At 45.9% G+C, this 54,574-nt stretch carries 70 protein-coding genes (1 of these 70 running past the window's edge); 37 read left to right on the top strand and 33 right to left on the bottom strand.

Annotated features, from left to right (window positions below):
* From P404_RS0116525 to P404_RS0116510, 4 genes are all read right to left on the bottom strand, one after another.
* A protein-coding gene (locus tag P404_RS0116525) for an LLM class flavin-dependent oxidoreductase (RefSeq protein ID WP_026831406.1) crosses the window boundary here: on the bottom strand, positions 1–172 show its 5' portion. 833 nt of this gene lie to the left of the window's left edge; 172 of the gene's 1,005 nt are visible here — the first part of the coding sequence; the start codon lies at positions 170–172; its stop codon lies off the left edge, out of view.
* A 64-nt stretch (positions 173–236) separates the two neighbouring features.
* Positions 237–929, bottom strand: a complete 693-nt coding sequence (locus P404_RS0116520; protein WP_026831405.1) for an ABC transporter ATP-binding protein — start codon at positions 927–929, stop codon at positions 237–239.
* Between the two features lie 92 nt (positions 930–1,021).
* A complete protein-coding gene (locus tag P404_RS0116515) occupies positions 1,022–1,420 on the bottom strand; it encodes a hypothetical protein (protein ID WP_026831404.1) in 399 nt (132 codons plus the stop codon).
* Between the two features lie 55 nt (positions 1,421–1,475).
* Entirely contained in the window at positions 1,476–1,892 is a 417-nt protein-coding gene (locus tag P404_RS0116510; protein ID WP_026831403.1) for an Rrf2 family transcriptional regulator, read from the bottom strand.
* A 128-nt stretch (positions 1,893–2,020) separates the two neighbouring features.
* Here P404_RS0116510 and P404_RS0116505 point away from each other — a divergent pair, with 128 nt between their 5' ends.
* The 5 genes from P404_RS0116505 to P404_RS0116480 all read left to right on the top strand — a co-directional run bounded on the left by P404_RS0116505 (position 2,021) and on the right by P404_RS0116480 (position 5,726).
* On the top strand, positions 2,021–2,647 hold the full coding sequence (locus tag P404_RS0116505) for an NAD(P)-dependent oxidoreductase (RefSeq protein WP_026831402.1): 627 nt from the start codon (positions 2,021–2,023) through the stop codon (positions 2,645–2,647).
* Between the two features lie 96 nt (positions 2,648–2,743).
* On the top strand, positions 2,744–3,115 hold the full coding sequence (locus tag P404_RS0116500; RefSeq protein WP_026831401.1) for a hypothetical protein: 372 nt from the start codon (positions 2,744–2,746) through the stop codon (positions 3,113–3,115).
* 183 nt (positions 3,116–3,298) lie between these two features.
* Positions 3,299–4,461, top strand: a protein-coding gene (locus P404_RS0116490) for an IS3 family transposase (protein ID WP_150111995.1) whose coding sequence is annotated in 2 segments (ribosomal slippage) — positions 3,299–3,575 and positions 3,575–4,461 — 1,164 coding nt in all. Because the reading frame shifts where the segments join, the coding sequence is not laid out codon by codon here.
* 263 nt (positions 4,462–4,724) lie between these two features.
* Positions 4,725–5,126, top strand: a complete 402-nt coding sequence (locus P404_RS17865; RefSeq protein WP_236624446.1) for a recombinase family protein — start codon at positions 4,725–4,727, stop codon at positions 5,124–5,126.
* Between the two features lie 69 nt (positions 5,127–5,195).
* Positions 5,196–5,726 carry a DUF4256 domain-containing protein gene (locus P404_RS0116480; protein WP_026831398.1) on the top strand — a complete coding sequence of 177 codons (531 nt, stop codon included), beginning with the start codon at positions 5,196–5,198 and terminating at the stop codon, positions 5,724–5,726.
* A 62-nt stretch (positions 5,727–5,788) separates the two neighbouring features.
* Here P404_RS0116480 and P404_RS0116475 read toward each other — a convergent pair whose 3' ends face one another.
* Positions 5,789–6,313: a helix-turn-helix domain-containing protein gene (locus tag P404_RS0116475; protein ID WP_026831397.1), complete on the bottom strand. Its 525-nt coding sequence runs from the start codon at positions 6,311–6,313 to the stop codon at positions 5,789–5,791.
* Positions 6,314–6,513: 200 nt separating this feature from the next.
* On the opposite strand from P404_RS0116475, the gene P404_RS0116470 reads away from it, so the two are divergent.
* The 4 genes from P404_RS0116470 (at position 6,514) to P404_RS17860 (ending at position 9,568) form a co-directional block, all read left to right on the top strand.
* On the top strand, positions 6,514–6,780 hold the full coding sequence (locus P404_RS0116470; protein WP_338083328.1) for a PLDc N-terminal domain-containing protein: 267 nt from the start codon (positions 6,514–6,516) through the stop codon (positions 6,778–6,780).
* Positions 6,764–7,654: an ABC transporter ATP-binding protein gene (locus tag P404_RS0116465; protein WP_026831395.1), complete on the top strand. Its 891-nt coding sequence runs from the start codon at positions 6,764–6,766 to the stop codon at positions 7,652–7,654. The genes P404_RS0116470 and P404_RS0116465 overlap by 17 nt, the downstream gene beginning before the upstream one ends.
* On the top strand, positions 7,651–8,418 hold the full coding sequence (locus tag P404_RS0116460) for an ABC transporter permease (RefSeq protein ID WP_026831394.1): 768 nt from the start codon (positions 7,651–7,653) through the stop codon (positions 8,416–8,418). Before P404_RS0116465 ends, P404_RS0116460 begins: the two co-directional genes overlap by 4 nt.
* Before the next feature lie 247 nt (positions 8,419–8,665).
* Positions 8,666–9,568: a sensor domain-containing diguanylate cyclase gene (locus P404_RS17860; protein ID WP_051590545.1), complete on the top strand. Its 903-nt coding sequence runs from the start codon at positions 8,666–8,668 to the stop codon at positions 9,566–9,568.
* On the opposite strand, the gene P404_RS0116450 is transcribed toward P404_RS17860, so the two are convergent.
* Together P404_RS0116450 and P404_RS0116445 are read right to left on the bottom strand one after the other, a co-directional pair.
* Positions 9,557–10,243 carry an alpha/beta fold hydrolase gene (locus P404_RS0116450; RefSeq protein WP_026831393.1) on the bottom strand — a complete coding sequence of 229 codons (687 nt, stop codon included), beginning with the start codon at positions 10,241–10,243 and terminating at the stop codon, positions 9,557–9,559. The genes P404_RS17860 and P404_RS0116450 overlap by 12 nt on opposite strands.
* Complete coding sequence (locus P404_RS0116445; RefSeq protein WP_051590544.1) at positions 10,240–11,139, bottom strand: alpha/beta fold hydrolase; 900 nt, start codon at positions 11,137–11,139, stop codon at positions 10,240–10,242. Before P404_RS0116445 ends, P404_RS0116450 begins: the two co-directional genes overlap by 4 nt.
* A 150-nt stretch (positions 11,140–11,289) precedes the next feature.
* Here P404_RS0116445 and P404_RS17855 point away from each other — a divergent pair, with 150 nt between their 5' ends.
* Both P404_RS17855 and P404_RS0116435 read left to right on the top strand, forming a co-directional pair.
* Complete coding sequence (locus P404_RS17855; protein ID WP_051590543.1) at positions 11,290–11,958, top strand: HAD family hydrolase; 669 nt, start codon at positions 11,290–11,292, stop codon at positions 11,956–11,958.
* Positions 11,955–12,350, top strand: coding sequence for a GNAT family N-acetyltransferase (locus P404_RS0116435; RefSeq protein WP_026831391.1), 396 nt, complete (start codon positions 11,955–11,957; stop codon positions 12,348–12,350). Before P404_RS17855 ends, P404_RS0116435 begins: the two co-directional genes overlap by 4 nt.
* 6 nt (positions 12,351–12,356) lie before the next feature.
* On the opposite strand, the gene P404_RS0116430 is transcribed toward P404_RS0116435, so the two are convergent.
* Both P404_RS0116430 and P404_RS0116425 read right to left on the bottom strand, forming a co-directional pair.
* On the bottom strand, positions 12,357–13,196 hold the full coding sequence (locus tag P404_RS0116430; protein WP_026831390.1) for a hypothetical protein: 840 nt from the start codon (positions 13,194–13,196) through the stop codon (positions 12,357–12,359).
* Positions 13,193–13,720: an RNA polymerase sigma factor gene (locus P404_RS0116425; RefSeq protein WP_051590542.1), complete on the bottom strand. Its 528-nt coding sequence runs from the start codon at positions 13,718–13,720 to the stop codon at positions 13,193–13,195. Before P404_RS0116425 ends, P404_RS0116430 begins: the two co-directional genes overlap by 4 nt.
* A gap of 95 nt (positions 13,721–13,815) precedes the next feature.
* Between P404_RS0116425 and P404_RS0116420 the strand changes: the two genes are divergently transcribed.
* The 3 genes from P404_RS0116420 to P404_RS0116410 all read left to right on the top strand — a co-directional run bounded on the left by P404_RS0116420 (position 13,816) and on the right by P404_RS0116410 (position 17,618).
* A complete protein-coding gene (locus P404_RS0116420) occupies positions 13,816–14,220 on the top strand; it encodes a hypothetical protein (RefSeq protein WP_026831388.1) in 405 nt (134 codons plus the stop codon).
* Positions 14,221–14,421: 201 nt separating this feature from the next.
* Entirely contained in the window at positions 14,422–15,117 is a 696-nt protein-coding gene (locus P404_RS0116415) for an ABC transporter ATP-binding protein (protein ID WP_034774726.1), read from the top strand.
* 26 nt (positions 15,118–15,143) lie between these two features.
* The gene (locus P404_RS0116410; RefSeq protein ID WP_026831386.1) at positions 15,144–17,618 is read left to right on the top strand and encodes an ABC transporter permease; all 2,475 of its coding nucleotides are present in this window, start codon (positions 15,144–15,146) and stop codon (positions 17,616–17,618) included.
* Positions 17,619–17,671: 53 nt separating this feature from the next.
* Here the strand turns inward: P404_RS0116410 and P404_RS17850 are convergent, their stop codons facing one another.
* Positions 17,672–18,895, bottom strand: a complete 1,224-nt coding sequence (locus tag P404_RS17850) for a chloride channel protein (protein WP_034774724.1) — start codon at positions 18,893–18,895, stop codon at positions 17,672–17,674.
* 34 nt (positions 18,896–18,929) lie between these two features.
* On the bottom strand, positions 18,930–19,286 hold the full coding sequence (locus P404_RS0116400; RefSeq protein ID WP_236624445.1) for a potassium channel family protein: 357 nt from the start codon (positions 19,284–19,286) through the stop codon (positions 18,930–18,932).
* Between the two features lie 223 nt (positions 19,287–19,509).
* On the opposite strand from P404_RS0116400, the gene P404_RS0116395 reads away from it, so the two are divergent.
* On the top strand, positions 19,510–20,031 hold the full coding sequence (locus P404_RS0116395; RefSeq protein WP_026831385.1) for a shikimate kinase: 522 nt from the start codon (positions 19,510–19,512) through the stop codon (positions 20,029–20,031).
* A 12-nt stretch (positions 20,032–20,043) separates the two neighbouring features.
* Here P404_RS0116395 and P404_RS0116390 read toward each other — a convergent pair whose 3' ends face one another.
* The 3 genes from P404_RS0116390 to P404_RS0116380 are packed head-to-tail and all read right to left on the bottom strand — an operon-like array spanning position 20,044 to position 21,520.
* Positions 20,044–20,427 (bottom strand): YkvA family protein, encoded by a 384-nt coding sequence (locus P404_RS0116390; protein WP_026831384.1) that lies wholly within the window; start codon positions 20,425–20,427, stop codon positions 20,044–20,046.
* Positions 20,428–20,486: 59 nt separating this feature from the next.
* Positions 20,487–21,284: a phosphotransferase gene (locus P404_RS0116385; RefSeq protein ID WP_026831383.1), complete on the bottom strand. Its 798-nt coding sequence runs from the start codon at positions 21,282–21,284 to the stop codon at positions 20,487–20,489.
* Positions 21,281–21,520 (bottom strand): hypothetical protein, encoded by a 240-nt coding sequence (locus P404_RS0116380; protein WP_236624444.1) that lies wholly within the window; start codon positions 21,518–21,520, stop codon positions 21,281–21,283. The genes P404_RS0116385 and P404_RS0116380 overlap by 4 nt, the downstream gene beginning before the upstream one ends.
* A gap of 138 nt (positions 21,521–21,658) precedes the next feature.
* Here P404_RS0116380 and P404_RS0116375 point away from each other — a divergent pair, with 138 nt between their 5' ends.
* From P404_RS0116375 to P404_RS0116350, 6 genes are all read left to right on the top strand, one after another.
* A complete protein-coding gene (locus P404_RS0116375; protein ID WP_026831381.1) occupies positions 21,659–22,657 on the top strand; it encodes an NADP-dependent oxidoreductase in 999 nt (332 codons plus the stop codon).
* A 156-nt stretch (positions 22,658–22,813) separates the two neighbouring features.
* A complete protein-coding gene (locus P404_RS0116370) occupies positions 22,814–23,053 on the top strand; it encodes a hypothetical protein (protein ID WP_026831380.1) in 240 nt (79 codons plus the stop codon).
* Positions 23,054–23,084: 31 nt separating this feature from the next.
* Entirely contained in the window at positions 23,085–23,207 is a 123-nt protein-coding gene (locus tag P404_RS19020) for a hypothetical protein (protein WP_269077504.1), read from the top strand.
* A gap of 33 nt (positions 23,208–23,240) precedes the next feature.
* The gene (locus P404_RS0116360) at positions 23,241–24,272 is read left to right on the top strand and encodes a hypothetical protein (protein ID WP_150111994.1); all 1,032 of its coding nucleotides are present in this window, start codon (positions 23,241–23,243) and stop codon (positions 24,270–24,272) included.
* 111 nt (positions 24,273–24,383) lie between these two features.
* The gene (locus P404_RS0116355; protein ID WP_026831378.1) at positions 24,384–24,731 is read left to right on the top strand and encodes a DUF2200 domain-containing protein; all 348 of its coding nucleotides are present in this window, start codon (positions 24,384–24,386) and stop codon (positions 24,729–24,731) included.
* 22 nt (positions 24,732–24,753) lie between these two features.
* Positions 24,754–24,933, top strand: coding sequence for a hypothetical protein (locus tag P404_RS0116350; RefSeq protein ID WP_026831377.1), 180 nt, complete (start codon positions 24,754–24,756; stop codon positions 24,931–24,933).
* A gap of 47 nt (positions 24,934–24,980) precedes the next feature.
* Here the strand turns inward: P404_RS0116350 and P404_RS0116345 are convergent, their stop codons facing one another.
* A complete protein-coding gene (locus tag P404_RS0116345; RefSeq protein ID WP_051590541.1) occupies positions 24,981–25,685 on the bottom strand; it encodes an alpha/beta hydrolase in 705 nt (234 codons plus the stop codon).
* 104 nt (positions 25,686–25,789) lie between these two features.
* Here P404_RS0116345 and P404_RS0116340 point away from each other — a divergent pair, with 104 nt between their 5' ends.
* Positions 25,790–26,260, top strand: coding sequence for a site-2 protease family protein (locus P404_RS0116340; RefSeq protein WP_026831375.1), 471 nt, complete (start codon positions 25,790–25,792; stop codon positions 26,258–26,260).
* A gap of 14 nt (positions 26,261–26,274) precedes the next feature.
* A complete protein-coding gene (locus tag P404_RS0116335) occupies positions 26,275–26,475 on the top strand; it encodes a putative periplasmic lipoprotein (RefSeq protein ID WP_026831374.1) in 201 nt (66 codons plus the stop codon).
* A gap of 70 nt (positions 26,476–26,545) precedes the next feature.
* Here the strand turns inward: P404_RS0116335 and P404_RS0116330 are convergent, their stop codons facing one another.
* Together P404_RS0116330 and P404_RS0116325 are read right to left on the bottom strand one after the other, a co-directional pair.
* The gene (locus P404_RS0116330; protein ID WP_026831373.1) at positions 26,546–27,310 is read right to left on the bottom strand and encodes an aminoglycoside phosphotransferase APH(3'); all 765 of its coding nucleotides are present in this window, start codon (positions 27,308–27,310) and stop codon (positions 26,546–26,548) included.
* Positions 27,307–27,750, bottom strand: coding sequence for an Lrp/AsnC family transcriptional regulator (locus P404_RS0116325; RefSeq protein ID WP_026831372.1), 444 nt, complete (start codon positions 27,748–27,750; stop codon positions 27,307–27,309). Before P404_RS0116325 ends, P404_RS0116330 begins: the two co-directional genes overlap by 4 nt.
* Here P404_RS0116325 and P404_RS19075 point away from each other — a divergent pair.
* The 3 genes from P404_RS19075 to istB all read left to right on the top strand — a co-directional run bounded on the left by P404_RS19075 (position 27,693) and on the right by istB (position 30,402).
* Positions 27,693–28,058 (top strand): DUF1272 domain-containing protein, encoded by a 366-nt coding sequence (locus P404_RS19075; RefSeq protein ID WP_150111993.1) that lies wholly within the window; start codon positions 27,693–27,695, stop codon positions 28,056–28,058. The two genes, P404_RS0116325 and P404_RS19075, sit on opposite strands and share 58 nt — an antisense overlap.
* Positions 28,059–28,252: 194 nt before the next feature.
* The gene (istA, locus tag P404_RS0116320) at positions 28,253–29,689 is read left to right on the top strand and encodes an IS21 family transposase (protein WP_026829677.1); all 1,437 of its coding nucleotides are present in this window, start codon (positions 28,253–28,255) and stop codon (positions 29,687–29,689) included.
* 11 nt (positions 29,690–29,700) lie between these two features.
* Entirely contained in the window at positions 29,701–30,402 is a 702-nt protein-coding gene (istB, locus tag P404_RS0116315) for an IS21-like element helper ATPase IstB (RefSeq protein WP_034773873.1), read from the top strand.
* A 199-nt stretch (positions 30,403–30,601) separates the two neighbouring features.
* Here istB and P404_RS0116310 read toward each other — a convergent pair whose 3' ends face one another.
* Both P404_RS0116310 and P404_RS0116305 read right to left on the bottom strand, forming a co-directional pair.
* Positions 30,602–33,361, bottom strand: coding sequence for a TrlF family AAA-like ATPase (locus tag P404_RS0116310; RefSeq protein WP_026831371.1), 2,760 nt, complete (start codon positions 33,359–33,361; stop codon positions 30,602–30,604).
* Positions 33,362–33,443: 82 nt separating this feature from the next.
* Positions 33,444–34,598, bottom strand: a complete 1,155-nt coding sequence (locus tag P404_RS0116305) for an ISL3 family transposase (protein WP_034774026.1) — start codon at positions 34,596–34,598, stop codon at positions 33,444–33,446.
* 257 nt (positions 34,599–34,855) lie between these two features.
* Here P404_RS0116305 and P404_RS0116300 point away from each other — a divergent pair, with 257 nt between their 5' ends.
* Positions 34,856–35,794 carry an IS30 family transposase gene (locus tag P404_RS0116300; RefSeq protein ID WP_026829704.1) on the top strand — a complete coding sequence of 313 codons (939 nt, stop codon included), beginning with the start codon at positions 34,856–34,858 and terminating at the stop codon, positions 35,792–35,794.
* A gap of 38 nt (positions 35,795–35,832) precedes the next feature.
* On the opposite strand, the gene P404_RS0116295 is transcribed toward P404_RS0116300, so the two are convergent.
* Positions 35,833–36,288 (bottom strand): DUF4188 domain-containing protein, encoded by a 456-nt coding sequence (locus tag P404_RS0116295; RefSeq protein WP_026831370.1) that lies wholly within the window; start codon positions 36,286–36,288, stop codon positions 35,833–35,835.
* Positions 36,260–36,829, bottom strand: coding sequence for a PadR family transcriptional regulator (locus P404_RS0116290; protein ID WP_026831369.1), 570 nt, complete (start codon positions 36,827–36,829; stop codon positions 36,260–36,262). The genes P404_RS0116295 and P404_RS0116290 overlap by 29 nt, the downstream gene beginning before the upstream one ends.
* 204 nt (positions 36,830–37,033) lie before the next feature.
* Here P404_RS0116290 and P404_RS0116285 point away from each other — a divergent pair, with 204 nt between their 5' ends.
* Positions 37,034–38,113, top strand: coding sequence for a hypothetical protein (locus tag P404_RS0116285; RefSeq protein ID WP_026831368.1), 1,080 nt, complete (start codon positions 37,034–37,036; stop codon positions 38,111–38,113).
* A gap of 53 nt (positions 38,114–38,166) precedes the next feature.
* Here P404_RS0116285 and P404_RS0116280 read toward each other — a convergent pair whose 3' ends face one another.
* Positions 38,167–38,586 carry an SRPBCC domain-containing protein gene (locus P404_RS0116280; RefSeq protein WP_026831367.1) on the bottom strand — a complete coding sequence of 140 codons (420 nt, stop codon included), beginning with the start codon at positions 38,584–38,586 and terminating at the stop codon, positions 38,167–38,169.
* A gap of 161 nt (positions 38,587–38,747) precedes the next feature.
* Between P404_RS0116280 and P404_RS0116275 the strand changes: the two genes are divergently transcribed.
* From P404_RS0116275 to P404_RS18530, 4 genes are all read left to right on the top strand, one after another.
* A complete protein-coding gene (locus P404_RS0116275; RefSeq protein WP_026831366.1) occupies positions 38,748–39,350 on the top strand; it encodes a winged helix-turn-helix domain-containing protein in 603 nt (200 codons plus the stop codon).
* Between the two features lies 1 nt (position 39,351).
* Positions 39,352–40,560 (top strand): MFS transporter, encoded by a 1,209-nt coding sequence (locus P404_RS0116270; protein ID WP_026831365.1) that lies wholly within the window; start codon positions 39,352–39,354, stop codon positions 40,558–40,560.
* A gap of 143 nt (positions 40,561–40,703) precedes the next feature.
* Positions 40,704–41,156 carry a GNAT family N-acetyltransferase gene (locus P404_RS0116265; RefSeq protein WP_026831364.1) on the top strand — a complete coding sequence of 151 codons (453 nt, stop codon included), beginning with the start codon at positions 40,704–40,706 and terminating at the stop codon, positions 41,154–41,156.
* A 40-nt stretch (positions 41,157–41,196) separates the two neighbouring features.
* Positions 41,197–41,358: a hypothetical protein gene (locus tag P404_RS18530; protein ID WP_160166526.1), complete on the top strand. Its 162-nt coding sequence runs from the start codon at positions 41,197–41,199 to the stop codon at positions 41,356–41,358.
* Here P404_RS18530 and P404_RS0116255 read toward each other — a convergent pair.
* From P404_RS0116255 to P404_RS17845, 5 genes are all read right to left on the bottom strand, one after another.
* A complete protein-coding gene (locus tag P404_RS0116255) occupies positions 41,355–42,266 on the bottom strand; it encodes a methyl-accepting chemotaxis protein (RefSeq protein ID WP_026831363.1) in 912 nt (303 codons plus the stop codon). The genes P404_RS18530 and P404_RS0116255 overlap by 4 nt on opposite strands.
* A gap of 303 nt (positions 42,267–42,569) precedes the next feature.
* A complete protein-coding gene (locus tag P404_RS0116250) occupies positions 42,570–43,046 on the bottom strand; it encodes a VOC family protein (RefSeq protein WP_026831362.1) in 477 nt (158 codons plus the stop codon).
* Entirely contained in the window at positions 43,043–43,864 is an 822-nt protein-coding gene (locus P404_RS0116245; protein WP_026831361.1) for a hypothetical protein, read from the bottom strand. Before P404_RS0116245 ends, P404_RS0116250 begins: the two co-directional genes overlap by 4 nt.
* 18 nt (positions 43,865–43,882) lie before the next feature.
* Complete coding sequence (locus P404_RS0116240) at positions 43,883–44,062, bottom strand: hypothetical protein (RefSeq protein ID WP_014970393.1); 180 nt, start codon at positions 44,060–44,062, stop codon at positions 43,883–43,885.
* Between the two features lie 86 nt (positions 44,063–44,148).
* On the bottom strand, positions 44,149–44,280 hold the full coding sequence (locus P404_RS17845; RefSeq protein ID WP_236624443.1) for a PspC domain-containing protein: 132 nt from the start codon (positions 44,278–44,280) through the stop codon (positions 44,149–44,151).
* A gap of 138 nt (positions 44,281–44,418) precedes the next feature.
* Here P404_RS17845 and P404_RS0116230 point away from each other — a divergent pair, with 138 nt between their 5' ends.
* The gene (locus P404_RS0116230) at positions 44,419–44,634 is read left to right on the top strand and encodes a hypothetical protein (protein ID WP_034774721.1); all 216 of its coding nucleotides are present in this window, start codon (positions 44,419–44,421) and stop codon (positions 44,632–44,634) included.
* A gap of 66 nt (positions 44,635–44,700) precedes the next feature.
* On the opposite strand, the gene P404_RS0116225 is transcribed toward P404_RS0116230, so the two are convergent.
* Positions 44,701–46,011, bottom strand: a complete 1,311-nt coding sequence (locus tag P404_RS0116225) for a right-handed parallel beta-helix repeat-containing protein (RefSeq protein ID WP_026831359.1) — start codon at positions 46,009–46,011, stop codon at positions 44,701–44,703.
* A gap of 84 nt (positions 46,012–46,095) precedes the next feature.
* On the opposite strand from P404_RS0116225, the gene P404_RS0116220 reads away from it, so the two are divergent.
* Complete coding sequence (locus P404_RS0116220; protein ID WP_236624442.1) at positions 46,096–46,719, top strand: hypothetical protein; 624 nt, start codon at positions 46,096–46,098, stop codon at positions 46,717–46,719.
* Positions 46,720–46,763: 44 nt separating this feature from the next.
* Here P404_RS0116220 and P404_RS0116215 read toward each other — a convergent pair whose 3' ends face one another.
* Together P404_RS0116215 and P404_RS0116210 are read right to left on the bottom strand one after the other, a co-directional pair.
* The gene (locus tag P404_RS0116215; protein ID WP_026831357.1) at positions 46,764–47,267 is read right to left on the bottom strand and encodes a DUF1572 family protein; all 504 of its coding nucleotides are present in this window, start codon (positions 47,265–47,267) and stop codon (positions 46,764–46,766) included.
* A 20-nt stretch (positions 47,268–47,287) separates the two neighbouring features.
* Entirely contained in the window at positions 47,288–48,466 is a 1,179-nt protein-coding gene (locus tag P404_RS0116210; protein ID WP_026831356.1) for a hypothetical protein, read from the bottom strand.
* Between the two features lie 211 nt (positions 48,467–48,677).
* Between P404_RS0116210 and P404_RS0116205 the strand changes: the two genes are divergently transcribed.
* Positions 48,678–49,832, top strand: coding sequence for an ISL3 family transposase (locus P404_RS0116205; protein WP_034774026.1), 1,155 nt, complete (start codon positions 48,678–48,680; stop codon positions 49,830–49,832).
* 105 nt (positions 49,833–49,937) lie between these two features.
* Here P404_RS0116205 and P404_RS0116200 read toward each other — a convergent pair whose 3' ends face one another.
* The 3 genes from P404_RS0116200 to P404_RS0116190 are packed head-to-tail and all read right to left on the bottom strand — an operon-like array spanning position 49,938 to position 51,944.
* Positions 49,938–50,681 carry an SDR family NAD(P)-dependent oxidoreductase gene (locus P404_RS0116200; protein WP_026831355.1) on the bottom strand — a complete coding sequence of 248 codons (744 nt, stop codon included), beginning with the start codon at positions 50,679–50,681 and terminating at the stop codon, positions 49,938–49,940.
* Between the two features lie 22 nt (positions 50,682–50,703).
* Positions 50,704–51,498: an SDR family NAD(P)-dependent oxidoreductase gene (locus tag P404_RS0116195; RefSeq protein ID WP_026831354.1), complete on the bottom strand. Its 795-nt coding sequence runs from the start codon at positions 51,496–51,498 to the stop codon at positions 50,704–50,706.
* A complete protein-coding gene (locus P404_RS0116190) occupies positions 51,495–51,944 on the bottom strand; it encodes a MarR family winged helix-turn-helix transcriptional regulator (protein WP_026831353.1) in 450 nt (149 codons plus the stop codon). Before P404_RS0116190 ends, P404_RS0116195 begins: the two co-directional genes overlap by 4 nt.
* 235 nt (positions 51,945–52,179) lie before the next feature.
* On the opposite strand from P404_RS0116190, the gene P404_RS0116185 reads away from it, so the two are divergent.
* Both P404_RS0116185 and P404_RS0116180 read left to right on the top strand, forming a co-directional pair.
* Positions 52,180–53,928, top strand: a complete 1,749-nt coding sequence (locus tag P404_RS0116185) for a methyl-accepting chemotaxis protein (RefSeq protein ID WP_026831352.1) — start codon at positions 52,180–52,182, stop codon at positions 53,926–53,928.
* 110 nt (positions 53,929–54,038) lie between these two features.
* Positions 54,039–54,440: a VOC family protein gene (locus tag P404_RS0116180; protein WP_026831351.1), complete on the top strand. Its 402-nt coding sequence runs from the start codon at positions 54,039–54,041 to the stop codon at positions 54,438–54,440.
* Positions 54,441–54,574: the final 134 nt, after the last annotated feature.

The raw sequence follows: 54,574 nt of genomic DNA, 5'->3' as shown, positions 1-54,574 counted from the left end.
ATAATTCCGGTGCGGCACTGAGCAGTCCGTTCGTATTGTGATGTTCAGCAAACCAATAGCGTTCGTACCCGAGACGTTCTGCCTCGAGGACAAGACGTTTCGTCGCTTCCATCGTCTGTTCGATCGTATCTCCTTCATGGAGCGGGACTTGATCCAATATTCCTAAGCGCATACGCTCGCCTCCTCACCTGTTCAGTGTAAGCGGTCGTTGCACTGAATTCAAAAAGAAGGTATCGTCAGACGCGGACCAGCCGACGGTCTTCGATGATCAGACCATCACGCATCTCGATTTTCCGGTTCGCCCGTTCGGCGAGAGCCGGATCATGGGTGACGAACAAGACGCCGCAGCCCTTCTCTTCATTGAGGGAGCGCAACAGGTTAAAGATGATTTCGCCCGTTTCCGTGTCCAAATTGCCGGTCGGCTCATCCGCAAGCAACCATTTCGGTTCGTGGACAAGCGCCCGTGCGACGGCAACCCGTTGTTGCTGACCGCCGGATAGTTGTGACGGCAATGAGCCGGCTTTGTCCGCGAGTCCGACTTTCTCAAGCAAGGATAAGGCCCGCTCTTTTTTGTCGTATGCTACTTTCCGTCCAAACAACGGCGCCATGACGTTTTCAAGCGCCGTCAGCGTTGGAATCAGATGGAACTGTTGAAAGATGAAGCCGACGTTCTCGAACCGGAAATCAGACAGCTCCCGGCTCTTTAGCTGATGAATCGATTGACCGCCGTATGATAACGTGCCACTCGTCGGACGATCGAGTGTCCCGATTAAGCTCAGTAGCGTCGATTTTCCCGACCCCGACGGTCCGATAATTGAGATGAAATCACCTGCTTCGAGCGTGAGATTGATATCCGACAACGCATGGGTCTCGATCCCGTCACCGGTAAAGGATTTTCCGATCTGTTGACAGATGAATGTATCTTGCATGTTTTCCCTCCTCAAGTAAGTAGATGTCTACCTATTTCTCCTTTTTATTGGGAATTCCTGCAAAAAAAGGCCTTCTTTTTCAGAAGGTCTGCTTACGATGACATCGAAGGTCGATTGGACGACATCTTTTTTTGATACATCAGTTCATACGGCACGATATAAAACAGACAGGCAAGCGTTGCAAACTGGATGATTCCGCTGAGATTACTTCTTGATTCGACGAATGTCATCTGTCCGAAATAATCATAAAAACCAATGAACAACAGAATCGTAAAGATGCCGGCCGTCAAATAGATCAATACCCGTAAAGGGAACGGGTAACGTTGCGCGATCCATAACATCGGCAGACCAACGGCGAACGTAAACAACGTCGTCGCAAACGTGCCGAATTGATATAAAAACTCATTTTCGACATTTGTTAAGAAGGCATACGCAGTGAACAATAAAAAGGATCCAATTGCACTGACGGCTGAATAACTGACCAGACGCATGACGACATTTCTCCTTTCAAAAGTGAAGGCGTTTTCAAAAAAAGACAGACGACCATCATCTTGCTGACGCAAGACGATGAATGACATCAGATAAGGTTTCGACTTCGAGTTCCGCCTCGAGTGCCTGTTGTGCACGCACGAAGGTATCGTCGAGCGTCGATTGGATATTCCGACCGACCGGACAAGCTGGGTTCGGTCGGTCATGCATCGAAAATAAAGTCTCCTTTGGTTCGACTGCGCGGTAAACCATCAATAACGTAATGGCAGCCGGATCTTTCGTCAACGTCGCACCCGTTTTTCCGGCGACGGTCTGAAGTAGACCCGCTTGTCGTAACAATCCGGTCAGACGGCGAATGACGACCGGATTCGTATTGACGCTCCCGGCGATATATTCGGAAGACAAGGCTTGACCCGGATGGGTGGCGATTAACGCCAAGATATGAACGGAAACCGCTAAACGACTATTAATCATTTCTTTCACCACCAATGCTTTCAGTTTAATGAGCTCGACGTTTAATGTCAATTGGCTTGACAATCGCAATTTCTGTAACTAAACTAATTACATGTAAGAGGTACATACCATCGAAGGAGGCGTTTCTGATGAAGATTGCGATTATTGGAGCCAGTGGAAAAGCAGGTCGTATCATATTAGAGGAACTGGCGGAACGGGGTCATGCCTTGACGGCGATCGTCCGTGATTCAACACGAACGGAGCACGATACCGTACTCGAAAAGAATGCGTTTGAACTGACGACGGAGGAGTTGACGGATTTTGACGTCGTTATCAATGCGTTTGGAGCAGCTCCAGGGAACGAACACCAACATGTCGATCTCGGTCGGCACTTGATTGATCAATTGCGCGGTACGTCGACACGACTGATTATCGTCGGAGGGGCCGGCAGCCTGTACGTCGATCCAGCAAAAACGGTACAATTGGCGGATACACCGGACTTCCCGGCGCCTTACCTGCCAACCGCGAAAAATCAGGCGAAAAATCTAACAGATTTACAACAGACGACGGATTTGCACTGGACGTTCATCAGTCCGGCTGCGTTTTTTGATCCGGCAGGCGAACGGACCGGTCAGTATCAATTGGCGCAAGACGTCCTGACGGTGAATGCTGCCGGTGACAGTTACGTCAGTTATTCGGACTATGCCATCGCTTTGGCGGACGAAGTCGAGCACCATCGTCATGATAAAGAACGGATTTCCGTTGTTTCAAAATAAAAGATGAAGCTGACTTTCTCATGTTTTGAGAGAGTCAGCTTTTTTGTACGTTATACTAAATTAATTAAGAAAAAATCCAAATAGGAGGTATATAAATTGTCTCATTTTCCAGATGAACTCGCGTTACTCGCTTTGTTTCGTGTCGAACCAATCGTTATAGATTTGACGGAAGGTTTGGATCTTTTTTATCAAGAATCGAGCTATCGTTTCTCGACCCCTACAGAAGACTTTATCGTCACCCTCTTTCCTTCGATGGATGAAGTGACCATTCAAGTGAACCAATCGGTGACGAAACATCTCATTTCCTATCTATCCTTGAAACAAGTAACATCATTTGAAATCATACAAGATGATCGAAAAAAATCGATGATTCGTCTCCTTTTAGACAAAGAGGAAGTCCGTCAAACAATTGAAATCGATTTTCGTCCGATATTCCGCCAAAGCTTAACGGAACATTTGATTCGCTGAATTCCAGACCCTGGCACCTCCACTTTCATCCCTCTTGGTTTTCCCTTATACTAGTAAAGGATGAATTAAAAAAAGTCTACTGGATGAATTTCGTTTATGGGCTAACCTAAATTTATGAGACAATATAAAACACCTTCGGAGTGGTACACTAAAAAAAAGTACTAGTATCGGAGGTGTTTTTGCATGGGCAAAAACGTATATTCAAGCGAAGTGAAATGGGCAGTTGTGAAAGACAAACTGAGTGGTGAGCTAACGACTAAAGAAATCATGGAAAAGTACGGAATCAAAAACAAATCTCAGATTGAGACATGGATGAGATGGTATCGAGCAAACGAGATCTATCGATTTGATCAGCCAATCGGAAAGCAATATACCTACGGACATGGTCCTGATTCTGCGAGTGAGGATGACAAGAAAGAACGACAAATGTCTCACCTGAAGATGGAGAACGAAATCTTAAAAAAGTACATGGAAATCGAAAGAGAGTTGAGAAAAAAGTAGTCCTAAACATCGTGGATTTTATGAGGACGAAGTATACAGTCACTACCATCCTAAGTGTCCTAGACGTATCACGGGCAACCTATTATCGTTGGGTTAAAGAACCCGTGAAGCACCCTTCGGTGCTAAAACAAGCAATCTTCGAACTCTGCAAAAACACAAAGTACCGAAACGGACACCGGAAAATAAAGGCGCTGTTACAGCAAATCTACCAACTGGCAGCAAATCGGAATACTGTCCAAAAAATCATGCAAAAGCACCATCTTCAGTGTCGGATCAAGCCTAAACGAAGATGGAAATCTCGGGGGGAGAGCGTCATCATAGCTCCTAACCTGCTTCAGCGTGACTTCACGGCGAGTGAACCGAACCAGAAGTGGGTGACGGACATCACCTATATCCAATATGGTAGTACGACAAAGTATCTTTCGACAGTCATGGATCTATTCAATAACGAGATCGTGGCCTATAAGCTATACGACCATCAACAGACGCCCCTCGTCATCGATACATTACAAATGGCGATAGCGAATCGAAATCACCCCGAGGGGGTCATCATTCATTCGGATCAAGGAAGTGTCTATACGTCCTATGTCTTTCAAGATTTCGTCAAGAGGAACCACCTGACGAGTAGCATGTCTCGTAGAGGAAACTGTTGGGATAATGCGGTGATCGAATCGTTTCATTCCAACTTGAAGTCTGAGGAGTTCCAGTACGTCAAATTCAATTCGTTGGGAGACCAGGAGGTCTCTGAGCGGGTTATTCACTATTTAAACTACTATAACGAAGAACGAATTCAAGAAAAATTAGGCTACCTGACACCGCTAAAATACGGTGTACTGGCAGCCTAATCAAGGTGTTTTATATGTGTCTCATATCGCTAGGTCAGTCTATTACGCGTCACTTCTTTTTTAAAAGGACTATGTATGCATATATTCATTTCGGGTTTGTATTACGTTTAGAGTGAGGAGAAAACCATGATTATTGGCTATATGCGACCATTTTTTGAAGATCCGGCATGTGAGATACAGGCGTTTGTACTCGCATCATACGAGACCGATGACGTCAGGAAAAACATGGTTCTGCGAAACGGCGTATCGCCCTCAATCAAATTTTGGAGCATATAGCACCTGGTGACGTCTTACTTGTTTCCCATCTCTATGTATTAGCAGATTCGACCCGTCATTTAATCGAGATTTTGGATCTGCTTGAGACGAAACAAGCGTTTCTCTGGTGTGTTCGTGAGGAAATTGATACCCGCCGTCCGTTACACCATTCGTTCCGAGAGATCGTCCAGCACCTTGTTGCGCTGCAAAGTGACGTCGTCAGCATGACGACACGCGAAGGGTTGTCAAAAGCAAAAGAACTTGGCAAACAGACCGGACGTCCCCGAAAAGCAGATGAAAACGTGAAACGCGCGATTGAGATGCATCAAAGCAAACCGTATAGCTTAGCCGATATCCGTGAACAAACGGGAATTAGCAAAAGTACGCTCTACCGATATTTAGAGCAATGAAGACAAACGATCCCTCGCACACAGTCATTCGCGAAAGGGATCGTTTTCTAATAGAGAGGAGAATAAACCATGGTAAACGATTTTAACGCGTTACAGGAAACCTTACAAAAACGGTTTGAAGCACACATTCATCGTCACCCCACTGTCGCATGGAATGAGGTTCAAACGAAGTTGTCGGTAGCGACTCTTCAGTCATTAGATTGGATGGAACAGACTGGTGGAGAACCGGATGTCATATCGATGCCGGACGGTCGCCTGCTTATGATCGATTGCGCACCGGAAAGTCCGGCGGGACGAAGAAGTTTGTGTTACGACGATCTGGCACTCGAAAAACGGAAGAAAAACAAACCATCCGGCAGTGCGGTCGCGACAGCAACGGCACACGGTGTCGCGTTATTAACAGAGGACGACTATCGTCATCTGCAAACGTTAGGTGAATTTGATTTGAAGACATCGAGTTGGATTGAAACGCCGGAGACGATTCGGACACAAGGTGGTGCCCTCTATTGCGACCGGCGGTATGATCACGTTTTCGTGTATCACAATGGAGCGGATTCCTATTATGCGAATCGGGGTTTTCGGACATATTTCGTTCTATAAACGATTTGAATAAGCGGTGCTCACTATAACAAGTAGGCACCGCTTATTGTTGATTGACACTATTACGGAATAATGACTAGCGATACTGTTCTTTTTGTCTCATCCTCTTCTTTTTTTGTTGATAACTCATAATATTTTTCTAACAAAGTACCAAGTTCTGATTGAAATGAATGAAAAATTTCATCGGACAAATTTAATTTAACTAATGAAAATGTTGCTTTATCCGGAGAATCTGTTGTAGTCAGCTTGTCATGATAATTTTTATATTTTTGTAAAATGTACATAAAATAGAACGAGACAAAATTAACTTTCTCGTCATATGTCGCTGAAGCCCAGTCTTCTTCTTTAATTTTGTATCCGGAGGTATTCAGTGCATAAATCTTTTCCTCGACTTTTCCTACGCGCTGAATGCCAACCACTTTCAATAAAGAATCTTTGAGCATCGCATTCACATGGCGGTACAGTGTAGCTTGTGGAACATCCGAGAGTAATTTATTTAGTTGCATAATGGACAATCCTTTATCGCGATCAATTAATTCCAACGCAATTTTGAACCTGATTTGGTTTTTAAATAAATCTAAATTCATTTTATCTATCCCTTCGTTCGATATTATTTTCGCTATATACCTTGGTTGAGGCTGTCTATTCAAAAAGATAATCTTTTGCTGGATGTTCTTTTGTTATTCCTGCTACATGAACATACCATATGTCTATCCTGATTTTTTAAATTTCGTTGATTTCATAAACAGTAAAAAACTGGTTGACTTATTAATTATCATTATTGATAATGATAATAGAAAGAGGTGAAAGCATGAACATAGATATAGCTCCTTTACTAGAAATCGATTGGCTTCAACTGCTTCCTCTCATCATTCCTATCCTTTTCTTAAATGTGTTGTTGATTGGAATTACCCTTTTAGATTGGTATAAAAGAAAAAATCAAATTGTTCTGCCATACATGTGGCTATTGATCATTGTAAGTATGCAAATGATTGGTCCAATTCTGTACTTAATGGTAGGAAGGAGAAACGTCCGTCATGATTACGATTCATAATCTGCATAAAACGATCGACAAACAAAAGATTCTTAGCGGTATTCATCTTTCAATCAAGGAAAATGAATGTGTTGGATTGATTGGTCCAAACGGAGCAGGAAAAACAACCCTTCTTAAATGTCTGATGGGTATTCTTTCATACGAATCGGGTGATGTTTTATTTGACACTCAACCCATCGAAACATGTAAAAAACATATCGGCTATCTATCACAATATACAGATTTTAAAGCATGGATGACTTGCAAAGAATCACTTCTCTTTTTCGGGAAATTGTCAGGTGTAAAAAAAGAAACATTAGAAAACAGGATTCAAGAAACCTTAAAAGAAGTTGGTTTGTATGAAAAGCAACATTTTAAAGTAGAACAACTATCTGGTGGGATGAAGCAACGTCTTGGAATTGCCCAAGCGATTCTACACAATCCACGGTTTTTAATTCTAGATGAACCTGTCGCATCACTTGATCCGATAGGCCGAAGTGAGATACGAAAGCTCATCATGCATTTGAAACAACGAATGACCATTCTTCTTTCGACGCATATTTTGCACGATACAAATTACATTTGTGACCGCTATATCGTCATGAAAAATGGTCAGATTATTGGTAACATTAATCAAGGCGATCAACCATTCGACTCTAAACAGCTGCTTGTTAAATTGAAAGACCCTGCCCAAATAAACGAAACTCGAGAATATTTGGAATTTGTCTGTTTGGAAGAATTAACACAAGATACATTTCTCGTAACAGGAGCGGAAGCATTCGATTTAAAAAAAGTCATAACCGCTTTTTCTTTTAACAAGATTGAAGTGATATCGATTGGTTTTTATGAAAAAGGATTAGAAGACATGTTTCTCGAACTGGCGGCAGATATATGAACAATTTAGCGATCCTTATCCGAGTGGAATTAACGGAAGCGGCAAAGGAATATAAATATGTTTGGTTGACAATCTTTTTTATCATACTTGGTCTTACGCAACCCCTGATCAATATGTATCTAGAGATCATTCTGCAACAGTTGGGTGGTACTTTTGGAGTCATGTTAGACCCAAACAAACCCTCCCCAACTTCAAATGAAATTTTTTTGTCGACCATCTCCGGTCAATTTAATCAAATCGGTCTTGTTATCTTAATTATCAGTTTCATGAGTCTGATAGCAGCTGATCGCGAAAATGGGATGCAAGATTTTATTTTGACACGACCGGTATCGATTTACAGTTATGTATATGCAAAGCTTATTGCTCATTGGTTGATCAGTATGTTTAGTATCTTATTCGGGATTCTTATATCATACTTCTACACGGTGTATTTATTCGGTTCTTTCTCCCTGTTAAAACTGATTTCTTTTTCATTCCTGTACAGTCTTTGGATTCTTTATCTTGTTAGTCTTGTCATCGTCATCAGCATATATATTAAACATCAGGTCCTCATTGCTGTTTCGACAATCGGGATTACCTTTGTTCTTCTATTCATCAATAACTTTAACCCAACGTTCTCTTATCTTTTACCGTCATCCATTTTAAACGTGGCAGCACATCAAATATCAGATGCTCATGATTTTCACCATCTAAGTGTTGTATCTTGTCTGTTGTTCACTATTTCTCATCTTGTATGGGCCACTATGAAGCTAAAAAGAATCTAAACGTAAATTCTTAAAAATTGATAATCCTCCCCTTTCTATATTTACATTCTAACTTTTACTAAAAGCACGGCATCCGATTTTTCGGATGCCGTGCTTTTTATGCGTATGACTCTTGAAGATAAAAGAACTAAAAATGGTATTTTTTGTATATATAATGATTTTTATTTGCTATACTTTAGTGTGAATCATTCGTAAATAATTCCATTATTCTATCAAAAGTATGAAAACATAAGGTAGGTGAACACGTTTGTTATGGATTGGAATCACGATTGGAATCGGATGCACCTTGCTTGGAAGATGGTTTTTTAAGAAATACCTGACGCCGTTCGCTGCCTCTTCGACGATTGCCACCTTCGGGAATCACTCCAAGGACATCATGTATATCTTTGAAGTCAAGCCGGATTATCGTTTCCGTTACATCAGTCCATCATTGGATGATCATATCGGTGCCGGAACCGTCGAGGCCAGTTATGCCGATCCATCGGAATGTTTTGACCGGATTCATCCGGAAGATATCGAGATTTTGATGTCGAAAATCTCGGGTAACTGCAACTACGACGAACCGTTTCTACAACGTTGGCGGACGAACGTTGGTACATATATTTGGTTTGAGGAATATACGACACCGATTTATGAGAACGGCGAAATCGTTGCTGTTCAAGGAGTAATTCGAAATATGGACGCAGCTAAAGCCAGGCAGCAGGAACTCGAACAACTATGTCAGCGGGATACGTTGACCGGGCTCTACAATCGGCACGCATTTGATTGTCTGATTGAAGAGATGCATTCTCCTAATCCCATTCCGCTTGGTGTCATCACGTTGGATCTGAACGATCTAAAACGGGTCAATGATCGGTTTGGTCATATCGCGGGTGACGCCTTGCTCCAACAGACGGCCCTTTGTTTATCCCGTTTCAGCCAAGAAGCATTCCGTCTTGGTGGAGATGAATTCGTCATCGTCTGTCAGGGTTACACGGAACAAGAGTTTCTGCTTTTGATTGATCAATTACGGAACGAGTTTCTCAAACATGAATTGTCGATTGCCATTGGTTGTTCGTATGTAGAAGCGACAACCGATTTAGTGAACGTATTTCAAAAAGCGGATCAAGCGATGTACCGCGAGAAGCAGCGAACTAAATCACTCGTTTGAATGAATCAATATGCGTTCGAGCCTTTCATTAAACAGCTTCGGCTGGTCCAGGTTCGCTGTATGACCGGCACCCGGAATCAAGTCAATCACTGCTGTTGGATAAGCCTCCTTTATCAGTTCAGCTCCTGCCACTTCATGTGCCTGCTCCGTTCCGTTCAAAATATAGACGGGAACGTGTAGTCCTTGTAACGTTTCCGCAGACAGGGTTGGATAACGAAACGTCATTTGGTGCAACACCCGTTGCATCGTCCTCTGCCATCGTTCCCCGTGAAGGGCCGCAAACTGGGCCGCAATCAACGGTTCATGTTGTTCGATGTCCAGGAAATAGTCGTATTGCTGCACCATGACGTCCGTCAGTTCTGCCGGAACGCTTGGAGTATACCCGGTCAAAATGATGCCATCGACCAGCGTGGGTTCTGCGAGTGCGACTTGGATCGCAAGCGATGCGCCGAGCGACAGACCGACGAGATAGCCAGGTCCTGTTCTACGCATGTGCTCAATGACGTGATGTACTGCCTGATCCACATAATCGACTGCGGCATCATTAGGTGACGTCCCGTGACCGGGTAAATCCATCAAAATGACGTCATAGTCTTGTTCAAAATGCACAGTTTGTTGGTCGAAGTGGGTTTTCCCTGTTCCCATAAATCCGTGTAAAAAGTAAATCCGTTTCATGTCAACACATCCTTCGTTGGAGCTTGGTCAAGCTGTCGGATTGCAGAAATGACGAGCTCCGGTCGATCGAGGTGAATGGTATGGCTCGCTCTTTCAGCAAACCGAATCGTTGCCGTTTTTGTCAGGTTCGCCTGTCGCAAGAGGAGTTGATGCCACGTTTCTTCCAGTTGACGCACTTCCGCTTCCGGTAATCCGTCCTGCAGTCCTTCTGCAATGGCTTGCCTTTGATCCCGACCGAGGACGACCAGCGGCAGGTCGGGAAAAGGACTTCTTTTTATCCGTTGTGCATCGGTTTTCCAGTGCTGAACTTCTGACGCCATCATCGCATACAAAGCCGGTTCAATCTGGAAGTTGAGCAGCGCCGACTGAATCGTCAGCGGTAATCGGTGTTGCGCCGGCGTCAGTGTCGGTTGAATCAAAAGACGTAACTGGTCGTTCGTTTGCGTCGCATAATACCGGCATTGTTCGATCCAAGTGGCATCGGATGACAGGGTATCGAGCACGGGCGTATCGAGGGCATCGAGTTCGTGTAAGTCAACCGACGTCGAATCGACCAATAGCAGCCCTTTTAACTGATCGGGATACCGGATTGCGAACTCTTGGGCAATCAATCCCCCATAGGAATGACCGACTAAGAGAATCGGTTCGCCTACGCCGCAATGGGTCAACAGTTTTTGCAGTTGTTGGACAGCGTGACTGGTCCGGTGAATCCCGTCCCCTTCCCGCCATGAATGCCGGTGGAAGCTAAGCACCCGATTGGTAGTTTGCAGTGTTTGGACAATCTCATGCCACTCGTCATAAGAACTGTTCATTCCGGTCAAAATCACGATGGGTGTGCCGGCTGTTTGTGTATCCAGGTACTGTGCTGGATGAAATAAAGACGTTTCTGTGCGCATGGTGGATCTCCTTTTACAGTTGTCCTGACGTAATAGACGGATATAGTGATGTTCTGTATAGATTTAAGATATCCTTTTTACCTTACTTAAATAATTAAGTATAAAATTACGGTAAATGAAATATACATAATAGATAGAAGTTTCCATCTCATGACTCTCTCGGCTGTTTTATTTTATCTCGATCGCGCCACCTCTTTACGGCGCTTTTTGGCGGTGCAACACGAAAAGCGAATTGCACCACGTTCCACTTGTCCGCTTGATCTGTATCAACAACTTTTTCTGGCACTTGATCAAAACGGTCACGTTTGGAAGGATATCGTCTATCAACAATTAATCGCCCACTTGCAGCTTAAAGGTGTTACCGTTTCCGAGTTGCTGCACGACTACATCTCCGAGTTTGCAAAGACGAGTGTTCTGTTCCCTGAGACATGCCACATGCTGAAGCAACTTCGCGCGTCATACCGGCTGGGTCTCATAACGAACGGTCGGAGTGACTTGCAACGTGCCGTCATCGTACATCATCAGCTGCAGACATTTTTTGACCCGATTATGATTTCGGAAGAAGTGGGTCTTTCCAAGCCGAATCCCGAGCTGTTCTTACGCCCATTGATCAACTGGGGACTTGCGCCGGAAAATGTTTTATTTATCGGGGATCATCCGCTTCATGACATCAAAGGAGCAGAAGCAGTCGGGATGACGGTCATCTTAAAAACAGATCATTCGGTCGCCGCCAGTCCGTCCTCCTATACGGTGAACGATTGGTCGGAACTTGAACCCATTCTCATACAACTTCATTCAGAAAGAAGGTCACGCTCATGACAACTGCTTATCAGATTCGCCCGTACCAAGAACATGACTTCCCCGCCATCCAGCGCTTAAATGCTGCGGAAGGCTGGAACCAGCTCGTTCGTCTGCATGAACGGACCCAACTCGCTTGGCAACACTCAAACGTAGCGCTTGTCGTCGAACATGCGGGGGACGTCATCGGTTATGTCCGCGGAATGACAGACACCCAGGTCACATTGTACATCTGTGAATTACTAATTGATGCTGATTTCCGCGGGAGAGGGCTCGGTCAACAGCTGTTCGCCCGTCTCCATGACTGGTATCCGACAACCCGGATTGAGGTCCTGGCGTCAAGCAGCTCGGAAAGTTTTTACCGCGGTCAGGCATTTCGCCCGTTTTACGGCTTTCGGAAGTCCTTTGAGTAATTGGTGTTACTGGTTCAACTGCCCCCAGACATCATCAAATACTGGACCGTTGACGGCAAAGTAACGGTCGAGCGGTTCATAATAAACATAGCCTTCACGAATCAACCGGAATTGGTTCGTCACCCCGTCTGCCATCGTCACGTTCAGAATCCGCAGGTCGGTGTCATTTTGATACTCGACGACATCTGCCGCAAGATCCGACTCGCGTAACGGAACCGTCTTGCTCAATTCAGCAAATAATTGTCGCAGCTGGGATCCTGCTGAAATCGGTTCCGAGCTGGTCGATTCCCATGTCGAGAACGTTTGATAATTAGCACGAAGAATTGTCTGTTGCAGGTGAAGCTGTTGGAAATAATCCGGACGGAATGTCGACCGGTCCAGCACGCGGACGATTTCAGCCCCGTCTTCCTGTCCGACCGCGAGCAGTCGGATTGCGGGATCATATCCTTTTACGACGTAAATCGTGTAATTCTCTAGATTCGATCCAAGTGATTGCTTGACGTTAACGGCTTCCGCGCCTTCGGTCCAGGTGTTTTGGGAGACACCTAACTTTTGTCCACGCAACTGAAACTCCGTTTCTTCGGCGATTGTCGTATCACTTTGCAGGTATATCGCTTTCTGGTAGACAAGTCCTGGAATCATCGAGGCGGTCGATTGGTCGATCGGCGGCTGGATCCAGGACTCCATCCGGTCGTATTGCAGGACGCCGAGCACGAGCACAGCCGCTACAGCCAGTCGTGGTAATAAGCGATCCCACTTTGTCCGGTAGAGTCCCTGCTCCATCCGGGCGTGAACGGTATCCGGTACGGGAATGTCTTTTAATACTGTCTCAAGTTGCTGTTTCATCCGGACTCTCCTCCTTTCGCTTGGTGCCGTTGCAGTTTTTGAATCGCCCGGTATAACGTACTTTTCACCGTACTGACCGGAATGTCGAGTAAATCAGCGATTTCCTGAAAGGAATAATCGGCTTGATAACGTAACGTGACTAACGACCGTTCCTTGACATCGAGTCGTTCAAGTAAATCAGTCAGGTACAGTTGATCAACGACCAGATGTTCAAACGACGGGATTTGCGGCTCACTCCTATCCTGTGCCGTATCGTTTGTCCAGACCAGCACTTGGTATTTCTTAAGATGATCGAGTGCTGCATTGATCGTGATCCGGGTCAGCCAAGTCTTAAAATAGGTGACATCCTGCAGCGACTTCCGGTACTTCCAGGCGCGAAAAGCGACTTCCTGCACGTTTTCGAGCGCTTCCTGCTTGTGATTTAAATACAGATACGACATCCGGTAAATATAGCGTTCTTCGGCATATAACGCTGCGAGAAACACATCATCCGTCCAACTCCCGGCGATTTTTTTACGGAACACAGCACTCCTCCCTTTCCTTTCTATATCATTAGACTGATTATGTACCAATTTAGTTTCAAAAATCTGTAAAAAATATAAGGCAGGGGGATATTCAAATGAATTTTTACACGCCCAGCAGCTTCCGCAACATCAAAGATGTCCAATTCATAAACGACCAACTGATCAAGCGAGGTCATTGTCTGACGTACGACTGGACACAATCGGAACGGGTCGATACACCGGCTGTCCTGCAACGAATCGGACAGCTGGAACTGAATGCCGTCCAGTCGAGCGATTGCTTGATTTTAGTGCTCCCTGCCGGAAAAGGAAGCCACGTCGAGCTCGGGATTGCCCTTGCCAATCAGATTCCGATTTTTCTTTGCATGACGGACGAAACTTGTTGGATCGGTCCGGAAGCGAGCACATTTTATCATATTGACGGCATTATGAAGTGTATCGGTCCTCCCAAAGGCTGGGTCCAGACTATTCTAGACGCAATGAACGAGCAGACTGTCCGGTGAGATTGTGCTGAAAGAACGAATCTGCCAAAGTGTTAATATGCCTCAGCTAAACACAACGTTTAGCTGATTTTTTTATTCTCATTCAACCGGAAACTTCTGTTTCGATTTTCTATTCTCTATTTAATAAATCTTTTTTAAATAGACAAAATTTTCAAATAATACTACACTAATTTTACCTTAATTTGTAAAGGGGGTGGTTTGATGGATATTTTGGTCAAAGACGTCTCGCATACATTCAGCCAGGCAGGATTACAGAGTGAAGTCTTAAAAGCGTTGACGTGTCAGTTTTCTACGAGTGATATCACCGCCCTCGTCGGTCCGTCTGGATTAGGCAAATGGACGTTTTTAAGTTTGATCGGCTCGCTCGACCGGCCGACATCGGGGCAAATCGACTATGACGGACAAGACATCACGAAGTGGAAGAACCGGCAATTGTCGAAGTTCCGGGCGCAGGAAATCGGTTTTGTATTCCAACAGTTTCACCTTTTGCCCGCTTTGACGGTCAAAGAAAACCTGCTCGTTCCCTTACTGAAACAAAAAACCGACTTCAACAAAGAAGACCGGATTACGGAAATCTTGGAAAAAGTCGGATTGACAGCGAAACAGGATGTCTTGCCGGCTCAATTGTCCGGCGGGCAACAGCAACGGGTCGCGATCGCCCGAGCCCTGATCAATCGGCCACGCTGGATTCTCGCCGACGAACCGACCGGCAATCTCGATTCGGTTAACGGGGAGATGATCTTTCAACTGTTGCTTGACCTCCATCAGGAAGAACAATGCGGTATTCTGTTCGTCACGCACGATTTGGCACTCGCTGAGCGGGCGGAACGGATTTTGTTCATGCAGGATGGGCGAATTGTCAAAGATCGACGGAAACAAACTGTCCGAAGTGTGTGAAAAAATAATAATAAAGGAGGTTTAAGTTGTTACGTTTTGTCATGAATCAATGGCGCCGACAACGGTTTAAGTTCATCCTGACACTTGTCGGAGCGCTCATCATCAGTGCCGGACTAAGTCTGATGTTCAACCTGACCGATTCGAGTCAAGGAACGGTCGAACAGACGTTACAGAAAAAATGGTCGTCCGCGTACGATATCGTCGTCCGGCCAAAAGGCAGTCAAATACTGAAATTCCCGAAAGGAAATGGGATCTATCGCCTTACTACGAGAGAATACGATGATTCGGGGATAAAAAAAGAGCGCTTGTATGATCAGACGTATCATGTCGCACAAGGAACAAAGATTGTCATGCCCGAAAAAAGCAGCATGTCGACACGGCCGCTCAAAGAATTTTCAAACCTTTATTTGAACCATCTGACGCTACTCGTTGCGATTGAGCCCGTTGCGGAAGCAAAGCTCGTTGGCTTAGATAAAAGCATTTTAGATCAACAAAATTCTCGCTACTTTACGGATTCCGATCGCTATCGTGTAGGAGGAGATGATGGTCGCCATTACATTCCCGTCCTCATCAATCCGGATGCTGTCAGCGCCGGAAACTTTGAATTCACAGTCGAAAAATTAGAAGTACCCTATTCGACTGAGCAAGATCAACAAAAAATCGTCAATAAACTCTTAAAAGACGATCAAAAAAAATCGATGTTTGATTCGTCCTTAAACACATATCCTTCAAAAGTCCTGCAAAAAGTCACCGTTCCGGTCAAAGATATGCAACACATTTACTTTAATTCACTTCATGGGAAGACAACACGCTATATGAACCGTGACGCTTCAGGCACCAATGAAGCCGGATTATTTTTCAAAACAAGTCCACTTACTTACGATTCAATCACAAGTCCCTTTAAAGCCCGTTGGTCACATGCTTATGAAGTCAAAACAGAACCAACCAAATTGAACAATTGGTCATTCTCTACTTCTAATATCCCGAAATACGGGTATCGATCAATCCAATCGAACGGCAAGAAAACGAAGTCAAATGATCCGGATATACTTCCTTACGTCGTCCCCTATGTGTCGATGGATATTATAGGACAATACGAATCAAACAAAATTAAAGTCTCGAAAGATCCTTTGAATGAATTACCAATGGAAACGTATCGTCCGTCGACTGCCGATTTAGTACTGGATGCCGATCAACAGCCAATCAATCCGGCACGAAAGATCCGATCGTCCGGGAACCCAGTTGGACTGTTGACGAACTCACCAAATATCTTAACGACACTCGACAGTGCTCGCGCCATCTATGGTGAAAAATCGATTTCTTCCATCCGCCTGAAAGTCAAAGGCGCAACGACCGTCAGTGAAGAGTCGGAACAACTCCTACAAGACGTCAAGACACAAATCGAACAGGAAACCGGACTGATTGCCACGATCACGAAAGGTTCATCGCCGCAACCGGTCGTGACGAAAGTCGTCGATAACGGTAAGACACTCGGCTGGATTGAACAGCCGTGGGTTCACATCGGCGCCGCGATGACAATCTTCCGCGAAACGAGTGTCGGCTTCTCCGGTGTCATCTTTGCGATGCTTGCTGTTGCGATCGTCTATGTCCTTGCGACGAGTTACGTTTCGATGCTCGCCCGGCGGAAAGAATTTGCTGTGTTGCTGGCACTCGGCTGGCGGACAAAAGACTTGTACCGGATTGTTTTGATTGAAGCCGTGCTCCTTGCTGGATTTGTCTCGGTCATTGCGTTACTCGTCGAAAGCATTTTCTCGTATGTCCGAAACGAAACGATGAACGGGTGGAGCTTACTTTGGATTACCCTGTTCAGTCTCGTGATTTACTTTGCCGGTGCCGCCTGGTCTGCCTTTACGATCCGGAAAATTTCCCCGTACGAAGCGATTAAGACGGGTGAATATGCGTCGTCATCTCATGTCAAACTGGGTCTTCGTTCGACCTGGACACTGGCGCTAAAAGAAATCTTTGGCAAGTGGAAACGCAATGCATTGTCGATTTTATCGATTGCTTTACCGACGGCTCTGTTGACGTTCTTCCTGTTCGTGACGTTCCACCTGCAAGGGGTGCTTTACACGTCATGGCTCGGTCAGTTTGTCGCGTTACAGGTCGGGCCGATGCATTACGTAACGATGGGCGTTGCGATTACGATCGCCATTCTAACGACCGGCAAAATCATGTGGCAAAACGTCACCGATCGACGGGCGTCGCTCGCGATTTTAAAAGCGGTCGGTTGGACGAATCGCTCCGTCCGTCAATTGATTGTGTTAGAAGGGATGCTGATCGGTTTCGTTGCCGGAATCGTCGGACTGAGCATTTCCTACATCACGATTTATGTCTTGTATGATCTCGTCCCGTGGGATGAGCCGCTGTTGATTGCTGTCTCCCTGCTTCTGCCGGTGCTATTCGGAACGATCGCTTCGCTCCTGCCGGCGCAAATCGCAGCACGCGTCAATCCCTATCAGGAATTGAAAGATGCAGGATAATCAAAATCAGTAGACAAAATGAAGGCCGGCTCTCGACATACGAGGTCCGGTCTTCAGGTCGTTCTGGTCATGTGGTTCGTCAGGCGCGTCGTCCCCTGGTGGATGAGCCAAGCAACCACCAAGATGAACGGGAAGAATTGTAACGGAAACAAAAACAACAGCAAGGTTGCGGTGACAAACGGTTGCTTGAGGATGACCGTACAACTGGCGGCGACGCTGACTGCGATCAGCAGGCCCGGTGTATACGGGAAAACGGACGCTAAGGCAAATGCCATCGCTGTACTGGAAAAGACCGCCGGAAAGATTTTTCCGCCCCGCCATCCGAACGAAAAACAGACATGGGTCAAAAGCGCTTTCCCGATGGCGATGCTGATTAAGAATAAGACCGATTGATCGAAGGCAATCCGCGAGAACTCAAGAATTTTTTGTTCGCCGGAAAATAAGAAATAGGACGACATGCTGCCGAACAGACCTAAGATTGCACCGGCTGTCAGAGCCAGCCCCAGTGGATGCGGATACTTCCGTGCCACCGCATCCGTCCAGCGACCAAACATTACAAATAGATACCCGAATCCGGTCCCGATCATGACTGCCGGAAGCAGGAAGTACATCACCTCCGTCGTCCAGTTGACTTTCGGTGTGCTGATCGAAAACAGGACTTCGTGCGGGAACAGTCGATTCAATGTCGTAAACGCGAAAATACCACAAGCCGTCGTCAACCCATACAACAAGACTTTGATGGATTTACGCTTGAAGTTGGACCGGTTCACCCCGTCTTCGAGAGCTTCACTGACGCCGATCAACGGCGCATAAAAAATCGTCGATAACATCGCTCCGATCCCAAGATCAAGCAACTCTTTTTTCTTCTGCAACGTCCAGGTCATCCGGTCACCAGCCCACGTCATCCATCCGCCGAGGATGCTGATCAATGCCGCTTCCGGTCCGAGACTTGCTCCAAACGTCAGGACGAGTAAGGCAGCCACGATATTTTTAACAACCGTCCCTTCATACGCGACCCGTCCCGTCGTCTTGAATTCCTCAAGCGTCTGATGCATCGTCCGGGGATAGTCGCCGATATACGTTTGAAACAGTCCGATCAGCAGTCCACCAAACAGACAAATCCAAAACGGATAAAACGTGATGTCCAGCTGTCCAGGAATCGTCGTCCAGACAAGATGAATCAGCAGATTCGACAATGCCAGAAACAATGATGCGAGTGCACCAACGAGAAAACCAAGCAAACAACTGTACAGGACGAATACCAGATTAAAGTTCATCCGCATCACTCCTCAGCCCAAGAAAAAAAGCCTGTCACTTCCGGTTTGATTTGTTTTTATTTAAATGGAACTCTTTTAACGCCCGGTTGAAATTGACGATCAGGGCACTGATGACACCAATCCCAAGCAAGACATAACCCATCGTAAAAATCTTGCCGATCGGCGTGACCGGATGAATATCACCATATCCGACCGTCGTCAGCGTCATGACGGAAAAGTACAGCGCATCCAGATAACTCAGTTGTTCGACGCTGTGATAAAAAAACATCCCGACCGCAAGGAGAAAAGCGACGGAGAACATGACAGCTTTTTGTTCGTCCTGCCGAAATAGGATTTTCAGGACGTAATACATATTGCGTAATAGAATGAAAAAGGCAATCATCGCATCCATCCTCTCCTCACAAGCAGACTTGACACGTAACGACTATCGTTCCTTTACCTTATCTATTGAATTACCCGAAAAAAGGAAGAACGATTCTTAAATCGTCTCCCTTTACGTCCATCCTCTAGTTCGGTTTCCAATCTGTATGTCCACTCCCTTATTTTGAACAATAGAATAAGGTAATATGAAGGTTCCTGCAAAACATTCATCTACTTTAGAGGAGGTCAGAAAAATGCGTATTCAAATCATCGGCGGTTCCGGCACCGGAAAAAGCACGCTCGGCAAGTGGATCGGGCAACAAGAAGGCATCCCCTGGATTGACAGTGATCATTACCTGTGGACAGACCACACCTTTACCGAAAAACGATCGGTCGCGGAGCGGTATGCCTTATATACACCGGATATCGAAAACCACCAACAGTATGACGTCTCCGGTTCCGTCTTTTCGTGGAATTCGGACGGCTTCGACAACCGGGAGTTGCTTGTTTTTTTACGCTTGGATGAAGCCACACGGATGAACCGTTTAATCAAACGGGAACAAGAACGGTATCCTGATTTCAACGGATCCAATGAATTTCTCGATTGGTGCGGGACTTACTTGACGGCGACCGATCCGGCGATGATTGGGACGTTAGCGGAGCACCGTCTTCAAATGGAACAATCCGCTTCTCCCGTCATTCAAATCGATGCTGCCTTATCGACGGACGCAATGTACAAACAAATCAAATCTGCCTATCAGAAACTATATCCGTAATGGATGCGAGCCCTATCGGACGGCATCATAAATCTTTAGACCCATCCAGACGGTCAGCGTGCACCAAAGTAACAGGATCAACGCACCGACAAACCAATTTTTCGGTTTATCCGCCCCCATCCATTGTTCTGCCTTTACGGCAGAATCGTCGATGACTTCCTGCGGTAACATCCTTAACGCGAGCAGGATACCTAAAGGGACAAGAATGAGATCGTCCAGATACCCTAACACCGGGATGAAATCTGGAAACAAGTCAATCGGACTGAATGCATAAGCGACAACACAAGCCGTAAATAATTTGGTATACCAGGCGATCCGGTCGTCCTGATAGGAAAAATACAAAATAAAAATCTGTTTTTTTATTTTTTTCGCGGTATCCTTCAATTTTTCCAACATGATGATTCTCCATTCTTCGTCCGTTTAAACCGGCGGCGCACCCTTTCAACATTTCCGGTTCACCGGAACCAGTCGGCTCCCTCGCGTTCGAGAAAATCGAGTTCTTGTTCGTAATGTGTGACGTGCCCCTCTTCGATCATCCGTTGAAACGCTTCGTCGCCTTCCGCTACTTTCCGGTGAATCGTTTTGATCAACGCTTCCACGCGAAGCAGCACGGTTTCGTACATCTCGCCCTTTAGCTCCATTTTGCCGTAGGTAGACAAAAACAGATTGATCCGGTGCCGGATCCGTTCCTGATCGTTGAACGGATCATAAAGAGTCGGTTCCCCTGCTTCCGTCATCTGATGCCGACTTAACGGAACAAAAGTGTACATCGTATAAGCGATATCCCAAATCCGCGGTCCCGGGGCAGCAACGTCGAAATCGATGATGCCGATCGGCCGTTCATTTTGAAAAATGACGTTATAGACGGCAAAATCATTATGACAGATGAGTTCGAGCGGTTCCGGTGTTCCGTCGAGCGGTGGCCAATCATGTGGGATTGGAAAATCCGCGACGGCTTCGTGATAAGCACGCAATAGGCGTGCCGTTTCTTCAAGAACGGTATCCGAGCGCATGTATGGCTCGAGCGGATAATTCCCGGCCTCGCCTTTAATGTACGAGACGATTTCTCGATTTTGTGCGTCAATCCCTAAAAACCGTGGACTCCCTGTAAACCCTCTTTTCTCAAGATGGTGTAACAACCGATGAATCCGTTCACTGTCCGGTTTTTGTTCGCGTCTGACTGTATCCCCAATCCGTGAGACGTCGGAGACGTTCCCGCCCGTCAATTGTTCTTCCCGCTCAGGTTGTGTCATGTGGTATCCTCCCCTTTCCGTTGACTCAGTGCCGCGACGAGAATCGACGCTCCGACTAAACTGATGACAAGATCGCTTCCTTTGACCAACGCGAAGTCAAAATGCAACAACGTGTCAACCCCGTTCGTGATCACCAACCCGATGACATACAGCGTGATACTGAGCGGAATCATTCGTTTAATGAAACGCGGGACGCGAATCCAGATCCGTAACAAGCGTTCACCTGTCTTACTCATCATTCCATCCCCTTACACCCTAAAATTTCCCTGTTCTTGACTAGCTTATCATGTCTGGGTCGATCACTCAAAGTGTTCGCCGGCCTTGCCAACTGGTAGACTAAAGGATAGAAAAGTCAGGAAATGGAGTCGATATTCATGAAAGCCATGACCATCACACAATACGGTCACGTCCCGCTTGAACTTACAGAACAGCCCCGTCCGCAGGTCAATCCCTACGATGTGCTCATCGAAATTAATGCCGCAAGCATCAATCCGGTTGATTTTAAGATTCGGGACGGGAACGTCAAACTGTTGATTCCCTATCAGTTCCCGTTGATTCTCGGCAATGATTTTTCCGGTGTCGTTACTGAAATCGGTTCTGCCGTCACGAAGTTTCAGATCGGAGATGCCGTTTACGGTCGTGCCGAGAAGAACCGGATCGGCACGTTTGCTGAATACATCGCAATCGATGAACAGATGCTTGCTTTGAAACCAGCCACACTTTCGTTTGAGGAAGCGGCTTCGATTCCGCTGGTCGGCTTGACATCCTATCAGACGTTACATGACATTCTGCAACTGACACCCGGACAAAAAATTTTGATTCACGCCGGTGCCGGAGGCGTCGGAACGTTTGCGATCCAACTGGCGAAAGCGATGGGTCTATATGTCGCAACGACGGCAAGCCCCGCCGGACATGAGCTTGTCCAGTCACTTGGAGCCGATAAAATCATTAATTACCGGACCGAAGCCTTCGAGGACCTGTTGCACGATTATGACGGCGTCTACGATACGATTGGCGGCGAGACACTCCGACGGTCGTTTAAGGTTGTCCGTCCGGGTGGACACATCGTCTCGGTTTCCGGACTGCCGAACGGCCGGTTCGGTAAATCCTACCGGTCCGGTTTTCTCAAGACGTCATTATTTAGACTGTTGACTCTCCGCGAGACACTTCTTGAACGAAAACATGATGTCACCTATACGTTTTTGTTCATGCGACCAAGTGGTCGACAACTCGAACACATCACGGAATGGATCGAGAGCGGACAAATCAAACCGGTCATCGACCGGGTGTATCCGTTTGAAGACGCCCAAGCGGCGCTCGAGTATTCAGAGTCCGTTCGGGCTAAAGGAAAAGTCGTCTTAAAAATCAAATAAACCGTTCAAACAGTCAAGAAACACCGGACATACTGGTGTTTATTGACTGTTTTTGTATTGATGTTTTATTTAAATCCGACTCTCAAGCGAAGTATAAAATAAGCTATTATGTAAAATAAAGGATGTTAACTTTTACTAACCGGAAGGAGCAAGTAGATGGACATACGTACCGGCACCCCGTACAAGTATTATTTTTGGAAACGGTTTTTCCTGCTGTTCATTCCGCTATTTTTGATCGGGATTCTACCCGAGCCGTTCATTACAGAAAATCCATTCAACAGTCTTGAAGATTATGGCGAATTCGCCTTCGTCTTTTTGTTATATCTGATTGTGATGTCCGGAATTTCCGCTTTTTTGGTCTCGATGCGTTGGAGAAGAAAACAAAACCGTAGATGATGACCACTTCGACTAAAAGGAGACACAGATCATGCACTGGAAAACAGCTCTTACGGCAGCTTTAATGGTGTCGCTCGTCTTCACCGCAGGATGTACCGATTCTGATTCAGCCAAGCAACCGTCGAAAATCAAGGCAGATCCGCAGGTGGCTTAGCTGACGCCAAATCTCGAACCGGTCAGTACCCCTTTGTCCGACTATGGAAAATATGTGCCGCTGAAGAAAAAGACAGACCAGATTTCGCTCGGAACACATCAGACATACAATTTATCGTCGTTTTTTACCGGTCAAAACGTCCTGATTGCTCCGGACTATCTGTATGAGCAATCGATCTACTATACGCATGTTAAACAAACGAGTGATACCACCATTAACAGTTACATTTACCGCTACAGCCAAGGGTCGAACGATAACCAAGTGCTGCATACGGTCAACCGGACGATCGGTATGATGACCGGAGTGTCGCATTACCTGTTTTGGGTCGAATACAATCAAACCAAGTCCGGACAAAAATGGGCGATTCGCTTGATGGACTTGAAGACGGGAAACATCAATACGCTTGATCAAGGCATCAGCCGTTATGACACGGCGATTCCTTATCTGGATACGTCGCCAAAACGGGTATCCTGGATGACGCATGAAGCGACACCGACCCGAACGAAAACCATCCTCAAGTCGTTTGATGTCGCGGAAGACGCCATCATTATCCATCAGCAGTATATGTTAAAAGAAGGCGAAAAACGGAATGGGCAGTATCCGTTTGACTTCCGCCGGAGCGATGCCGGGCTGATTTTGCATACAAGTACTTTTAAGAACGGTCATAAAACACCGACGCTCGAGACGTTTGACGGTACGTTTAAACGACGGATGAACGGACTGATTGATTTTGAACACAACAAAAAGTACGTTGCGATCGGCGAAGAAGGCTCCGCCCTCTTCATGCCTAAGAAAGGACAACAACCGGGGTACCAGTTCAAACCGTCGGACAACCGCTTGACGGTTGATGCATTCCGCTTTTTATCGGCTGACCGGGTCATTTTCCGAGAGAGTATGACGCGACTCTGGTACGCCGATCTTGCGCGCGGCACCGTTGCTCCCTTGACGGAAATGACCGATACAACGTCCAAACCGATTTATGCGAACGGGAAGCTGGCATACGGGGTATCGAACGACGAACAGATTGAATTCCATGTCATCGTTTTAAAAAAAATGATTGGTTAAGGCCGTTCTTTTCGTGCGAAAAGGACGGTCTTTGTTTTATCAGGAGGGGGCCATTTCGAGCGTTCGGTATGCTACAATTTTAGTAATAATTAGTCATGAGGAGGAAATACGATGACGAAACATCGGTTGTACACGACAGCGTTTTCGAGTGTCTATCCGCTTTACGTGACAAAAGCGGAACGCAAGGGTCGGACGAAACAGGAAGTCGATACGATCATTTGCTGGCTGACCGGTTACTCGGAGCAACAACTCGCAACGCTGGCAACAGATCAGACGACATTCGAAGCCTTTTTTGCGGATGCGCCGGATATGCAGGAACGTCGATTATTAATCAAAGGTGTCGTCTGCGGCGTCCGGGTCGAAAACGTCGAAGATCCGTTGATGCGGGAAATCCGCTATCTTGATAAGTTGATTGATGAATTGGCAAAAGGAAAAGCGTTCGAAAAAATCTTACGGTAAGAATCTAAGGAGGAAAAATCGTATGCTGACTACCATTGCGTCACTCTTCGCTCTCGTCACAATGTTAATGAGCGGTTTTTACGGCTATGTCTATTTTCAGAAAAAACAAGAAGGCATCCCGCTTTCTCCCCGCACGAAAGCGGTCTTTACCTCGTTGATCATCATCTTCGGTACGGCATCGCTTCTGATGACACGTTATTAAAAAACCGGGCACCTCAAGCAGGTGTCCGGTTCTTCTGTCTATCCTCGTTAAAAGCGCTCTTCCAACCAAACGAAGATGTCCGTTATCATCTGATCCGACACGGTATGGTTGATGAATGGATATTTGAAAAACGTCAAATCATTGTTCGTTCCAGCAGACTGCTGTACATAGTGTTCTTGCGTTTCAATCGGAATGACCGCATCGCGTTGTCCATGTACGAATAACGTTGGTGTAGACTGTTCTTGCAGGACAGGATCATACGCCCGCAAGCGTCGTTCTTCTTCTACCGTTAAATCGTCTCTTTTGTCACGGCTTCGGAAAAGCTGTTCCGAAAAGAGGAAGGAGCCGGACCCGTTTATGTTAATCACCCCTGCGCTACCGTTGAGTTTAGCAGCAGCACCGCTTGCGATGAATCCTCCCATCGAGACACCAAGCCAAATAATGTCCTCTCTTGGAACGTTCAGCTGCTGAACGAGTGTGCTTGATTCCTCGATGCTTTGAAACACGACTTCCCAAAAGTGACGTCCGACGACGCCCGGGTTAAAATACGTTGCTAACGCATCACGGCTGTCATGCAGGTGGACTTCCGGCACAACGACCGTAAACCCTTGTTCCGAAAGCATCCGGGCGAATTCTTCATATTTTGTCACGCTTGATCCCCAGCCGTGGTACAAACAGATGATTTTGCGGTAATCCTGACGCTGAGCTGGAAATATGCGAATTGGCAAAGTTGAATCAGTTAACAGGTTCATTTAATAAGTCTCCTTTTTCAATCTCTAGATGAATAAATGACAATTATGTAAGTTGCTTTCAACATCCAATTTTTGTTATGTTTGTTAATGAGAGGAGGAAGAACATGGGTTTACTATGGTTCAATCTAATCATGTTTGCCTTTTACTTACCGAGTCTGATTCTGCACGAATACGGTCATGCGCTCGTCGGTCGTTTGATCGGTCTGAGGCTAAAATCAGTTTCCATCGGCAAAGGTGAACCATTCTTACGAATCGGTCATTTTTCCGTCGCCAAAAAGCAGATATGGGAAGGCTTGTATCAATCATATCCTCCAACAGTCCCGCTTCGCCGTGGACAAAGAGCTGTCTTGTTACTCGGCGGGATTTTCGCGAATTTTATAGCCGGATTGTTCGTCGCCGGATTAAGTCAGCTCTTTCCAAGTCCGGTCATGCATCTATTGGCTCCACCATTTATACAGATATCCATCATTTTCATTTTATTTAATCTGATTCCAATTCGCTTGACTAGTGGCTTTCCAAGCGACGGACTGCAATTAAAACGGTTGTTCTTTAACAAAAACTCACGGACTGACTGACAGGAGATGATTTCATGCTAAGACCTTTCTTGCTCGCAAGCAGTTTGTTTCTCGCCGGATGTGCTTCTGAGCATCCAAAAACCGTTCCATGGGGAGAAGATACACCGGCTCAAATCGAGCGGCTGAAAGCTCATGATATTGAGTTTACGGTCAAAGACGGTCAAGTTCTGATTCCGAAAAATCAGATCGAAGAAGCAACGAAGTGTTGTACTTAATTTAAAACATAATCATACGGTTATTTCCTTTAAAAGTTTAGGGAATAGCCGTTTTTTATTTCTAAATTTTTCAATAAAATTCATACAATCCATTATCGAAATAGCGGAATGTTTCTTCTGAGATTGGTGGAAATCCATATCCGGAATAGAACGCATCGAGCATCTGGATATCCTTTCGAAAAGACCGTGTCGCCAAGGCTTCATCGTAGCGGGGGTCGCCGACCGTCATTCCGGCTAGATCAATAAACGCAACGATTTCATTGTCTCGGACCAACAGATTGTCCGTCGTACAATCTCCGTGTATCCACGTCGCCGGAACAGGTTCCGGCTGCTTGGTGGATAACGCGTTAAGTAACTTGCGCGAACCATTTGTCCATCCCTGTTTAATGTAGTGATCGGCCTGAAGCAGCTGTTTATCCAGCCAATCTTGTGAAGAATGGGTAGAGCTAGTCTCGCTCGTATGAAGCTGTCTGAGGAACCGTCCAAATGTACGAATCAGCTCAAGACGCTGCAGTTCAGAAGCATTCGCCAGTGCCGTTGTCAACGTCTCACCTGCTATATGTGACATCAATAAATAATCCTGTTGCTCGTCTTCCATATAATCAATATACGTCGGAATAATAATATGATTTTGCGGCTTGAACGTCTGCATCACTGTCGCTTCCTGCGCCAACCACTCGCGGTATCGGGGTAAGCTTGCCTGTTTGAGGATATAGGTGCCGTCTAACGTTTTTACGTAGTAGACGACGGCTGTTCCCCCTTGCACGGCAACGGGATGGATCGAATGAATCAAACCGACTTGTTGCTCGATCCGTTGTCTGATAACACATTTCATATCAGCATTCCATCCCCGACCGTAAACGCCTTGAACGCGACGGGTGACGACAACCGAATCCAGGTCGACGGTTTTCCGTACTTCATCGAGGCATCGATAAACGTTTCCAGTGTCTCGACCGACGGCGTGTACAATTTGACCATGAAATTAAACGTTCCGGCGAGCCGGTGGCACTCGACGACATCCGGATGCTCTCTGCAAAACGCAATAAATGCGTCGCATTTTGTGTCTTCGAACATCAAAATCGCCATGATGGTTTTTTCAAGCGCAACGGGATTGATGACTGCCCGGTATCCTTCGATGACACCGCGGTCCTCCAGTTTCTTAACCCGCTCGTTGACGGCAGGCGTCGAAAGACCAACCGTTTTGCCGAGTTCCGTCCATGACATCCGTCCGTCCGCTTGTAACGCATGGAGAATCGCATAATCAATTTCGTCCATTTTTTCACCCTCCTAATATTATGAAGACATATCTTAAAATTACCATTCATTTTCAGGTGAAGCTACTGAAAAACAAGGAAAACCGTCTGTCTGGTCACGTTCTTCTTTCGTACAATAAAGACAGATCAAAAATAAGTGAGGTGAACGATATGCAGGCAACAAATTGCACCCGCTGTGCTGAGACATTTGAAGAAGGTCAGGAAACGTACCACTGTTCGCACAACTGTACCTTTTGCAAAGAGTGTACCGAGACAATGAATTCGATTTGTCAAAATTGCGGAGAAACATTAGTCCGGGTAGAACAGTAATACATACAGCAAGGGAGCGGATGATTGGAATCCGCTCCCTTGCTGTGTAATGCAAAATAGGAGTGCAGACTTGTGCGACGGAAACGTACACAGTTCTGCACTCCTTTTGCGAAAAAAGAAAAAGACTTGCCAGCACCCACAAATTCATCCTAACGTTTAAGTTGCGAAACAAGAACGTGAAGGAGATGAAAGGAATGCTAACAATGTCTGAAATCAATTGTATCAAATTTTTAAGGAACCATAAATCCTATTCCATCAATAAGATTGCGAAAGATCTTAACCTGAACTGGCGAACTGCTAAAAAATATGCCGATGAGTCTTTTCTACCAAAAGAAAGTCATTCTTCAAAGCGTGGCATGATGTATGGCACCCGTTGGGGCGAAATGATCGAGGACTGGCTACAGGAAGATGCGATGATGAAAAAGAAACAACGACGAACCAATAAAAAACTATATGAGACATTATGTACATATGGATTTGAAGGGTCCTACCGGACCGTCTGTCAATTCATCAAAGAATGGCGCCTAGGTCGCGATGTAGAAAACGATAGTCGATTCGAGCGGTTGGCCCACCCGCCCGGAGAAGCACAGGTAGATTTTGGCGTCATGGAAGTCGTGAAGGACAGTCATGCGGTCGATGTGCATTGCTTGATCCTATCCATGCCGTATAGCAATCGAACAGCTGCGGTTGCATTACCAGCAGAGAACCAAGAATGTTTCCTGACCGGATTGAAGAGACTGTTCGAAGAAATCGGAGGCGTGCCGCAACAATTACGAATCGACAATCTCCCAGCAGCCGTCGCTAAAGTACGGACAACAAAGGAAGATGCCATTTATACGGACGCTTTTCAGCAATTCGTAACGCACTATGGTTTCCAAGTTCAAAGCTGTAATCCGTATAGTGGGAATGAGAAAGGAAGCGTCGAAAACAAGGTTGGATATGTCCGTTACAACTTCCTGGTTCCTTCTCCCGTCATGAATGACTTCGAATCATTGAACAGACGCCTCGCATCATCCCTCAGGGATGACATGGAACGTATACATTATGAAAAGAAAGTACGTATCAAGGATCTCGTTGTGGAAGAGAAAAAGCATCTCCTTCGACTGCCGGAAGAAGACTTTCCGGTGTTCAAGGAGGAACTGTTGAAGGTAAACAAATATGGAGAAGTGACCATCGATCAAACGAAGATTCTCGTTCCATCTGGTTCTCGACATGGACAAGTGAGAGCAATCCTAAAATGGGACGATATGAAAATCATTTCTCGTCACGGAGAAATCCTGTACGAAGAAAAGCGACCTTATATGATGACGAAACGGGCGTTACCTTGGGAAAGCATTCTCAACGAATGGTACAAAAAGCCGCGTAGTTATGGTCATTCACGCCACGCAGAGTACCTCCCTGGACGAATTCGAGAGTATCTGAACATCCAGAATCTGATGATACGGAGAGAAAGACTGGGATGGCTACGATCTAGATTAGTCCTGCATTCAATCACTGAAATCGATGAACGATTGTATGAGCTACTGAGCCAGAGCGATGCCTATTCTGACATCGAAGAGCATCCCTACGATGTCGACTGGAGTAAGTATGACAGTTTGAATCGACCATGGCAGAGTGAGGTGCAGCCGTGAATCTAAAAGAGATGTGCAAATCCCTTCGGCTCGCTTACGTCGCTGAAATTTACGAATCGATTCCGATGGAATCGTCCGAGACGTTTCTCACGACACTTTTTGAAATGGAGATGAGACTTCGTGAAGAAGCGAAGGCAGAGAGGCTCATAAAAAAAGCAAAATTCATCAACAATAAATCACTTGAAGACTATCGCTGGCATGACAACATCTACTTTCCTCGTCATCTCAAGAAAGAAGAATTGATGTCGCTCTCTTTCATCGATCATCAGCAAAACGTAGTGCTCACAGGTGCCCCCGGCACTGGTAAGACACATCTTGCGATTGGTTTAGGACGGGAAGCTTGTCGTAAAGGAAAAGAAGTACGTTTCTTTCGTGTTTCGGAGCTCGTAGAGCAACTCACCAAAGCATGGCGTGATGGGAAGCTGAGTAGCTTCCATACACGCCTCGATTCTGCGGATCTTATCGTCTTGGATGAAATGGGCTATCTTCCATTATCCAAAGAGTCAGCAGAGCTCCTGTTCCATCTCATTACAGACTGGTACGAAAAGAAAAGTATCATCATCACATCGAATCTAGAATTCAGTCAATGGAATCGTGTTTTCGCAGATCCTAGATTAACGTCAGCACTCGTTGATCGTGTGATTCATCATGCGCACATTCTGACCTTCACAGGCGATAGTTATCGTGTCACACATGCATTATCAAGAAATTAAATATTTACTGGCAAAGTTCTGTACTTTTTTCTGCAATTCACTGCACAAACCTATTGCAAAATACACCCTTGCTACATTTAAAATAATTTTGCTACTAAATTTCATACTGATTTAATTACATATATTTTTCAGAAATAGGAATTCTACATATTTTAAGCTAACTAATCATATAATTAAGCGTTAAAATTTGTAAGAAAATTCATACCTCAATATTATATTTTCTAGCTCTGTATTTAAAAGCTTCCACTCCACCTTCCATAATTGTACATATAGAATCTTTTACTTCTTTATTATCAATGCTACCAGTTCCGACAGGATTAAAAGATAATTCCTCAGAGTTCATAACATTTATCAATTCAGAATCAGCATTTACAGGAATATTAGCATTATGTGTAACTATAATAATTTGTCTATTAGTTTTTGATTTTAATATTCTATCTACAATTAAAGAATATATCAAAGAATTATCTAAATCATCTTCCGGTTGATCTAAGATTAATGGGGTGTTACCCGAACTTAACAATAGTGTTAGAATTGCAGATGTTTTTTGTCCTGCGGAAGCATTACTGAGCGGTTTGTAAGAGTTTGATCCCATAGTTTTATATTTTATTAATATTTCATCTTCTGGCAAAAGAGTACTTAGCATTGATAACTTAGAAATACTTAAACTGTTCAAATGTTTTAAAAATTTTATTCCTAATCCTAAACTGTTAGCTCCCGTATGAACCTCTTCTTGAATAGTCGAATAAAATTTATCAATCTTTTCAATCGCTGGTCCATTAAAACAATAATTAATTATCTTTTCTAAATCTCCATCAAAGCCATTAGATCTTCCAATATGTTCTCTAAAAATTTTTTCAAAGTGAATTTTATCTCGATAGCCGTTTACTTCAACTTTCAACATATCATTATCAGCTAATATTCGTTTTAAATAATTGTTTCTGTAGTTTCTCATTTCTTGCCTTAAAGATTTAATTTTAATTAAAATACTATTATTTTTAGTTTTTAATGAGGATGCCACTAATTCAATATTTTTAATATCCTCCAGGTTTTTCTCGATATTTTTTATTTCTGACTGTGTATTTTGATTTTCAACTATAAGACGGTCTAAATTTACTTCTTTAGTCTTAAGTTTTTCCAGCTGTTCTTTACAGTTAATATATTCTTTACTCCATTGAGAATTGTTTAATTGATCTTTTAAAATATCATAATGGTTTTTTAGTTTTTCTACTTCCTTTAGAATTGACTCGTTGACTACTCCCAACACGTGAGAAGAATGTGCTAACAAATTGTCTAATTCTAATTTATGAGTTAATTGGAAGTTATATTGATTAAAAACAAAAGCTTCATTTACGTTTTTTTCTAAGTTAATAATTTTATCATCTAAAAATAGCAAATAATTTCTTATATATTTTGCTTCTGTTTCGTAAATTTCATTTTTTTCTAATAAGTCTTTTACTTGAGGTATATTTAAATTTCTTTTTTTTATATTTAACTCGTTAAGTTTGATTTCTAAAGAAGATTTTTGAGCGATTTTTTTTTCTATTTCAAAAATGTTCAAGCAATTTGCATTATACTCATTTATCAAGATATCTATCTCTTCACTTTTGTTTTCTTCATCTTCAAGATTGGAATCAATAAAGTCACGTAGCGCATTAGGTTTTTTCGAAATTTCATAAACTTGTTTTTGAGAAAATAAGTTTATCTTTAAATCTTTTAATATTTCAATCGTTGCTGAATTATCGAAATCCTCTCGCGCACCATTTTCATAGTGTACAATCAAACTAAAATTTTCCTTACCTTGTTCATGTAAATATTTCACTTCAAATTTAGACTTTCCAACGTTAATTACTAAATCTATTCTTGATTCGTCCGTGAATACACCTAATTCACCATCATTTTTTTGAGAAAATTCGCTATGGTCTTTGTATATTTCTTTATATTTTTCAATTTCATCTGATAGGTTTAAGCAAATTCTTAAAAGCTTTAAAATACTGGATTTCCCGGTTCCTCTTCCTCCAATAATAGTTGTTAATTGTGGGTTAAAATGAATTGTGTTTACCTGGTTGTTATTATATATAGTTTTGTGTATTTCTAGTTTTTCTATATAAGTATCCGCATGAAATTTTTGTGTTTCCTGATATACAGTGTCGTTAATTATTCGAACAGAGGGCATTAATAAAGCTTGTTTAAAACTTTCGATTGTTACTTCATTATCCATTTTAATCCAAGTAAATCTTTTTCCGATACCATTTAACCCATGTTTAGCTGATTTTTCTTCAAGTGGGTTATCAGAAAATGTTAATTTAGCTATATCCTTATCTTTAAAAAATGAAGCTACTTCTTTCCATTTCTTCCATTCCAAATCATCTATTGACGAGTATAAATTTTCAAATTTACTACGTAACAAATTGTCATTTAAATCTTCTTTATACAAAAAGTCATGTACTATTTGGACTGCTTGTATATTGACATCGTTCAATATATTATTTTTTGCTTCATAAGATAATGATCCTAGACCCGCAAACTGGTCTATATGAGCTGGAATAACTACACCATTTCTTTCTGAAGCTATTTTTGCAACTTCAAAAATACTTTTATTCGTTGATGTAGTTGTTTTACCACGATCTTCTTGATAAATATCTAACTTAACTAAAAATTCGTTAACGTAACTACTTCCGTGTTTTGGATCAAATAAAACAAGAACATGAATTTTTGAAGTATCACATGTTACTTCTACTCCAGGAAAAACTACTAATCTATCTCCTGCCACACTTTTTATAATGTCGATACCATCACCATTATTATGATCCGTAACTGCTACACAGTTTAGATTTTGCTCTAAACATCTTTTTACCCAATCTTCCGGAGAAGACTGAGCGTCACTAAAACACGGACTAGTCACCGTGTGCAAATGTAAATCTGTTTTATACCACTTCAAGCCTTTATCTAGATTCATTGTATTCACCTCAAAAAATATTATACATTAAATCTCAAAAAAGGAATTATGTGGCTCATCACCATAACACGTGGTTGCTATTTTAACGACCAAGCTCAAGGCGCAATCTCAAAAAGAATCGTTCGAGGTTTCGGTAGCCATAACCACGACGTTTAATGAGCTTAATCTTATTGTTCGTCCCTTCCATTTTCCCATTCGATAGTGTCGATACAATGGTTTGACGCATCGCTTCTTCACGGCCACGAATCGCTTTCGCGATTTTCGCAAGAGGTCCGCATGGATGAAATTGATAACGTTCCAGCCAGTCTTTCAGTCTTCGGCATGCCTGCCCGTCGCACGTTGCTTTCAACACATATCGAATATGTTGGAGTCCTTGATAAAGATCCCGGGTAAACGAGTCTTCTAGAATACAAGAATGGGCGACCTCTCGATCTTCAAGAGCCAATGCTTCCGGACGACAAGCGAGAGCACGATCAATCACACGAACATGATGATGGCGTCTTGCCTCGTTCAAAAAACGACGCCGGCGGCGAAGAGCATCCGTAAAGAACTGGATGAGATGAAAACGATCCAGCACATGCGCTGCATTCGGGAAGACACGAGTAGTTGCCTTCGCCATCGCAGGTGCAAAATCACTGACGACAGAACGAACATCTCCCAGTACACCTTGAAGCGCAGCCGTAATCGCCGATACGTCCCGGCCCGGGACGATAGACAGAAGACGTCCAGTCTTGGCATCAAGAACGATCGTCGCATAGTGGTGTCCTTTTCTCGTGGCGAACTCATCGACGAGGATGTGTGTCGCCTGTCCCACTGTATCCACTGAAGCGTACTGATAAAACCACCGTTCCACAGTCGTATAAGGAAGTTCATATTCATGCGCAACATCTGAAATTGTCCGGCCATGGCACCGTTCTGTGATGCCTTTTCGGAACACTTCGGTAGAAGTACGGACGAGTCCGAGACCGTAGTCATATACGAACGTCAAATCACAAGAGAGGCATCTTTGACGTGGGACATCCAGTTCGATCCACAAGGCACCGACTCCCCACGCATGACCGTGTCGAAAACGACGACGCTTTTTCGAATGCAGGATGGTCTTTTTTTCGCATAGCGGACAAGGGATTTCATGTGTATCAGGAATGACAGGAAATACGTGCGGTTCTTCATCGGACGACATCTGGATTTGAAAAAGGGCTGGAAGCGGAAGAATTAATTTGATAAACTGTTGGGACAAGGCGAAAACTCCAATCGTGGTTTGTCTAGACAACAATTACGATACCGGGGTTTTCGCTTTTTTTCTATGTTCGATTTAAAATCCGATGGATTTTATGTGTCAACCACACCTTATGGTGATGAGCCAATTATGTATAAAAAATTTTTTTGAAAGACGAATTGTAATATTAAGTGCAACACCTGACGGAAAACACAAAAAGCCCATAACGGCCTCGTGTAGAATGGAGTTACCACACCACATTCAACGGAGGATTCGTTATGAGCTATATTCATCTTACCACATCAGAAAGAGTCAAAATAGAAACGTATCTCGATTTAGGTTTATCCGTCCGAAAGATTGCGGGACGCCTGGGGCGTCAACCTTCTACGATTTCACGAGAATTAAAACGAAACCCTTACTATGATGCTTCCTGTGCTGACCAGCGTTATGTTGAGCGCAAAAAGAAGTGCGGTGCACGGACGAAGTTCACGCTAGAAAAAGGAGTTCGTATCCTCGAAAAGTTACGCGAGACATGGTCGCCTGAACAGATTGCCGGACGTTTATTCCAAGAAGAAGGACTATCCTTCAAGACAATTTATCGCTGGATCTATACGGGCCTCGTCGAGGCCAATTCTAGTTTTCTTCGCCAAAAGGGAAAGCGTCAGAAACCACGTGAGACGCGTGGACGCTTCAATGTCGGATTACCAATCAGTAAACGTCCAGCCGACGTCAAAGGGCGCCAAACGTTTGGACATTGGGAGCTGGATACTGTCGTCTCAGCCAGAGGGAAATCCAAGGCATGTGTCGCAACGTTCGTCGAGCGAAAGAGCCGTTTCTATCTCGCTGTGCCGATGGAGGATCGGTCCGCTGCCTCGATGGAGTCAGCGATTAAAGCATTGCATCTCTACTTCCCGTCGGGAACGTTTCAAACCGCGACGACAGATCGTGGAAAAGAGTTTAGCTGTCATGAACGAATTCGTGAAACGTTAGGCGTACCGATGTATTTTGCGGATCCGTATTCTTCTTGGCAACGTGGAAGTAACGAGAACGCCAATGGTCTTCTCCGTGAATTTTTCCCGAAGGGGACGGATTTCGGAAAGGTCAGTCGTTCTGAACTCGCTCAAGCGCTCGCCTGGATCAATGGGAGACCACGGAAATGTCTCAACTGGAAAACTGCATACGAGGTCTTCTCGGAAGAAGTGTTGCACTTAATTTGACAAACCGTCGAAAGAAAATAAATAATTAAATAATTTAATCATTTGTCAGATTTCTCTGCCAATCTATCTGTAGCCTGCTCCTGATGTTTCTGAATCGTACTTTCGCCGACCGCTTTCGCCAGTCCACGCGTCGGTAGATTGACATACATCGTCTCGTAGTTGCTGATTTCAAACGTCTCATGGAAAATACCGACGGCGTTACTTGCCCGGGCCGACTGATTAAACTGTTTCCACGCGGTCAGGTGACGGTTGCCGAGCGAATAAGCAATCAGGTCGTCGGAGGAACGCCAATACTGAATCAACGTGACCGAACGCCAACCGACGAGCATCTCATGCGACAACAACCCGACCTGCTGCTCATAACATTCCTCAATCATCGGAGTCATCGCCCGAACGGCCGGTAACCACTTCCGGACCGCTCGCAAACGGTTAATCCGTAAGCCGATGATAAATACGACGACGTCTTCATTCGGTGTTGCGATCACGCGTTTCATCGTCTTTTCCTCCTTCAAGTGTCTGAATCGATGCAACACACCATTCGAGCAATGCCTGTGTCTTGCGTTTGCCGTAATCAAGCGTCAGCAGCCAATACATCGCTTCGTTTGTCTCAGGATAGTCACGAATCGATTGTTCAATCAGGTTGTACGTCTCCAACCGTTCCCGGAGCAGAGCGGCATGCTGATCGATTTTTTGAATCGTCGTTTCCTTTGATTCATGCCGGGTAAAATAGAGTTTCAGCAACAGTTCGTTCCGTTGCACCGGCAGTTCGGTCGTCGGCTCCTGGACCCAACGTCCGAGTTCCACCTCGCCGTCCGGTGTCAGAACAAAGGTCTTCCGGTCATCCCCCTCTCCGGTGTCTTCGACGATTAACCCTTCCTGTGCCAACGTTTTCAGCATCGGATAAACCTGTCCGAAGCTGATCTTCCAAAAATGATTGAGACTTGTATCAATCGTATGCTTCATTTCGTAGCCTGACGTACAGCCGCTTGCCAGCAATCCTAAAATCGCATATCGTGTCATGTTTTCTTTAGGCATCGGATTCTCCTATATCTTTTAGATAGTATCTTTTAGATATATATTCCCGGTCTTTCAGTTACTAAACGAATATTCAGAATATTCATTAAGGAAACGTCATCTTACATTCTTGTAATCTCCCTTTCTTATTTAGGGTAATGAAGAAGTTTCGTTTTAAACTAAGAGAGTTTTCATTTTCTTTAAACAGAACGGGAGTTTTTCGCTATGCCTTATTTTTTAAAACTCAGCTTATTCAGCCTTGTCCTGCTGCTTGTAGGATGCAGTCAACCGGAACCAACGCCCCCGGTTCCAGTACCAAAAGAATTGATCCGCAGTGAGACGTTTTCGCCGCTCGGACAAAGCAACAGTTACGATTTAACTGCTGTCTATCAACGATATCCTTACCTGTCCGGTCCGAGCTATATTGATGAAGCAGCCGTGTACTTTTATGCCTCAATCGAAAAAGACAGTTCGATTTTCCGTTACTCGCTGACGAATCGACAACTTAAAAAAATCTATTCGACGAGCCAAACCATCTATAAACTGGTCGGTGTCGGACGACAATTGTTCTGGATCCGTTATCAGGACAACGGAGAGGACAGCAACTGGACACTCGAAGTGATGGATCTAGCAACCGGATCACTTCAACAACTTGACCACGGAAGAGAACCGTCTCGTTTTTATCCGGATCTCCAAGCCACGACGGCACATGTCTCTTGGATCAAACATACCCATGAGAAAGATCAGACCCAGTCACTCGTGCAAAAATATGATGTAGCGACCGGGTACGTCACGACACAAAAAACGCTGACAGTGAAGGAATCAGCAACCCGGAGCGGCGACTATGCCCAGTCCTTACGGGACGGTGATGCGGGAATTCTTCTTGATCAAACGACATACAAAGCGGACGAAAAGACGACTGTCTATACGACGCTTTCCGGAAAAGCCATCAAAAAGACGACGATGCCGTTTGATTTCGCCTATGGACAGCATTATCTGGCGACGGGAGCGGAAGGATCTGCGGAATTTCAAGCTCACGTGTCGAATCATACGTCCTACCGTTACAAGACACCCGAACCGTATTACCTGATTGACGGGTTTTGTTTCCTGACGCCGGATCACATCGTCTTCCGGGAAGAGCGCAATCAACTTCTGTATGCGGACCTGTCGAATGGAACCGTCGTCCCGTTGACGGACAAGGAAGGCGAATACTCAAAACCGGTCTTCACCAACGGTCAGCTTGGTTACAGTGTCGTCCGGAATGACGGAACCGTATCTTTCCGCATCATTCAAGTCAACAACTGAACATGAGAAAAACCCGTTCCAGATCGGACGGGCTTTTTGCTGTCTGCTCGTATTCAGTGTTGTTCCGCGTATGCCTTGAATCGGTCAAGAATCGCCTGCCAGCCCGCTTGTTGCATTTCCGGAGGATTCATCGACTCCGCCTCGAATGTTTCCACGACTTCCGTTTCCTCGCCGTTTGCCGTAAACCGTACCGTTACATGCCGTCCGTCTTCGAGCGTATAGGCAAGCTTTTCATACAGGATGACTTCCTGGTAGACGCCCGAGAAGTCAAACCCCATACTGCCGTCTTTGGCTGCCATGTGGCTGGAAAAACGGCCACCCGCCTGGACATCATTCGTCGCTTCCGTCGTATGCCAATCGTCAGACGCCGCGTTCCAGGCTTTGATGTGGTCCGGTTCCGTCCAATACGTCCAGACATCTGCGACCGGACGTTGAATGACGGCGTTGATTTCAAGAATTTGCGGTTGTTCCATTTGCCCCACTCCTTTGTCAGTAGAAAATCTGTTCTTTGTTTAACGTTCGGTTCGAATGAAACAAATCCTGCTTTTTAAAAATGGTTTATTTTGTCAATCATTCAGGTATACTAAGATTACAGTTAACAGAAATTAACCGGTTAATAAAAGGAGAGATGAGAATGAAACAACAGCCGATTTTAATTCTCGAACAGTACGAACAACTCAAAGTCATCAGTGATCCGATGCGGACGAAAATGCTGATGCATCTGATTGAACAACCACATACCGGTCAGCAATTGGCGCAAAAGCTCGACGTCTCCCGGGCAAAAATTTTGTATCATCTGCGGGAACTCGAAAAGTATCAACTAATCCGGCTTGTCGAGGAAGAAATCCGGGGCGGCAACGTCCTGAAGTATTATCAGGCGGTTGCCCGCGGATTCATTCCGGCCGATCATCTGCTCAATCTAGTCGAGACGAAACAGGCGACACGCCAGTCGTACATCGAAGTGCTCGACCGGGCGAAGACCCGGGTTTTGACCGCACCCGACCGGTCGTTTGCTCCACGTTCCTCTGACGTAGAGGACTGGGAAAGCCTGTCGCTGCAACAAGAAATCCAACTTTCACCTGAGCAATTCTTGACGTTTACGAAACGGTACCGGGAACTGTTGCAGGACATCGAACAGGATCCGTCGACGGCTGTAGCGGACAAAAAATTATATTACGTGATGGCGACGGCGTTTGAGATTGATGCACCTTTATTTCAAGGAGATGAGGAGAGATGACATGCAAGCGACTGAGCAAAAAACGCATCAACCGCTCTTGCGGAACCGTTCGTTTCGAGCACTTTGGCTCGCCAGTACCTGTTCCTTTCTCGCCCTATCGACCTACTTGTTTGCCGAGCAATGGTATATCCTCCGCGTCTTAAAACTTGATGCTTATTTAGGTCTCGTCTTGATGCTGACGTTGTTGCCGCGGATATTCTTGATGGTGGTGGGTGGCGTGATTGCCGATCGATTCAAGAAATCAATCATTTTACGATATTCCAGTCTGCTACGATTCACCTTTGTTCTGCTGTTGCTGTCCGTCTATCACTTCGAGCTGTTGACGATCGTTCCACTCGCTGTATTTGCTTTTTTATTCGGTTGCATCGATGCCTTTTTCTCCCCTGCCAGTTCATCTCTGTTGCCCCTTCTCGTTTCGAAAGAAGATTTGACACGGGCCAATTCGATTCTTCAAACCTCCAATCAGATGGCGTTGTTCTCCGGCCCGTTGCTTGGCGGCGTACTGCTGACCTTCTCTTCGTTTCACTTCATATTTTTGACGATTGCACTGTTTCTTTTGCTCGCATCGCTCGGTACCTTTTTCATTCGCGAACATCCCGTCGACAACCCGACTCGGACCTCTGCTTGGCTTGAACTCGCTCAAGGGTTTCACTATGTCTTTGCCGACCCGTACTTAAAACGAATCCTCTTCCTGCTGATTATCATCAACTTCTTCTTTTTTGGTCCGTTGCTGATGGGGATTCCCCTGTTGGTCGACCGGGTTTTATTGGGTCAAGCCCTTGATCTGAGTTATCTCCAAGGGGCGTATCAGCTCGGCATGCTGCTTGGTGCGGCCTGGATCGGCTTCAGCAACCTAATCAATCAATCTTTTCGCCTGTTGCTATCGCTGATTGGTCTGCTTGGAGTCGGTCTTGTATCACTCGGACAAATCGGACACGTCTGGCATGGAGTTCTGCTGTTGCTGACAATGGGAGGGATCTCCTCCATCATCAATGTCCTCATTTTGACGACGATTCAAACAACGACACGACCACAGATGATGGGACGGGTCATGAGCCTTGTCAATGCCGCGTCAAACGGTCTGGTTCCATTGTCTTACGCCATGCTGTCCCTCACACTGTCGTTTGAGATCCGTCTCGAACAGATTCTTTTGTTCTGCGGTTGCGGGATCGTTTTTGTGGTGTGTACTGCCTTTGTCCGGATCAGGTGAACGCGTCCAAAAAAGTTATGTCCCGTTTCAGGGGGACATGACTTTAACTTGTAGAAATGAATTAACAGGAACGAAAAATCTTGAGCCATTGAAAAAAAGCGAATACATCAAAACTAATCCGTGAGGGGTATGCGTGTATGAATATAAACATCCGTCAACTGTCAGCTCATGAGAATCCTCCGATGGAGCTCTTGCTGACAGCGGACCCGTCTCAGAAACTAGTCGAAGAATATTTGAAAAGAGGTCGTTGTTTCGTTGCTGAAACAAGAAATCAACTGATCGGGGTACATGTGCTTCTACCCACGAGACCGCAAACGATCGAAATCGTAAATATTGCAATAGACGAGCGGTATCAAGGCAACGGCGTCGGAAAATATCTCTTAAAACATGCAATCCAAAGCGCGCAAGCGATGGGCTACACAACCATTGAAATCGGGACAGGAAATTCAAGCATTGGCCAGTTGGCTCTTTATCAAAAATGTGGATTTCGTATTGTTGGAGTCGATCTAAATTTCTTCTTGCGGCATTACGAAGAGGACATCATAGAAAACGGTATCCGGTGCAAAGATATGATTCGGTTATCTCAAGACATATAAGAGTCTCTCCATACTCCTCTAGAACAACTCGTCGTCTATCATGAATGGAAACACAGAAGGAGTATTTGGTGCAACGAAACTTGTCCCAGGAAAACGATTCGAAGCGAACAAAAAAGCGGTCCTTCTCGATAAAGAGAAAAACCGCTACTTTGTCTTCAGTCTAAAATCATGTCCGAGCTTAGCGTATGACTTGTTCGTTTAAATGACTGTCGTGAATTTTTTTGCCGTTTCATTCAGTTCATGTGCCGACTCGCTGACGGTCTCGAACCGTTGTAACGTCTCTTCCATGACGGAGACACTGGACGAGGCATCGGCGTTTGCCCGCGTGATCCCCTGTTGAATCCGTTCCAGTTCCTTGTTCATCTGTTCCGTCGTGTCGCGGACGTTAATGACGGCGAGTTCAACAAGTTTCGAGAGATTGCGGACTTCCGTCGCGACGACGTTAAAGCCGCTTCCGTGCTCACCGGCGCGTGCTGCTTCGATCGAGGCGTTCAACGACAATAAGTTGGTTTGGGCGGCAATCTCTTTGATCGTTCCGGTGATCTTTGTAATCTCGGAAGACTGTTCCTGCAGATTCGCGAGTGTCCGTAAATTTTCTTTGGCATCGTCCGCCATCTTCTCGATTGTTTGTTTCAGTTGACGGCTCTCCTGTTTGCCTTGCATGGACCGGTCATCAAGATCCGTTGCTATGCCTTCAAAAGATATGGCATATTCTTGGATCGTCTCTTGGCGACTCGTGATATCGGAGGCGATTTTGACGACGCCGACGACTTGATTTGCTTCATAAATCGGCATATAAGTCGCTTCTAACCAGATGGAGTCGCCGCGCGCATCAATCCGTTCGATTTTATCGGCTGAGCTGAAACCACTCAACAATTTGTTCCATAATTTTTGATAGCTGTCACTGTTCGCAAACTCTGTCGTACAGAAGAGATGATGATGCATGCCAATCATCTCATCGCGTTTGTACTTCATCGTCTTCGCAAACAAGTCGTTGACATCAACAACCCGGCGTTGCGTATCAAAACGGATCATTGCGACATTTGTATTTAAGGCTTCAAGGACATGTGTAGAGGCAAGTGTCTGATTGGTAGGTAGCGGTGTCGTCACGTAGGTAATCTCCTTCGGGTCGTATAATACTTTGATTTTTAAAAATTGAGCAGAAAAGATATTTTTTAGCAGAACGTTTCTTCGTCTGCTGTTATCATAACAAGCCATGATTTATGTGCACATCATTCTGCTCATACGTCTCAAAACATTGACCCATCGCTCAAAACAGGTCTTTTTCAGGAATATTAATCCCCATCTTTACAGCATAGTTCCAAATGTATATTCATCGGATGATGAGAGCTGAATAAGATGTACTATCAAAAAAGTCCTCCTCTGATTCACGATGAATCGAGGAGGACTTGCTTATTCTAAGGTGAACCCATGCTCATTTAAAAGAGTCTCCCATTCGCTTAAGTACATGTAGTCCTGCGCACCGAGTGGATTGTCGAGCTTCGTGATGAATTCGAGACTGTTGCCGTCTAGATCATTGAAATGGATCTTCGCATGGGCATGCTGGGCGATCGGCATGACGAACGGTTCCGTTCCTTCAAAACCAAACGCTTTACGCGGCGTAAACCCGCGTTCCGTCAGCCAAGCGACCGATTCACGTAAACCGGCGAGCGACACGTGAAACGCGATATGGCGGATTGACGGATGGTACGGCAACTCGACTTGGTCCGCTTGCCAGAGCCCGAGCCAGCTTTGCTCTTCGGCAATCCAGAGAAAGGCGATTTTTTCATCCACGATGTGATCAAGCTTCAACCCGAGTCCCGCATAAAAATCGATTGACCGCTGTAAATTGCGGACGGGCAGATGTGCTTCATAGAGGCCAAGAATCATCGCCGTTCACGTTCCTTGACGTGTCCGTTTAACGCCTCGATGTAGCGGCTAGCGGAACGCGCAACGGAGGCTTTGGCATCCGTTACGACGATTTTATGGAACGCATCGTAGATTTGATTAAAGCGGACGTCTTCTAGGACAAACGCCATTTCAGCGACGGTCGCCGCCGGTAACGGAATCAAATTCGGATAACTGTACATAAAGCTGACCCACGCCCGGTCAGCGACGACCCGGATGATGTCTCCGGTCAGTAAAATCCCGAGTCCTTCATCCCCGGTCGTCCATTCGAGCACGGTCGCCCCGTCAAAATGACCGCCGATCCGGTGTAACACTACATCGTCAGCTAACTCTAAACGGTCACCGGACCAAAAGACAATCCGCTCACTCGGCCGGGTTACCCATTCCTTGTCCGCTTCATGAATGTACAGCGGAATTTCAAACGTTTCCGCCCACTCGACCTGGGTCGCGTAATAGTGCGGATGCGACAAGGCCATCGCGTCGAGTTGTCCCACTTCCTCGATGACTGTCCGATCGAGATAGGTGATGCAGTCCCAAAGAACCCGTTTTGTTCCCGTGACGAGATATGCCGTCTGCCCGATCCCGAACTTCGGTGTCGTGACGAGACTTTGAATTCCCGGTTGTTCTTCTGTCACGGTCGTCTGATACGTACCGGACGAAATCAGATCCGGAAGTGTCGTCCACGATTGACCGTTTGGATTCACATACTGCCGTTCATCTGTGCAAATCGGGCAGATATCGTCCTGTGTTATGTTCTCATCCATCTGTACCCCGCACGTCGTACAAATTAAGTAAGTCATTCCATTTCCCCCTGCTGTTTAAGATTTTCTGACGCGTACCCAGATGATGTTGATCAGGGCAAAAATCAAAGCACCGGCCACGAATCCAAGCAGGACACTGACGTCAAAGGTACCCTTCGCTTCGTAAACAATCAGTAAACCGACGATCGCGCCGATCAAAACGCCCAACACACGAAGTGCAATCTTTCCGTTTGTCATGCCCCTGTCCTCCTTTGTGTATACGTTTTTACAATGTTCTTGGCGCATCGGCCATCGCGTTAGCGAGAATCATGTAGATGATTAAGTTAATTCGGAAGCGGAATGACAATGAAAATCAGGCGGACGGCCAGTGACGAGATCCCGAAGTGTTCCGCCAGTCCGCCGCACACCCCCTGAACCGATCGATCTGTTGCTGATCTGCGTAATGGTTGGGCCAATCGTCTTCCCTTCTTTCTCTGATTCGATGTTGGGTGATTCATCCATATGTTACAATAATTAGTATAACGTAATGGAGTCCGATTTTGCAGGGGACAACCCCTTCGATTCGGAATCTGACAGAAAGGACGTGTGAGTCGTTGGATATTTTTCATTTGATTCAGGAACGGGCGTTACCGTTCTCGATTTTGGCTTTACTGATGATGGCGAGTGCCGTCGTCGTGTATGTCGTCTGGAAAAGACAGGTCAGCTTGCCGCTGCCGTTGCGTATTTTTACGACTGTCGTTTGCCTGACCTGCATCGTCGGTTCGGCCGGATTGATGCTTTTCACACTGTTCGTCGGCTACAATGCCTAAAAGATGCAAGTACGTTAAACAAACAGACGTCACTTTCCCTCGTGAGGAGAATGACGTCTGTTTTATTCATCGAGTGACTGCCCGCTCAAAAGCGGACGGAGTGCGGTATTCTTGATCCTGCCAAATCCAGCGCTTCGCTGTTCCTTTGCCCAAGCGATAAGTGTTCTGTTCGAAGCGATTACCGGAGCTTGTCTTAAAAAAGTGGGCAACAAACAGATTATCTTGCCCCGTCGTAAACGTATTATGGTCAATCCGGTTATCGCGGACATCATGCTGGACCAGCAGTTGTCCCCCTTCCAGCCCTTTCGTATCATTGCCGATGACCTGATTCCGTGTAATCCGGACCTGCTTCGTTCCACCCCGCTTCTTGTCGTATCCGCCAATCGAAATGCCGGTAAACCGGTTGTTTTTAACCAGATTGTCGCGGACCGTGATGTCTTCTGCATACTTCTTCGCATGTTCACTCGTCACTTCGATGCCGATATCATTCCGCTCGACGGTATTATCTGCAATCGTCAGCCGTTTCCCGCCGTCGACGTAAATGCCGGCCGCATTGTACTCCTTGCCATAGAAAGGATTGCCGTAACTTGAACTGTCGGAGACGTGATTCCCGGAAATCGTCCCGTTCCGTGCATAATCTTCTACCGGATTCGTTGCGACTCCTTCGTATCCGATCAAGTCGATACCGATGTTATCATTGCGCTGAACGATATTGTTCGTGACGAAAAATCCGTCGATGTTACCGTTAAGTACAAGTGCTTCACTTGCCCCAAGCCGATTATCTTCGACCCGGTTGCCCCGGACAGTGATCTGCTTCAACCGACCGGTTCCATAGATCGCAATCCCGTGGGCGTTGCCGTCTTTGGCGTTCGTCTTGATCCGACGGACCTGGTTGTCGATCAATTGAATGTTTCGCCCTGTGCCGGTGACGAACATCCCGATCGGTGTCTCATTAGTTCGTGTTGTTTTGATGTCTGCGACCACCAGTCCTTGAATCGTCACGTACTGTCGATTTTCGATCCGGACAAGTGTCGTGTCCCCATCTTTCTGCTTCAGCGTCTTACCACTTAACACGACTTTCTCCTGTTGGTAATTCCGAAACACGACCGGTGCCTGTTTCGTCCCGCTGTACTTGACCGTTAACGCTTCCTGATATGTTCCTTGACGCAGATAGACCGTTGTCCCGGCTTTTGCGAGCTGACTGGCCCGTTTCAGCGTTTTCAGTGGTTGCTTGATTGAACCGGAATTCGTATCCTTGCCGGTCGGGGCGACATACAGAACTTTTTTGACAGCTGTCGATTCCGCCGGTTCTTGATTCCAAGTCGCCGAACAGCCAAACAATCCGAGCGACAGTAAAAGAATAAAACGTTTTTTCATATAATCCATCCTTTCTGCGATGCCTAATCTGATTGTAAATATCATCCATTCCCCTTACACTAAATGTACTTACATACAAAGGACGTGACGTGGATATTGAAACAACTGCTTGTCTGTTCACTATCGGCACTTTTACTCGCCGGTTGCAGCTCGGAAGAAGCCGTACCAAAAAAAGTCATTCAACCGACTGAACTGCCGTTAACACTCAAACGCGATACGTCTAAAAACCCATCAGATCCGGATAAAATTGAAGCTGTTTATACCATGACCGGTCAAACCGACAAACCCCTATACCTGACCGGGATCGAGTATTTTGCGTCCGGCGAACAAAAAATCTGGTTTAGCGAAACCATCAAACCCGGTCAATATGACGGGGAAAAACTGAAACTCGGAGAAGAGTTCGATACGATAAAAGGTTACCGTTCCTACATGTATGATTTAGATGGTCTCATGCAAGAAAAATCCGAGGAGTCAGATGATTTAAAGAAAATCATGATGAGTGGCGTCGAGTTTCGGAGCAAGTCGTTTCGTCCATCTGAATATGAACTGTTGATGTTCGAAAAATCGACGATGCAAGAGACAATGGGAGGAAAATCAATGGATAGCATCGATTCTCCTGAAGACATCAAACTCAAAAAAGGCGAGCGCGCTTTTACGATTTCGTTATCGACAACTCCGGTCGGCGGATCGAGTGACGATACATTATAAAAACAGACCTGTCTCTTTACGTGAAAGAGGCAGGTCTGTTTCGTTCAGTGCCGCTGATGCGGCAAGGGAATCGTCAATGGTTTAAAGTCCGGTCCGAGCAGGATCTTCATCAAAAAAATCAGCTGTCCGGTGTGATAGGCGTAATGTGCAAGTTGCCGTTCAATCGCGTCGACGACGAGATGTGGTTCCCCGCGGATTAAAACGGTTCTCTCCAAATCGTCCGGTGTCAAGGAAGCAATCGTTGATTCGACGAGTTGCCAGCCGTCGTTCCACAGTTTTAGCAAGGTCTCTTTGTCATGACCCTGGTCGACAAACTCGGCGTCCCGGTTGCGGTCCGGCTTTTCTCCGTCCGTCGTCAAAAAGTCGGTCCAGCGTGACGTCATATTGTTTGTCATATGCTGGATCAACAACGCGACGCTGTTCGTATCCGGTGCCAGTATCTGATGGAACTGCTCCTCGTTCAGCCAACCGAGTGCCTGCTCCGCCGGTTCGCGGACGGCCCGGAACCTCGCTTGAATTGCCGTCAAATATACCTCTTCAAAAGCCATTTCATTCCCTCCCTTTGCTATTAATCCACCACAAAGTCCACGCCATTTGCTCCTTCGACCGGTATCGTCCGTAACGTTTTTAAGTTGTCATCCGTGACGATCAATCGGCCTTTTCCGGAAAATGACGTTTTACTTTCCGTAAAATATGACGTCTTCTTATACGGATTCCGGTACAGGTAACGGTAATAGTTACCCTGCTGCCAAAAACCAGGTCGGACCGATTCAACCCGGAACGCTTGTCCGAACGTCCACTTAACGAGCCGTTGATCCGTATCGTTTTCACCGGTGCCGATGATTTGATAACCGGTCTGTTTGTTAATCATCCGCATCGGTTCCGTCGCCCAGTAGTTGACGTCATCCAATACTGAAAATGACTTTTGCTGCATCGTTCCGTCCGTCTTCAGCTGGATCATCACGCCGTCGGTCGTTGCAAAATACGCGGTGTCTTTCGCGCCGTATAACGCCGTATAGGCATACGGTTCGTCCGCTTTTCGAATGACGCGTGATTTTCCGGTCTTCTGGTCGAGCAGAACCATACCGGCCGCCCCTTCTTTATCATCCTCGGTACCGTTGTTGGCATAAGCAATCGTCTGATTCAGTTCAAGAATCGGTGAATCAAAGACCGGCATCAGCCGGTCTTCAATCGGATACCGTTTGTCTGTCCGGACGTTGATTAACTGAATTTTCCCCTTCGGCTTCGAGGCATTCGATTCCAGCCAGACATCTTTCCCGTAATGGGCAACGGATGTTATCGCTGTATTCGGCACCTGATGTTTTGTAAACGTCCCCCGTTTTAAATCGTACGTAAAAAAGTGATCTGCTTCGATGCCGTCCGGATGATACGCATAGATGTGCCGCGGATCGGTTCCTTTTTGTGACAGCATCATCAAATAGAAATCCGGGTCAGCAATTGCTTCTGTCTTTAGCTCTTTCCCCGTTTTCGATAGTGTCTTCATCAATCCCGGTTCTTGCGGATCATCCTGTGTTTCTTTATAACGGTTAATATCGCTTCCATACAGCAGGATGACCTGACCGTCTTTCGGTGTAAACGTCATCGTCGTGAGATCCTTCGAAATGACCGGATAGGAAACGGCTTTTGGTTCCTCCGGACGCAATCCGAGATATACAGCACCTGCACTGACCAAAACGGTCAGGCTCGCCGTTCCGTACAGCATTCGTTTTTTCCATGATTGAAGCATGAATATCCACTCATTTCGTTTGTCATTTTCACTTTCCATTGTACCGCTTTTTTTGTAAAAAAATTCTTTAAAAACGGATTTTTATTGGCTCATCACCATAAGGTGTGGTTGACACATAAAATCCATCGGATTTTAAATCGAACATAGAAAAAAAGCGAAAACCCCGGTATCGTAATTGTTGTCTAGACAAACCACGATTGGAGTTTTCGCCTTGTCCCAACAGTTTATCAAATTAATTCTTCCGCTTCCAGCCCTTTTTCAAATCCAGATGTCGTCCGATGAAGAACCGCACGTATTTCCTGTCATTCCTGATACACATGAAATCCCTTGTCCGCTATGCGAAAAAAAGACCATCCTGCATTCGAAAAAGCGTCGTCGTTTTCGACACGGTCATGCGTGGGGAGTCGGTGCCTTGTGGATCGAACTGGATGTCCCACGTCAAAGATGCCTCTCTTGTGATTTGACGTTCGTATATGACTACGGTCTCGGACTCGTCCGTACTTCTACCGAAGTGTTCCGAAAAGGCATCACAGAACGGTGCCATGGCCGGACAATTTCAGATGTTGCGCATGAATATGAACTTCCTTATACGACTGTGGAACGGTGGTTTTATCAGTACGCTTCAGTGGATACAGTGGGACAGGCGACACACATCCTCGTCGATGAGTTCGCCACGAGAAAAGGACACCACTATGCGACGATCGTTCTTGATGCCAAGACTGGACGTCTTCTGTCTATCGTCCCGGGCCGGGACGTATCGGCGATTACGGCTGCGCTTCAAGGTGTACTGGGAGATGTTCGTTCTGTCGTCAGTGATTTTGCACCTGCGATGGCGAAGGCAACTACTCGTGTCTTCCCGAATGCAGCGCATGTGCTGGATCGTTTTCATCTCATCCAGTTCTTTACGGATGCTCTTCGCCGCCGGCGTCGTTTTTTGAACGAGGCAAGACGCCATCATCATGTTCGTGTGATTGATCGTGCTCTCGCTTGTCGTCCGGAAGCATTGGCTCTTGAAGATCGAGAGGTCGCCCATTCTTGTATTCTAGAAGACTCGTTTACCCGGGATCTTTATCAAGGACTCCAACATATTCGATATGTGTTGAAAGCAACGTGCGACGGGCAGGCATGCCGAAGACTGAAAGACTGGCTGGAACGTTATCAATTTCATCCATGCGGACCTCTTGCGAAAATCGCGAAAGCGATTCGTGGCCGTGAAGAAGCGATGCGTCAAACCATTGTATCGACACTATCGAATGGGAAAATGGAAGGGACGAACAATAAGATTAAGCTCATTAAACGTCGTGGTTATGGCTACCGAAACCTCGAACGATTCTTTTTGAGATTGCGCCTTGAGCTTGGTCGTTAAAATAGCAACCACGTGTTATGGTGATGAGCCTTTTTATTACCAATTGACCTGTTGTTCCATAAAAAAAGACACTGTCAGATGGACAGTGCCTTCGTTTCATTTCAGTTATCTGGCTGTGACGCCACCGTCTACCGGAAGACCGATTCCCGAGATATGGCTCGCTTCATCTGTTGCGAGGAAAAGAACAGCGTGCGCGACTTCTTCGGCCTGACCGACATGACCAAGCGGAATCACCTGTTCAAAATAATCTTTATAGGCGGCCATCGACGGGGCACTCATCTTCGTCTCGATATAACCTGGATAAACGGCATTGACCCGGATGTTGTACTTGCCGTAATCGACAGCCGCCGCCCGCGTTACCGCATCAATCGCGCCTTTTGATGCCGTATATCCGCCGGCTCCCGCCATTCCGCTGATGGCAGAAATCGAAGCGATGTTGACGATCGAACCACCCGTTTCCTGCATCAACTGAATCGCCTGTTGCATCCCGAGCAGGACACTGTTGACGTTGATGTTAAAAATCCGGGACCAATCGGTTTCATTCTGCTCTAAAAATGGGGTACTCAACGCAATGCCGGCATTGTTGACCAGAACATCCAGTCGATTAAACTCCCGCTTGATCATGTCCGTGACGTCTTGCCAACTTTCGCGGGAAGAAACGTCGTGGTGTAAGGCATACGCTTGACCGCCTTCAAGCAGGATCTGTTTGACGACAGCACGGACGGCCTCTTCATTGATGTCGGTCGCGACGACGATGGCGCCTTCACGCGCCGCCATCAATGCCGTTGCTTCTCCCATGCCACTCCCGGCACCGGTCACTAATATGATTTTTTCTGCTAATCGATTCATATTCATCCACTCCGTTTCTAGTTTATTGTTGCATCGCTAAAAAGTCCGGGCTGGTCGGATTGCCGATGTAATGACCGCCTTCAATCTGCAGGGTTTGTCCGGTCATGAATTTTGATTCGTCCGACGCGAGATAAACGACGGCATGTCCGATGTCATCGGCCTCACCGTGATACGGAAGGGCATTGTATTTTTCGAAGGTCGCGAGAAGACTGGGACTCATGTTGGCTTTTGCCGCCGGTGTCAAAATCAAACCGGGAGCAATTGCGTTACAGCGGATCAAATCCTTTCCGTACTGCGTCGCGATATACTTCGTCAGCTGGACGACGGCAGCTTTTGACGTCCCATAAGCAGAGCGGATGCTGTCGCCTGCAAAAGCCGACATCGAAGCTGTATTGATGATCGATCCGCCGCCAGCCTGTTTCATATATGGAATCGCATAACGGGCACCAAGCAGGACACTTTTGACATTGACGTTCATCAAACGGTCCCATTCCGCCAAGTCCATCGCGACGACATCCAAATCTTTCTGCAGGTTTGTCAGACCGACATTATTAAACAACACGTTAAGTTTGCCATATGTCGCGACGGTGAACGCGACAGCCTGCTGAATCGATTCGCTTTCCGATGCATCCAGAAAAATCGCCTTTGCTTGTTTTCCTTGCTTCCGTAAATCGGCCGCCACTTCTTCCGCACCTTGGAGGTTATAATCGGCGACGACGACAGCCGCTCCCTCTTCTGCCAACAATGTTGCCGCTGATAAGCCGATGCCTGACGCACCACCCGTCACCAACGCTACTTTTCCCGCTACTCGAGTCATCGTTTCACTCCGTTCTCCCGTTTTGCCCGGATATGGGTCAACAGTTTTTCATTGATCGCTAAATAAAGCCGAATCTCTTCCTCATCTAACACGTCATACAGTTCAAGATACTGTTGTGTTCCGATGGCCTGAGCCTCACTCAAGATTTGTTCGCCCTGCTGCGTAATCTGCAGCAAGACTTGACGGCGGTCCTGTTCGTTATAAACCCGTTCGACCAGTTCAAGTTGAATCAGTTTTTTAGCGATGTTCGTCATCGCCCCTCCTGTAAAACCAAGTGTTTCTGCTAACTTCATCTGATTTTGAGGACCTTTTCGTTTCAGCTCACCTAACGTCAGAATCGGCGAGATGCCGATTTTGTGTGGAAAACGGGTATTCCAATCGATGATCGCTTCATTCGTCACCGCTTCGACCGTGTGGATCATTTTAAAGAGTTGATCTTGTTCCATTCGTTCAACATCCTTTCCTGCTAGCTTGATGTAATCAAATTTCCGTCTGATTCCTTATCGCATTGAATAATTTAACACTAAACTATTTAACTGTAAACATTTTTAAGTCCCTTTATTTTAAAAGACGGTATTTGTTCAACCCCTTAACTTTATTTTGCTATATTGTCTATAATTTCTTGAAAATCTAACCGATAACGTAGATAGGCAACACGCACCATATCATCAGGAGGTTTGTATGGACACAACACGGACGCATTCCATCAGAACACGGTTATTACTTATCATCAGCTTGATTCTCATCCTTTTCTTTGTATTTAGCAGTGTGTCACTTTATCTCAATACGAAACAAACGGCCTTGTCGACGCTCAAGAAAACGGCTGAGCAGGACGCGTTACGGATTGCGAAAACCATTGACACCAACGCCTATCAAACATTCTTGACGAATCCGACGAACGATACGAACTACGACCAATTACGCGAATCGCTTGATCAGCTGCGACAGCAAAATGGGTTGCTGTATGCCTATACGGCGAAGGTTGAACAGAATCAAGTCAAGCTGTTGATCGATGGTCTACCGGTCGCTGACGCTGCGAAAATCAATGATCCGGCGACCGGTGCTGTCGCATCCGACATGAAAGAGGTCTTACAAGGCAATACGCATTCGACCGATGTCATCGATGATCCGAAGTATGGACAATACATCAGCGTTTATGTCCCGATAAAAAGTTCAACGGACGACATCATCGGGATTTTAGGTGTCGACATTGCGGCAAAAGACGTCGATGCATTGACGACGACCCTTCTGAAACAAAGTCTGCCGCTGTTCATCGGACTGTTACTTGTCTTACTTGCCGGGACGCTTGTCTCCCTCTACTACTTACTTGGCCGGAAGTTGAAGCCACTCGAAACGCTTCAATCCGTCGCCCGGATGATTGCTGACGGAAAACTTTCGCAAGCCGATCAGACGATGCAACACATGAAGATTCCGGCAAAAGATGAAATCTATACGCTCGCCCGCTCGATTCAGCAGATGAACGAAACACTTCGCCTGATGATCGTCGACATCAAACGGACGACGGCTCTCGTCACGGACACGAGTCAGGCGATTGATGCCGGGACGACGGAAGTCCTCGACGGTTCAACGCAAATTGCCGAGACGATGTCGGAAATTGCGACCGGTACGGAAAGTCAGACGCACACGACACTCGCCTTGACCGATGAGATGACCGGCTTCTCTTCGCTCGTGCAAAAGACGACCGACGACAGTCAGCAAATCGAACAGACGGTTGAGACGATGCGTGTTGCGACGCGCGACGGACAAACGCAGATGAAACAATCCGTCATCCGGATGAACACGATTCATACGCACGTCGTCGAAGCGACGGAACAGGTCCGCCAACTGAAACAACAGTCCACCGACATCCAAGGACTGGTCACGATCATCCGTGATATCGCGGCACAAACGAACTTACTCGCACTCAATGCGGCCATCGAAGCGGCGCGCGCCGGTGAACAAGGCAAAGGATTTGCGGTCGTCGCAACCGAGGTCAAACAGTTATCGACGCATGTCGCAAGCAGTGTCAATCAGATTGCTGCAATCGTCCAGAATATCACCGGGAATTCGACGCAAATGGAAGTCCGATTCGCTGAGACCTTACAGGAGACGGTCTCCGGTCAACAGGAGATTCAAGCGACGGATGGTTCGTTCACCCAAATCGCGGAACAAGTCGGAACAGTCGCTGCGTCCGCTGCCGGAATGCGTCAACAAATGCTTGACGTCGCCAGAACCGAAGCCCGGATTCGCAATGCCCTGACGGAAATTGCTGCTGTCGCCGAAGAACATACGGCCGGCAACGAAGAAGTTGCTGCGGCGTCCGAACAGATGATTGCGACGATTACCGGACTGCATGTCCTCGTCGAGACGTTGAATGAAACATCGGCTTACTTGACTGATCAGACAGAGAAGTTTGAACTGGAATCATGAAAAACGTCCGTTTCCTAAGATAGGAAGCGGACGTTTGTTTGTGCTAAAATTTAAACCAGAATCGTTGAACATGATCCATTTCGCGATTGACTGGAAAGGACGTTATTTCATTGAAACAAATCCATCATCTCTGTATCCAGACGACTGATTACATCGCGTCAAAAACCTTTTACGAACAACTCGGATTCGAACTGGTCCAGGAGTCACCCGATTTCCATACGCGCGCCTTCAACAGTTGGCTGAAACTTGGTGACTTCTACATCGAACTCCAGACGAACAAAGCCGAAGAGACGCTGTCAGACTATACGAAACACGCAGCCGGTCCCGTCCATTTCGCATTGTATGTCGATGATTTACAGGCGGAAGTCGCACGGCTCGAACAACTCGGGATGCCGTTTTTGCCGAAACACGGCGGAAACATTTACTTCGTCGTCGATGGCCATCTCAGTAAACTGAAGGCACCGGAAGGAACGATCATCGAACTGCGGGATACTTTTACAATTCACGGATGAATGAACAAACGCTTATGCCTGGTATGTTTAGGGCATAAGCGTTTTTCCGTTACAATAGAATATCCTATCATTTGATTCCCGAGTTTTCGAGGTACGTCGTTTTCGTTTTATCCAGTTCATCCGACACCGTCTTA

The sequence above is a fragment of the Exiguobacterium antarcticum DSM 14480 genome (assembly GCF_000685865.1).
Lineage (GTDB): Bacteria > Bacillota > Bacilli > Exiguobacteriales > Exiguobacteriaceae > Exiguobacterium_A > Exiguobacterium_A antarcticum.
Note: the sequence above shows the minus strand (reverse complement) of the source record. Positions and strands in the feature narration are given on the sequence as shown.

Bases quoted from the DNA above. Each gene is read 5' to 3' on its own strand.
- P404_RS0116520 (WP_026831405.1), bottom strand. From the start codon at position 929: ATGCAAGATACATTCATCTGTCAACAGATCGGAAAATCCTTTACCGGT.
- P404_RS0116515 (WP_026831404.1), bottom strand. From the start codon at position 1,420: ATGCGTCTGGTCAGTTATTCAGCCGTCAGTGCAATTGGATCCTTTTTA.
- P404_RS0116510 (WP_026831403.1), bottom strand. From the start codon at position 1,892: ATGATTAATAGTCGTTTAGCGGTTTCCGTTCATATCTTGGCGTTAATC.
- P404_RS0116505 (WP_026831402.1), top strand. From the start codon at position 2,021: ATGAAGATTGCGATTATTGGAGCCAGTGGAAAAGCAGGTCGTATCATA.
- P404_RS0116480 (WP_026831398.1), top strand. From the start codon at position 5,196: ATGGTAAACGATTTTAACGCGTTACAGGAAACCTTACAAAAACGGTTT.
- P404_RS0116475 (WP_026831397.1), bottom strand. From the start codon at position 6,313: ATGAATTTAGATTTATTTAAAAACCAAATCAGGTTCAAAATTGCGTTG.
- P404_RS0116470 (WP_338083328.1), top strand. From the start codon at position 6,514: ATGATAATAGAAAGAGGTGAAAGCATGAACATAGATATAGCTCCTTTA.
- P404_RS0116465 (WP_026831395.1), top strand. From the start codon at position 6,764: ATGATTACGATTCATAATCTGCATAAAACGATCGACAAACAAAAGATT.
- P404_RS0116460 (WP_026831394.1), top strand. From the start codon at position 7,651: ATGAACAATTTAGCGATCCTTATCCGAGTGGAATTAACGGAAGCGGCA.
- P404_RS0116450 (WP_026831393.1), bottom strand. From the start codon at position 10,243: ATGAAACGGATTTACTTTTTACACGGATTTATGGGAACAGGGAAAACC.
- P404_RS0116445 (WP_051590544.1), bottom strand. From the start codon at position 11,139: ATGCGCACAGAAACGTCTTTATTTCATCCAGCACAGTACCTGGATACA.
- P404_RS17855 (WP_051590543.1), top strand. From the start codon at position 11,290: ATGACTCTCTCGGCTGTTTTATTTTATCTCGATCGCGCCACCTCTTTA.
- P404_RS0116435 (WP_026831391.1), top strand. From the start codon at position 11,955: ATGACAACTGCTTATCAGATTCGCCCGTACCAAGAACATGACTTCCCC.
- P404_RS0116430 (WP_026831390.1), bottom strand. From the start codon at position 13,196: ATGAAACAGCAACTTGAGACAGTATTAAAAGACATTCCCGTACCGGAT.
- P404_RS0116420 (WP_026831388.1), top strand. From the start codon at position 13,816: ATGAATTTTTACACGCCCAGCAGCTTCCGCAACATCAAAGATGTCCAA.
- P404_RS0116415 (WP_034774726.1), top strand. From the start codon at position 14,422: ATGGATATTTTGGTCAAAGACGTCTCGCATACATTCAGCCAGGCAGGA.
- P404_RS17850 (WP_034774724.1), bottom strand. From the start codon at position 18,895: ATGAACTTTAATCTGGTATTCGTCCTGTACAGTTGTTTGCTTGGTTTT.
- P404_RS0116400 (WP_236624445.1), bottom strand. From the start codon at position 19,286: ATGGATGCGATGATTGCCTTTTTCATTCTATTACGCAATATGTATTAC.
- P404_RS0116395 (WP_026831385.1), top strand. From the start codon at position 19,510: ATGCGTATTCAAATCATCGGCGGTTCCGGCACCGGAAAAAGCACGCTC.
- P404_RS0116390 (WP_026831384.1), bottom strand. From the start codon at position 20,427: ATGTTGGAAAAATTGAAGGATACCGCGAAAAAAATAAAAAAACAGATT.
- P404_RS0116385 (WP_026831383.1), bottom strand. From the start codon at position 21,284: ATGACACAACCTGAGCGGGAAGAACAATTGACGGGCGGGAACGTCTCC.
- P404_RS0116380 (WP_236624444.1), bottom strand. From the start codon at position 21,520: ATGAGTAAGACAGGTGAACGCTTGTTACGGATCTGGATTCGCGTCCCG.
- P404_RS0116375 (WP_026831381.1), top strand. From the start codon at position 21,659: ATGAAAGCCATGACCATCACACAATACGGTCACGTCCCGCTTGAACTT.
- P404_RS0116370 (WP_026831380.1), top strand. From the start codon at position 22,814: ATGGACATACGTACCGGCACCCCGTACAAGTATTATTTTTGGAAACGG.
- P404_RS19020 (WP_269077504.1), top strand. From the start codon at position 23,085: ATGCACTGGAAAACAGCTCTTACGGCAGCTTTAATGGTGTCGCTCGTC.
- P404_RS0116355 (WP_026831378.1), top strand. From the start codon at position 24,384: ATGACGAAACATCGGTTGTACACGACAGCGTTTTCGAGTGTCTATCCG.
- P404_RS0116350 (WP_026831377.1), top strand. From the start codon at position 24,754: ATGCTGACTACCATTGCGTCACTCTTCGCTCTCGTCACAATGTTAATG.
- P404_RS0116345 (WP_051590541.1), bottom strand. From the start codon at position 25,685: ATGAACCTGTTAACTGATTCAACTTTGCCAATTCGCATATTTCCAGCT.
- P404_RS0116340 (WP_026831375.1), top strand. From the start codon at position 25,790: ATGGGTTTACTATGGTTCAATCTAATCATGTTTGCCTTTTACTTACCG.
- P404_RS0116335 (WP_026831374.1), top strand. From the start codon at position 26,275: ATGCTAAGACCTTTCTTGCTCGCAAGCAGTTTGTTTCTCGCCGGATGT.
- P404_RS0116330 (WP_026831373.1), bottom strand. From the start codon at position 27,310: ATGAAATGTGTTATCAGACAACGGATCGAGCAACAAGTCGGTTTGATT.
- P404_RS19075 (WP_150111993.1), top strand. From the start codon at position 27,693: ATGACATCCGTCCGTCCGCTTGTAACGCATGGAGAATCGCATAATCAA.
- P404_RS0116325 (WP_026831372.1), bottom strand. From the start codon at position 27,750: ATGGACGAAATTGATTATGCGATTCTCCATGCGTTACAAGCGGACGGA.
- istA (WP_026829677.1), top strand. From the start codon at position 28,253: ATGCTAACAATGTCTGAAATCAATTGTATCAAATTTTTAAGGAACCAT.
- istB (WP_034773873.1), top strand. From the start codon at position 29,701: ATGTGCAAATCCCTTCGGCTCGCTTACGTCGCTGAAATTTACGAATCG.
- P404_RS0116310 (WP_026831371.1), bottom strand. From the start codon at position 33,361: ATGAATCTAGATAAAGGCTTGAAGTGGTATAAAACAGATTTACATTTG.
- P404_RS0116300 (WP_026829704.1), top strand. From the start codon at position 34,856: ATGAGCTATATTCATCTTACCACATCAGAAAGAGTCAAAATAGAAACG.
- P404_RS0116295 (WP_026831370.1), bottom strand. From the start codon at position 36,288: ATGAAACGCGTGATCGCAACACCGAATGAAGACGTCGTCGTATTTATC.
- P404_RS0116290 (WP_026831369.1), bottom strand. From the start codon at position 36,829: ATGCCTAAAGAAAACATGACACGATATGCGATTTTAGGATTGCTGGCA.
- P404_RS0116285 (WP_026831368.1), top strand. From the start codon at position 37,034: ATGCCTTATTTTTTAAAACTCAGCTTATTCAGCCTTGTCCTGCTGCTT.
- P404_RS0116280 (WP_026831367.1), bottom strand. From the start codon at position 38,586: ATGGAACAACCGCAAATTCTTGAAATCAACGCCGTCATTCAACGTCCG.
- P404_RS0116275 (WP_026831366.1), top strand. From the start codon at position 38,748: ATGAAACAACAGCCGATTTTAATTCTCGAACAGTACGAACAACTCAAA.
- P404_RS0116270 (WP_026831365.1), top strand. From the start codon at position 39,352: ATGCAAGCGACTGAGCAAAAAACGCATCAACCGCTCTTGCGGAACCGT.
- P404_RS18530 (WP_160166526.1), top strand. From the start codon at position 41,197: ATGAATGGAAACACAGAAGGAGTATTTGGTGCAACGAAACTTGTCCCA.
- P404_RS0116250 (WP_026831362.1), bottom strand. From the start codon at position 43,046: ATGATTCTTGGCCTCTATGAAGCACATCTGCCCGTCCGCAATTTACAG.
- P404_RS0116245 (WP_026831361.1), bottom strand. From the start codon at position 43,864: ATGACTTACTTAATTTGTACGACGTGCGGGGTACAGATGGATGAGAAC.
- P404_RS0116240 (WP_014970393.1), bottom strand. From the start codon at position 44,062: ATGACAAACGGAAAGATTGCACTTCGTGTGTTGGGCGTTTTGATCGGC.
- P404_RS0116225 (WP_026831359.1), bottom strand. From the start codon at position 46,011: ATGAAAAAACGTTTTATTCTTTTACTGTCGCTCGGATTGTTTGGCTGT.
- P404_RS0116215 (WP_026831357.1), bottom strand. From the start codon at position 47,267: ATGGCTTTTGAAGAGGTATATTTGACGGCAATTCAAGCGAGGTTCCGG.
- P404_RS0116210 (WP_026831356.1), bottom strand. From the start codon at position 48,466: ATGCTTCAATCATGGAAAAAACGAATGCTGTACGGAACGGCGAGCCTG.
- P404_RS0116200 (WP_026831355.1), bottom strand. From the start codon at position 50,681: ATGAATCGATTAGCAGAAAAAATCATATTAGTGACCGGTGCCGGGAGT.
- P404_RS0116195 (WP_026831354.1), bottom strand. From the start codon at position 51,498: ATGACTCGAGTAGCGGGAAAAGTAGCGTTGGTGACGGGTGGTGCGTCA.
- P404_RS0116190 (WP_026831353.1), bottom strand. From the start codon at position 51,944: ATGGAACAAGATCAACTCTTTAAAATGATCCACACGGTCGAAGCGGTG.
- P404_RS0116185 (WP_026831352.1), top strand. From the start codon at position 52,180: ATGGACACAACACGGACGCATTCCATCAGAACACGGTTATTACTTATC.